Source organism: Shinella lacus, assembly GCF_010994755.1.
Lineage (GTDB): Bacteria > Pseudomonadota > Alphaproteobacteria > Rhizobiales > Rhizobiaceae > Shinella > Shinella lacus.
This window is the reverse complement of sequence record NZ_WHSB02000002.1, coordinates 1-55576: the sequence shown is the minus strand read 5'-3', so window position 1 is coordinate 55576 and position 55576 is coordinate 1. Positions and strand designations below refer to the sequence as shown.

Here is a 55576-nt window from a genome sequence, read left to right as displayed (position 1 = left end):
CTGATCGCCGGCATTCCGCCGCTCGAGTCGCTCGGCACGAACAAGCTGCAATCGCTGTTCGGCTCCGGCTCGGCGACGCTCGCCTATGCTCGCGCCGGCCATGTGCGGCTCAGCGAACAATTGCCGATGGCGGCGCTTTCGGCGTTCGGCGCGGTGTTCGGCGCGCTGCTCGCCACCATCGTTCCCGGCGACGTGCTGAAGGCGGTGCTGCCCTTCCTGCTGGTGGCGATCGCCGTCTATTTCGGGCTGAAGCCGAATATCGGCGATGTCGACAAACACCGCCGCATGGGCGTCTTCCTGTTCACCGTCACCATCGTGCCGCTGATCGGCTTCTATGACGGCGTGTTCGGCCCGGGCACCGGCTCGTTCTTCATGCTCGCCTTCGTGACGCTCGCCGGCTTCGGCGTGCTGAAGGCGACCGCACACACGAAGCTTTTGAATTTCGGCTCGAATGTCGGCGCCTTCGTCGTCTTCCTGTTTTACGGCGTCGTGCTGTGGAAGGTCGGCCTCGTCATGGGTGCCGGCCAGTTCCTCGGCGCGCAGGTCGGCTCGCGCGTGGCGATGAAGGTCGGCGCTAAGGTTATCAAACCCCTCCTCATCGTCACCTCCGTGGCACTCGCCATCCGCCTCATGGCCGATCCGAGCCATCCGATCCGCGTCTGGCTCGGCTGGTAAGGCTTTAGTATTCCACGCCCTGCTGCGCCTTGATGCCCGAGCGGAACGGATGCTTCAAAAGCTCCATCTCGGTCGCGAGGTCGGCGATCTCGATCAGCTCTTCCTTGGCGTTGCGGCCGGTCAGCACCACATGGGTCATGTGCGGCTTCTCGGTTTGCAGGAACGCGATCACGTCCTTCACGTCGATATAGTCATAGCGCAGCGCGATGTTGATCTCGTCGAGCAGCACCATGGAGTTCCGCTCGTCGCGGATCAGTTCCTTCGCCTTCTCCCAGGCCTTTTCCGCCATCGCGATGTCGCGGGCGCGGTCCTGCGTCTCCCAGGTAAAGCCCTCGCCGAGCGTGTAGAACTGGCAGATATCGGAGAAATGCGCCTCGATCAGGTCACGCTCGCCCGTCGCCCAGGCGCCCTTGATGAACTGCACGACGGCGCAGGGCTTCTTATGCGCGATATGGCGGAAGATCATGCCGAAGCCGGCGGTCGACTTGCCCTTGCCCTTGCCGGTATGGACGATGACCAGGCCCTTCTCGTCCGTCTTCGTCGCCATGATCTTTTCGCGCGCATGCTTCTTCTTCGCCATCTTCTCCGAATGGCGGGCGAGTTCGGCTTCGCTCATGCCGGCAGTTTCGTCATGGTTCTCGGTCATAGCTCTTCCCTTTGCATCGATTGTCTTCACGAGGCCTTGCGCCGGCCCAGCCTGTCGAGATCATAGCGCGCCGAATTCGACCGCGGTGTCCAGAGCCGCCGGTCGATCGCCTCGGCAAAACGAGCCGCCATCTCGGCGAGCGCCGCCGGGTTCTTCTCCAGCAGGAAATCGCGCACCCGCTCGTCGAGCACATAGGCCTGGTAGGCGGCTTCGAAATGATGATCCTTCACGGCACCCGTCGTGGCGGCGAAGGCGAACATGAAATCGACCGTGGCAGCGATCTCGAAGGCGCCCTTGTAGCCATGGCGCATGACGCCGTCGATCCATTTCGGATTGACCACGCGGGCGCGCACGACACGGCCGATCTCATCCTCCAGCGTGCGCACCACCGGCTTTTCCGGCCGCGACAGGTCGTTGTGGTAGATCACGGGCTGCTTGCCGGAGAGATGCTCGGCGGCGGCCGCCATGCCGCCCTCGAACTGGTAGTATTCGTCGCTGTCCAGCAGGTCGTGCTCGCGGCTGTCCTGGTTCTGCACGACGGCCTGCAGGCTCGTCATGCGCGCCTCCAGCCTTTCGCGCATCGGCACGCCGTCGCTCTCGCCGTCATAGGCATGCGCGCCCCATTCGAGCCACGCCTCGGCAAGGTCTCCCCGCTCGGTCCACAGGCCCTCGTCCACCATCGTCTGGAGCCCGGCGCCATAACCGCCGGATTTCGCGCCAAAAATGCGGAAACCCGCCTGCTTCATCGCCTCGGCCTCCGACGCGCCCTTTGCGGCAAGCGCTGCCGCCTCGGTGCGCATGCGCGCGGCAATCGGATTGTCCGCATCGTCCTCGTCGAGCGCACCCACGGCGCGCACGGCCCGGTCAAACAACGCGATCTGCTCCGGAAAGGCGTCGCGGAAGAAGCCGGAAATGCGCAGCGTCACGTCGACACGTGGATGGCGCAGCATGGCGGGCGGGATGACCTCGAAGCCGGTGACGCGGCGCGAGGCCATGTCCCAGGTCGGCTTCACGCCGATCAGCGCCATGGCCTGCGCGATGTCGTCGCCGCCTGTGCGCATGTTGGAGGTGCCCCAGGCCGTGATGCCGAAGGCCGTCGGCCATTCGCCATGGTCCTGCGCATAGCGGGTGACCAGCAGTTCGGCGGACTTTTTGCCAAGCTCCCAGGCCGCCGGCGTTGGCACGGCCCGGCTGTCGACCGAATAGAAATTGCGCCCCGTCGGCAAAACATCCGGCCGCCCGCGCGTCGGCGCGCCCGAGGGGCCGGGTTCGATGAAGCGACCGTCGAGACCCCGCATCAGCGCCGTGATCTCCGCCGCGCCGCAGGCGGCGATGGCCGGGCCAATGGTGCTTTCGATCGTGTCGAGCACGGCGCGGGTGGCGTGCCAATTTTCCGGGCAAGGGAACGTGCCGTCCACCAACTTTGCGGCAAGCAGTTCGATGCGCTCCACCGTATCGCCCTTGCTGCGCCATTGGGCGTCGGACTGGGCTTCGAGGATTTGCGGGCGAGGGCCGGTCCACGGGTCCGAGGGGATGCAGTCGAGCGGGTCGAAGGTGTGCCGTGGGGCACCCCCCTCTGCCCTGCCGGGCATCTCCCCCTCAAGGGGGGAGATCGGCTGGAAGCCACGCCCTGTTTCTTCAGCACCGGCTGCATCTGCCGCCCCGCCTACGCCGGATGGGAAGGAGATCTCTCCTCCATCGATCTCCCCCCTTGAGGGGGAGATGGCCGGCAGGCCAGAGGGGGGTGTCCCACCACCCAACGCATCCTCCGCAATCGCCCGTTGCAGGCTCGCCTCGCCACCCTCGCCAAGGCCGCGCGGCACGCGGGCGAGCGCCACCGTCAGGTCGGTGAGGAGGCGCCCCGTCGGCGAGACGCCGAAGACGTGCAGGCCGTCGCGGATCTGCATTTCCTTGAGGTCGCAGAGATAGGCGTCGAGTTTTTGCAGCGCCGCCTCCTCGCCGTCCGAGCGGGCGATGCCGGCGTCGCGGTCGAGGCCGATGTCGCGCACGAGGTCGAGGATCTGCTTCGTCAGCAGCTTGATGCGCCGCGGATCGCCGCCCGATGCCTCGTAATATTCGTCGACCAGCGCTTCCAGATCCTTCAGCGGGCCATAGGTCTCGGCGCGGGTCAGCGGCGGCGTCAGGTGGTCGATGATTACGGCGGCGGAGCGGCGCTTGGCCTGCGTACCCTCGCCCGGATCGTTGACGATGAAGGGATAGAGATGCGGCACGGGGCCGAGCACCGCTTCCGGATAGCAGCCTTCCGACAGCGCCAGCGCCTTGCCCGGCAGCCATTCGAGATTGCCGTGTTTGCCCATATGCACAATGGCATGGGCGCCATAGTGCTGGCGCAGGAACGCGTAGAAGGCCAGGTAACCATGCGGCGGCACGAGATCCGGCGAATGATAGGTGTCCTTCGGATCGATATTGTAGCCGCGCGCCGGCTGGATGCCGACCAGCGTCTCGCCGAAGCGGGCAAGCGGCAGGGCGAAGACGTCGCCGGTAACGAAGGGGTCCTCTTCCGGCGTGCCCCACCGAGCCGTCATCTCAGCTTGAATCTGCGCGGGAAGATCGGCGAAAAACGCCTTGTATTGATTCAACGAAAGCGTTTCGCGGATTTCGCGGCCGTCGCTTGCCGCATTGGTCGGTCCGGCCATCAGGTGCGCGATCAGCGCGTCGCCATCGGCCGACAGGTCGGCGATCGCATAACCCTCCGCCGCCATGGCGCGCAGCACTTCCATCGTGCCGGCGGGCGTATCGAGCCCCACGCCGTTGCCGAGGCGGCCGTCGCGGTTCGGATAGTTGGCCATGACGATGGCGATGCGCCGCTCCACCGGTTTTGCGCGCCGCAGCCGCGCCCAGCCGGCGGCAAGCCGCGCCACGAATTGGATGCGATCCTCCACCGGATCGAGGCTGACGATGTTCGTCTCGACGCGCTCGTCATAGCGCGCTGCTGCCTTGAAGGAGACCGCACGGCTGAGCACGCGGCCGTCCACCTCCGGCAGCGAGACGTTCATGCCGAGATCGCGGGCCGTCAGCCCCTGCCCCGAGGCCTCCCAGGCCGCCCTCGACGACCCGGAGAAGATGGCTTGCAGCACCGGCGCGCCCGTCTCGTCGAGTACCGTCGGCTTGCGCCCGGCGCCCGGCGCGGAGACGGCGAAGCTCGTGGCGTTCAGCACGACCTCCGGCTGGATTTCGGCAAAGGCGGCGCGCACCGTCTCGATGGATGCGGGTTCCTTGAGGCTGGAGACGAAGAGCGGCAAGGCACGCACGCCCTCGGCCGCAAGCGCCTCGATCAGCATTTCGACGGGGCGTGTCTCGCCGCTCTGAACATAGGCACGGTAGAAGCTGATGGCGGCGGTCGAGGGTTCGAGTCCCTCCTCCGCTACCACCTTTCGGCCTGCCTCCTCACGCCATGTCTCGATATCAACGACACCCCGCCCCGGCCACCAGATGCCGGCCTTCTCCAGCGGCGTCGCAGCGTCGGGCTTCTCACCGCCAAAGACCAGCGCATCGGCATAGGCGAGGAAGCGCTCGGCATTGTCCGCCCCGCCCTCATTCAGATAGGCCCAGAGATGTTGTCGGTCCGCGTCATCCACGCGGTTGAACGGCACGATGCCCTCGTCCGGCCGGTCGTCGCCGGGCAACGCAACGAGCTTGATGCCGTTGGCCACCGCCGTCGCCAGCAGGGCTTCGAGCACATAGCGAAAATAGCTGGCGCCGCCGAGTGCGCGGATGACGATGAGTTTGGCGTGACGCGCGGTGCGTTCGATATAGGTATCGACCGACATCGGATGCGAGAGCGTCGCGAGGCTGGCGAGGCGCAGCCGCGTTTGCGTATCCCGTCCGCGATGTGCGGCGGCGATGGCCGCGAGTTCGGTGTCGGCGGCGGAGAGGAAGAGGATGTCGCCGGGCGTCTGGCCCAGGTCGATTGCCTCCTTGCCGTCGGCGATGGTTCCCTTCTGGGCTAGCAGGAGGTGCATGCGGCGCCTCCAACTTGCTGGTTTGCCGTGCCGGTGGATCCTCGGGTCAAGCCCGAGGATGACGGAGGTTGTGGTAGCTGCGGAGCACCTAAAATTACCCCGCAAGAAAACCGCCGCCTGCCAAAGCAAGCCCCTCGATAGACCGACAGCCTCCCCTCCCCACCGTCATCCTCGGGCTTGGCCCGAGGATCCACCGGCGCGGCAAACCGCGCCCGAAGCGCCGAAGAGAGGGACTGCCGCATCCTCATGCCGAAATCACACCGCCGCGGCGATGGCCGCGCGCACGGCCGCTTCGTCCATGTCGTGCAGGCCGATGACGACGAAGCGGGTGCCGCGGTTTTCGCCCGGCGTCCAGGCGCGTTCGAAATAGCTGTCGATGCGGCTGCCGACGGCCTGGACGAGCAGGCGCAACGGCTTGCCGGGCACGTCTGCAAAACCCTTGAGGCGCAGCACGTCGTGTTCGGCGATCACGCCCTTGAGGCGCTCGATGAAGGCGGCCGGGTCGGCGATGGCACCGAGTTCCACGACAAAACTGTCGAACTCGTCGTGGTCGTGCTCTTCGCCGTTCTCGTGCTCCAGTTCATGATGGGACTTGCGGTTGGCGATGTCGTCTTCCGTGCCGACGCCGAGGCCGAGCAGCACGGCGGCGGCGACTTCGCCGTTCTTCGCCTCGATCATCGCGGGCTTGCGGACGGTGCGCGAGGCGACTTCGTCGCGCACGATCTGCAGACCGGCGGCGTCGATCAGGTCCGTCTTGTTGAGAATGATGAGGTCGGCAGCCGTGAGCTGGTCCTCGAACAGTTCTTCCAGCGGGCTTTCGTGGTCGAGGTTGTCGTCCTCGACACGCAGCGCATCCACCTTGTCATGATCGTCGGCGAAGCGGCCGGCGGCGACGGCGGCACTGTCCACAACGGTGATAACGCCGTCGACCGTCACCTGAGTCTTGATTTCCGGCCAGTTGAAGGCGGCGACGAGCGGCTGCGGCAAAGCGAGGCCGGAGGTCTCGATGACGATGTGGTCCGGGCGGTTTTCACGTTCCAGCAGCTTCGACATGGTGGGGATGAAATCATCGGCGACGGTGCAGCAGATACAGCCGTTGGTGAGCTCGATGATGTCGTCCTCGCTACAGGCTTCCGCACCGCAGCCCTTCAGCACGTCGCCATCGACGCCGAGATCGCCGAACTCGTTGATGATGAGCGCGATGCGTTTTCCGCCGGCATTCTGGAGCAGGTTGCGGATCAGCGTCGTCTTGCCCGCGCCGAGGAAGCCGGTGATGACGGTGGCGGGGATTTTCTGTTGCAGCATAGGCTCAACCCTTCATTTTCAGCGGCAATCCGGCCGCGACGAAATAGACTTCTGGCACGAGGGCGGCGATCTGCTGATGCAGCCGCCCGGCATGGTCGCGGAATTCGCGCGCCATGCGGTTTTCCGGCACGATGCCGAGGCCGACCTCGTTGGAGACGAAAACCAGCCGACCCGGCGCCGCCGCGATCGATTCCGCGAGACCGGCAAATTCCGCGGCCATGTCGCGTTCCTCCAGCATCAGGTTGGTGACCCACAGCGTCAGGCAATCGACGAGTATCGCCCGGTCCGCGCGTGCCACATCCCTGATGCGGGTGGCGAGCGCAAGCGGCTCCTCATGGGTTTGCCAGCCCTCGCCGCGATCCTCACGGTGTTTGTCGATGCGCTGGCGCATCTCGTCGTCCCATGCCCGGCCGGTGGCGATGTAATGACGCGAAAGGCCGGTCTCGGCGACCAGCCTTTCGGCAAAAGCGGATTTTCCGGAACGCGCACCGCCCAGAACCAGGACGGCTCCGGGCGATGTCTGTGCCATATCAGGCGGCCTTGGCGATCTTCTCGTTGGCAAAACCCAGCGAGAGGCCGAGCACGATCCAGAAGAACAGCGTCGTGGCCAGCGCCGCGACGGCGAACTCCGCGCCGAGAACGGCCGGAACATTGCTGGAAATGTCGCCCGGCTGCGGCGCGCCATAGACCTGCGGCGCCGCAATCAGCACGATGCCAGCGATCTTGGCGACGATTCCGTCCTTGAGGAAGAGCAGGTAGAGCCCGGCCGCCGAAAGCACGATGGTCGCAACCCACCAGACCTGGCGGTCGCCGAGATCGGCGGCCGGAAAGCCCGGAAGTTCCGGCGGCAGGCCGATGGCCGGCAGCATGTGCACGGCAAGCCAGCCGGCAGCACCCCACAGCGCACCGTTCGCCACCGTGATCGAATGGCCGGAAACGAGGCTGAAGCCGGCGAGCAGCAGGGCAAAGCCCGAGCCGGTCACGAGGTTTGCGAGCAGCGTGCCGGAGAACCGGCTCATGCCGAACATGATGCCGCCCTCCTCGTGCTCTTCGCCCTCATGGGCATAGGCGACGGAGATCGGCGAGAAGGACGAAGCCACATCCAGAAGGACGGCGCCGAGCGAAGAATGCTCCTGCGTCTGCGTCTGCGTCTGGGTGGCGCCATCGGTGGAGGGCGTGGTGCCTTCGGTGGCCGGCGCGGTTTCGCCGCCGCCCTCGAATTCCTCCGCATGGAGAATGAGCGGCACGACTCGCGCCTCCTGGGCGGCTGTCATGAGCACGCCGGAGAACAGCCCGGCCACCAGGGCGGCCAGGAGATAACGAACGATCATGTCAAAAACTCCTTAGTGGCAGGGAAAGCCGTAGGAGTGACGGGTGTCGTGCGCCGTGTCGTGCAGCACGGCCGAATTCGCGAGGCCGGCGCCGAACACCAGGAAAGCGCCGATCAGAAGCGCGAAAACGCCGGCAACAAGGCGGTCGTTTGCGGAAAGGGTAACAGAAGACGTTGAAGAAACAGCCATGACAACCTCCGTGCAGGCGTTGGGGAAGCCCCTCCCCAGGTCGGGCGAAATGCCCTCATCGGCTGGCAGGTCTCCTGGCTCGCGGCGTCCGGCGTTTTTCAACGCCTGCGGAACATTCTCACCTTCCCGGGTAGACGCATCGCAAAAGGGTGGACGATTCGTAGACTAAGAGGCGTCCGGCCCCGGCTTATCGCGATGCCACCCAGTGGCTTTTCCGGCTGGTTTTCCCCGGCACGGCCTGAAGCACCATTGCTTCCTCCCGCACGCAGATCCTGCCTTCCGGATGAACGTCCCTCGCCACTCTACAGTCGCGGGGTCGGCCGTGATTGCAGCGCCCTATTTGGGTCCGCCGCGTCACATTCCCATTTACTCCCCGATCCGTTTCCGGATCCGGGAACCATCCAATAATCCGGATGATTATGCTTCCGCATCGCGCAAGTCAATCGATCGGCAGCGGCATCGCCTGTGCTGAAACCGCCGTCGCCCGTTCAATAGCCCGGAATGATCACCAGACCGCCGCCATCGTTGTAGTAGCTGTCGCCGCGGTATTCGCGCTCTTCATAGTACCCGTCGACCGGGCCTTCGAGCACGTCGTAGTCCTGCTGATAGCGGCGCTGGCGGTTCTGCCGGGCCTCGGCATATTGCGCGGCCTGCCGCAGGGCGCGGTATTGCGGACGCGACAGGTAGCCATCGGCGCGGTAGCCGGAGGAACCCTGCCAGGCGGCGATCGCCGAGCGGGTGCGCGGGCCGAAGACGCCGTCGACACCGTAGGTATTGTAGCCGAGCGCGCTCAGGAAGCGCTGTGCCTGCACGCGAATCGACCGGTCCATATAGGCCTCGCGGGGATCGACGATCGGCCGCTCCTCGGCGGCCTGGCGCTCGGTGTCGATGATGGCCGTCTCGGTTTCCTGCTTCGGCGTCACCGCCTCCTCGCGCTTGGTATCGGCCAGCGCTGCAAGCCGTTCGCGGGCATCCCCGACGAAACGACCATTCGGATATTCGTCGAGGTAAGCCTGGAAGGATTCCTGCGTGCCGCCGAGCACGGCCTTTTCGAACGTGTCTTCCTCGCGCTTCTTGGCGTCGTCGGCCCGCTCGATGGCGAGGCCGCGGTTCTTGCGCTCGGCGTCCTGTGTCTCGGCTTCGCGGGTGGCGGTCGCGGCTTCGCCGGTGTCAGCCCCCTCGGTTTCGGCATTGTCGGTATCGGCCTGCTTCGCGGCTTGCGCGGCCTCTTCGGCGCGTTTTTCAGCCTCTTCGGCAAGGCGGGCAGCTTCCGCCGCCTTTGCTTCGGCATCCGCCGCAGCGCGTGCCGCGTCGGCCTTCAGCTTCTCCACTTCGGCGGCCTTTTCTTCCGCAAGCTTGCGCGCGGCGGCTGCTTCTTCCTGGATGCGCGCCTTTTCTTCGGCAGCGGCCTTCTCGGTCTCGATGCGCTTGGCTTCGGCCTCGCGGCGGGCGGCGGCTTCCTCTTCGGCCCGCGCCTTCTGCGCCGCCGCTGCCTCTTCGGCCTTCTGGCGTTCGGCTTCCGCCTTCAGGCGCGCCGTTTCTTCCGCCTTCGCTTTGTCCGCAGCCGCCTGGGCCTCCGCCTTCAGGCGCTCGGCCTCGGCGGCCTGTTCGTCGGCCAGCTTGCGCGCAGCCGCTTCCTTCTGTTCGGCTTCCGCCTTCAGGCGGGCGGCTTCTTCGGTGCGGGCTTTTTCCTCAGCTGCGGCTTCCGCCTTTGCTTTCTCCTCGGCAGCCGCTTTTTTCTCGGCCAGTTCGCGGGCGGTGGCTTCTTCCTGAACCTGCCGCGCCTTGGCTTCCGCCTGGCGAAGCGCTTCTTGCGCATCCGCCTTGGCCTTTTCGACGCTGGCAGCCTTCTTGGCCTCGGCTTCGGCCTTCAGTCGTGCCGTTTCGGCCTCCGCCTTGGCTTTCTCGGCCTCGGCGGCCTTCTGTGCCTCTTCTTCGGCCTTCTTCGTCTCAGCCTCCGCCTTCAGGCGCGCCGCTTCCGCATCGGCCTTCGCCTTCTCGGCTTCCGCGGTTTTCCGGGCTTCTTCCTCGGCCTTGGCCTTTTCCGCCGCCGCCTGCTCTTCCGCCTTCGCCTTTTCGGCAGCGGCCGCCTGTTCCGCCTTGGCCTTGGCGTCCGCCTCGGCCTGCTCGGTGGAGGTGCCGGTCGTCTGCTTCACCTTGGCGGCGGCCTGCAATTCGGCGATGCGCAGACGCGCCATCGAGGCGAAAGTGCCGTTCGGATATTGCTTCAGATAGGTTTCGTACTGCGTGAGGTCGCTGCCGGCGGAAACCTTCTGCCAGAGCGAAAATTCCTCTTCCCAGCGTTTTCCGGCACTTCCGGCTTCCTTGCCGGTGGTGGCCTGGGCGAAGGCGATTGCCGGCTGGCCTGCGAGCGTCAGCCCGACCAGGCTTGCAAGGCCGATCCTCACCAGAACGGATCGTGCGAGAGGTCCAGAACCCATAGTCGTCTCACCCTTTCGAAGGCGCTGCGCCCGGCAACCGGGCGGATTTCCATCTGTCCTCGCACCGAATTCTGGCGCAACTTTGGTGCGGCAGGCCGGCAGTCACAGGAACCCGATGGCTGAACGTTTCAGGGGCGCGATTTAATCAGCGCTGCCTAAAAGGCGATCGAGCCAGGCCGGGTCGAGAACGGCCTCCAGCTCCGCCGCCACACCATCCAGCGCCACGTCGACGCCTGCCCGATAATCGAAGCCGCCGCCCTCGATGCCGAAGTCGGCGAGCAGCCGCGCCCGGTAGGCATCGCTCGAAAGCAGGCCGTGCAGATAGGTGCCCATCACCCGGCCATCCGGCGAGATCGCGCCATCCGGCCGCCCGTCGATGCTGACGGCGGGCTTGAGCGCATCCGGCCCGGTGGTGCGGCCGAGGTGGATTTCGTAGCCCTCCAGCGGCACGTCATATTGCAGCGAGCGAGCCGTGCTGTTGCGCACGGTCTTTTCCGGCGCCATTTCCGTTTCGACCGCCAGCAGCCCGAGGCCTTCGACCTTGCGCTCGCTGCCCTCGATGCCGAGCGGATCGGTGACGCGCTGGCCCAGCATCTGGTAACCGCCGCAAATGCCGATAACGCGACCGCCGCGGCGCATATGCATCGCGAGGTCCCTGTCCCAGCCGGCGGCGCGGAAATCGCCGAGGTCGGAAATGGTGGATTTCGAGCCGGGCAGCACGACCAGCCCGGCATCGGCCGGAAAACGCTCGCCCGGGCGCACGAAGACGAGATCGACCTGCGGCTCGGCCTTCAGCGGGTCGAGATCGTCGAAATTGGCAATGCGCGGCAGCACCGGCACCGCCACTTTCAAAGCGCCCTCGCCGCCTTTTGCTAGCCGCTCCAGAACTACGGAATCCTCTGCCGGCAGGCGCGCGGCGTCCTTCAGCCACGGCACGACGCCGAAACAGGGCCAGCCGGTGAAGCGGCCGATCTCAATAATCCCGTCGTCGAACAGCGTCACGTCGCCACGAAACTTGTTGATGAGGTAGCCGGTCACCATGCGCCGGTCTTCCTCCGGCAATATGGCGTGCGTGCCGACCAGCGAGGCGATCACGCCGCCGCGGTCGATGTCGCCGACGAGCACGACCGGCACATTGGCGCGTGTCGCAAAGCCCATATTGGCAATGTCGCCGGCCCGGAGGTTGATTTCCGCCGGCGAGCCCGCGCCTTCGACGACGACGAGATCGGCACCGTCCGAAACGATCCCGAAACTTTCCAGCACCGCATCCATCAGCTTCGGTTTGAGCGCCTGGTAGTCCCGCCCCTTCGCCTGGCCGAAGACTTTTCCCTGCACGATGATCTGGCTGCCGACGTCGGATTGCGGCTTCAGCAGCACCGGGTTCATATGCACGGAGGACGGCACGCGGGCGGCGAGCGATTGCAGCCATTGCGCGCGGCCGATCTCGCCGCCATCGGCGGAAACGGCGGCGTTGTTCGACATGTTCTGCGGCTTGAACGGGCGCACCTTGAGGCCGCGGTTCGCGGCGATGCGACAGAGCCCCGCCACCAATACCGTTTTTCCGACATCGGAGCCGGTTCCCTGCAGCATGATCGTTCTTGTCATGCCTTCCCCCTAGCATTCCGCCCCGTCGCCGAAAAGCCCTGATTTACCGCAATTCCGCCCCAATTTGGCGGCGGCGGGAGATGCAATTCCGCAACAGAAAGTCATGCAATTCGAGCATGGCAGATCTGCTGTTCATTCTGCGACATTTTGCGCCGTGAACGATCGTGACTTTCGCCCCGGACATGCCTATATCAACGTCATCACACAGCCGAGGCGAGTGGCTTCGGGTTTCAAGGACAAAGACCATGCTGTTCATCTTCAGCAAGCCGAATTTCGTACAGATCGCCTGGAACGGCGAAGCCCCCCAGAGCCAGTCCCGCGTGCGCAACGTCGTCATGGACGCCCCGCTCGGTCCGCTTGGCTTCATCCGCACGCGCTCCGTCGGCTGATTGTTTCGAGCGCGACGTCAGGTCCGCTCGCATGGAACGTCGCCTCTCTCCGGGAGGCGGCGTTTTTTATGGATTTTTGTTTCTGAAGGTGCGCCAGAACGGCGAAAGCCGTGCATCCCGTTAAGTGATGCACGGCTTGCCAGATACGCATGGCGGCTTCCGACAAAAACGCATCGGAGCCCAAGGCACTCCGGTACGCTAGACCTTTCCGGAGCGGACGGCGGTGTCCCCCGCCATGTCCAAAGCAATAGCGGCACATCCTTACCGGACCGTTATCGGGAGCTTAAGCAAAGATGAATCGCGATTTTTTTTGAAAAATCGCGAAATATTTTTTGCAAGCGCAAAGCGGCGCATACGGAACAGGATATGTCCGCATTCAACGACCATCGTGCGCCGCCAGTCTATCGGCCCCGCGGACATTTGCCCCGATGCGAGCAAACGCCCATTTTTTCCACCGTATGGTTGCCGGTTTTTCAGCATCTTGCCCTCCCGCCGGGCCGCAACTGACAGAGGAAGGACGCGCAGGAGGTTGATTTCTCAATGAGAACCCGTAGGCTACCCCTGTGACGTACGAGAAGACGACGCCGGTGACAGGGTTCCGCCGGCGGACCAGAAAAAAGCTCGGCGTCGTTGCAGCAGGGGGATTTGGCTCGCCTCACCTGGCATCGAACCTCCATGGCTGCCGTAAAACTTTCGGGCAGACGGGACAACGCAGTAGCCTGCGCTGCCTTCCGGGTTGATCGCTGCATCCAAGACTGGGAGGTCTTAAAACTCATGAAGAAGCTCCTTGCTTCCACTATCCTCGCTGCCGGCCTCTACGGCTTTGCCGGTGCCGCCCAGGCGGCCGATTGCGGTGAAGTTTCGATCGCCGAAATGAACTGGGCGTCTGCCGGCGTTGCCGCGCATGTCGACAAGCTCATTCTCGAAAACGGCTACGGCTGCACGGTCACGCTGGTGACCGGCGACACCATGCCGACCTTCACCTCGATGAACGAAAAGGGCGAGCCGGACGTCGCACCCGAAATGTGGGTGAACGCCGTGCGCACACCGCTCGACGCGGCCATCGCCGAAGGCCGGCTGATCCAGCTCGCTCCCCTTCTCTCGGAAGGTGGCGTGGAAGGCTGGTGGATTCCGAAATTCTTTGCCGACGCCCATCCGGACATCAAGACCGTTCAGGACGCGCTAAAGCATCCCGACCTCTTCCCGGCGCCGGAAGACGCCTCGAAGGGCGCCGTGCACAATTGCCCGTCGGGCTGGAACTGCCAGGTCTCGACCGCCAACCTCTACAAGGCGCTGAACGCCGATGCCGACGGCTTCGAGCTGGTCGACACGGGCTCCGCAGCCGGCCTCGACGGCTCGATCGCCAACGCCTTCGAAAAGCAGACCGGCTGGCTCGGCTACTACTGGGCGCCGACCGCCATTCTCGGCAAATACGAGATGACGCGCCTGTCCTTCGGCGTCGAGCACAACAAGGCCGACTGGGACGCCTGCACGGCGGTTCCGGACTGCGCCGATCCCAAGGTCAACTCCTACCCGACCTCGGACGTTTTCACCGTCGTGACCAAGTCCTTCTCCGAAAAGGCCGGCGTCGCCATGGACTATATGAAGACCCGCCAGTGGGACAACGGCACGGTCGGCAAGGTTCTCGCCTGGATGACCGACAACCAGGGCACGAACGAGGATGCTGCCAAGTACTTCCTCGAAAACTATCCGGACATGTGGACCAAGTGGGTCGCCCCGGACGTCGCAGAGAAGGTCAAGGCCGCCCTCTGACGCACTCTCGCCGGCAGCCTTCCCCGGCTGCCGGCCCTTTCGCGACCTGAACGAGGACGCTGGCTTTTTGCCTGACGCCCGCCCAAGAAACTGCAGAGGTCGCAAACAGCACAGTATCAAGCGGCAGTTCGTGCGAAGACGAACTGCAAGCCGGGAACCAGAACAAGAATATCCCTGTGCGCACCGTTCCGTTCGCAATTGCAAACTCGTTTCTTTGCGATGCGGGACAATAACTTCCGGTAGAAAGAGGGGAAAAGGATGGCAGGCATATGCGAATTGTTGCCAGGCTTTCTATGCAAGTTTCCGGCCTTCAGTGACGCCAGCGTCCGCGCGGCACGAAAAGTCATCGACGACGGCTTCAAGGGCCTCGTCAGAGAATATGTGAACATCATCGATGCAATGGTGCAGCCATTGCAGTGGTTCCTGAACTATCTCGAACGGCTGTTTGTCAGTTCACCCTGGCCGATCATCCTGATCATCATGGTGGCGATCGTCTATTTCGGCAGCCGCAACATGAAGATTACCATCGGCACCGCACTGTCGATGCTCGCCATCGGCCTGCTGGGCCTGTGGAACGACACGATGGTGACGCTCGCCATGGTGACGGTCTGTACGATGATCGCGATCATCGTCGGCATACCGATCGGCATCGTCATGGCGCGCTCCGACCGGGTGCAGTCCTTCGTCAACCCCGTGCTCGACGTGATGCAGACGATGCCGAGCTTCGTCTATCTCATCCCCGTCGTCATGATCTTCGGCATCGGCAAGGTGCCGGGGCTGATCGCGGTCGTCATCTATGCCGTGCCACCGATGATCCGCCTCACCAATCTCGGCATCCGGCTCGTCGACAAGGAAGTGCTGGAGGCGGCGGATGCCTTCGGTTCCTCCGGCTGGCAGAAGCTCAAGAACGTGCAGATGCCGCTCGCCCTTCCAACGATCATGGCCGGCATCAACCAGACCATCATGATGTCGCTCGCCATGGTCGTCGTCGCCTCGATGGTCGGTGTGGGCGGTCTCGGCAAGAACGTGCTGCAGGCCATCAACAACCAGTTCTTCACGGTCGGGTTCCTCAACGGGTTCGCGCTCGTGGCCATCGCCATCATTTTCGACCGTACGAGCCAGGCCTATGGCAGACGGCTGCAGAAGCATTCGGAGGTAATTCATGGTTAGTCATGCAATCGAGGTCCGCAATCTCTACAAGATCTTCGGACCCCGCGGCGGCGACTATGTCGATGCAGTCAAGAAGGGTCTCGGCAAGGCGGAACTGAACCAGAAATATGGCCATGTGCTGGGCCTGCGCGACATCAACATCTCGATGCCGGCCGGCGGCATCATGGTGGTGATGGGCCTCTCCGGCTCCGGCAAGTCGACGCTGATCCGCCACATCAACCGGCTGATCGACCCGACCGCCGGCGAAGTGCTCTACGACGGCGTCGACGTCTGTAAGATGAGCGAGAACGACCTTCGCGAATTCCGCCGCCACAAGACGGCGATGGTGTTCCAGAAGTTCGCGCTGCTGCCGCACCGCACGGTTCTGGAAAACACCGTCTACGGCCTGGAAATCCAGGGTGTCGGCGCCGCCGATCGTGAAAAGCGGGCCAAGCAGTGGATCGAGCGCGTCGGCCTTGCCGGCTTCGAGAACCACTACCCGAACCAGCTATCGGGCGGCATGCAGCAGCGCGTGGGCCTCGCCCGGGCGCTCACCAACGATGCCGATATCCTCCTGATGGACGAAGCCTACTCGGCGCTCGACCCGCTGATCCGCGTCGACATGCAGACCGTGCTTCTCGATCTCCAGAAGGAGCTCAGGAAAACCGTCGTCTTCATCACGCACGATCTCGACGAGGCGCTGCGCCTCGGCGACAAGATCGCCATCCTGCGCGACGGCCTGGTCGTTCAGCAGGGCACCGGCCAGGAAATCGTGCTGAACCCGGCCGACGAATACATCACTGCCTTCGTGAAGGAAGTGAACCGCGGCCGCGTGGTGAATGTCGAGACGATCATGGCGCCGCTGTCCGGCAACCCGGAAGGCATGCCGATCGTCAAGGGCACAGTGCTGGAAGTGGCGGCCCGCGCCATGACGGCCGTCAACCAGACGCTCGCCCATGTCGTCGACGAATCCGGCAAGCCGATCGGCGCCCTCAGCCTCAGCGCCATCATCTCCAGCATGGTGACGCCGACAAGCCACGAGGCGAAGGCGGCCTGAAGCACGCCCTCTCCTCCGTCATCCTCGGGCTTGACCCGAGGATCCACATCCGCGGCGTGCCGGTGGATGGATGGTCGGGTCAAGCCCGACCATGACGAAGGGAGGTATTGTTTTCTTGAGCGCCCTCGCGGGCGCTCTTTTCTTTTACCGGCGACACACGATTGCAATCACATAAAGAAATCTTTATATGATGCGATAAACAGAAGGATATGCCGATGACCGCGCCGAACCCGCTTGCTGAGCTGCTTGCCGAAAAGCCCTTCCTGCTTGCCGATGGCGCAACCGGGACCTCGCTCTTCGCCATGGGCCTCGAAGCCGGGGAAGCGCCGGAGCTTTGGAACGAGGCGAAGCCGGAAAACATCACCAAGCTCCACCAGGACTTCGTCGATGCCGGCGCGGACATTATCCTCACCAACACGTTTGGCGGCACGCGCCATCGCCTGAAGCTGCACCATGCGCAGGACCGCGTCTTCGACCTCAACAAGAGGGCCGCCGAGATCGCCCGTGCCGTTGCCGACAAGGCCGATCGCAAGGTCATCGTCGCCGGCTCCGTCGGCCCGACGGGGGAACTGCTCGTGCCGCTCGGCGCGATGACCTATGACGACGCCGTCGCCGCCTTCGTCGAGCAGATCGAGGGCCTGAAGGCCGGCGGCGCCGATGTTGCCTGGATCGAGACCATGTCGTCGCCGGAAGAGATCCGCGCCGCCGCCGAAGGTGCGGCCAAGGTCGGCTTGCCCTTCGTCTATACCGGCTCGTTCGATACCGCCGGCAAGACCATGATGGGCCTGCACCCGCGGGATATCCACGGCGTTGCCGGCGATATCGGCGAAGGTCCGCTTGCGGTCGGCGCGAACTGCGGCGTCGGCGCCTCCGACATCCTCTCCTCGCTGCTCGACATGACCGGCGCCGATCCGTCCGCGACCGTGGTCGTCAAGGGCAATTGTGGCATTCCGGAATATCGCGGCGCGGAAATCTACTATTCCGGCACGCCGCCGCTGATGGCCGAATATGCGCGCCTTGCCCGCGATGCCGGCGCGCGCATCATCGGCGGTTGCTGCGGCACCTCCTGCGAGCACCTCGCCGCCATGCGGGTGGCGCTCGACGCCCACGAGCCGCGCGAACGCCCGGCACTTGCGACGATCATCGAGCGAATTGGCCCGCTGCGCAACAAGACCGCCGACGAAAGCGCCGCCCAGCCGGCCCGCGAACGCAGCAGCCGCCGCCGCGGCTGAGCCCTATCGAAGGGTCATGCTTGAGCCGCCCCGGCAAACACCGCGGGCGGCTTTTTCTTGCGCGTAGGCCTTGGCATTACCTGCAAGGTAATCGATCCGCCGCACCCGACCGCCTAGTCTGCCTGTCAACGAAACCCGTTCACAGGAGAACCCCGATGACCACCTACGCCCTCGCCCACCTGCACAATGTCACGATGGGTCCGCAGATCGTCGCCTATCTGGAGGGGATCGACGCCACCATGGCACCCTTCGGCGGCAAGTTCGTGATCCATGGCGACGGCAACAAGCGCGTGCTGGAAGGCAGCTTCGCCGGCGACGTGATCATGCTGTCCTTCCCGACACGCAAGGACGCCGAGGGCTGGTATGCATCCGAGGCCTACCGCGCGATCCTGCCGCTTCGCACACTGAATTCGGTGGGCGACGTGCTGCTGATCGACGGCGTCGACGATGATCATAAAGCGACCGACATTCTGAAGAAGGTATAGGCCCGAACGACGACGGAGACTCAGATGACGAACACGATGGACATGGCCGGCACGAAAGTTCTCGTCCTCGCCATTGACGGACCGCCGATCGCGACGGAAGCGGACGGCAACGACATTATCGGCGAAGCGTTCTCGACGGAGGCAGAACTGATCGCCATTCCGGTGGAACGCCTCGGCCCGGATTTCCTCCGGCTCGAAACCCGTATCGCCGGCACCGTCTTCCAGAAATTCGTCAACTATCACCTGCGCTGCGCCATCATCGGCGACATCGCCCCGCTGCTCGAAAACAGCAAGGCGCTCAGCGATTTCGTGCGCGAGACGAACAAGGGCCGGTCGATCTGGTTTCTCGCAAGCCTCGATGACCTGCGGGCAAAACTCACCCGCGTGGGTGCCTGACGAGACCGATCAGGCGCCGGCCAGAAACGCCCGCCACGCGACAAGCCCCGCATCGATATTGCGCCGCCCGACGCCGACGCGAAAACGGTCCATCGGTACGGGCAGGAGGTCGGAGACGTAGAGGGTGGAGGGCAGGAGCAGCACGCCCTTCTCCTCCACCAGCCGGCGGCAATGCTCTTCCACGCCGTCCTTGCCGAGATAGCGCGGAAACGCGACGCAGCCGCCATCCGGAGCTGCCCAGTCGTAGAGATGCGGGAAATCGGCAAAGAAAGCGCCGATCTTGACCATGTTTTCCGCGCAGAGCGCGCGGTTGCGGGCAAAGATAGTCTCGCGCGCCTTGATCGCGATACCTGCCAGCACTTCGGAAGGCCGCGCGTTGCAGATGGAGAGGTAGTGTTTCATCTTCTCCATGCGGGCGAGAAGTGCATGGTCGCGGCAGGCGATCCAGCCGATGCGCAGGCCCGGCAGGCCATAGGCCTTCGACATCACGTTGAGCGAAATGCCCGTGTCGAACAGGTCCGCCGCCTGCGGCAGGCGCTTTTCCGCATCGATCTCCAGCCCGCGATAGACCTCGTCGGAGAAGAGATGGATGCCGCGCTCAGCGCAGAGATCGGCGAGGCCGCGAAAGATATCCTGGTCGGCAATGGCGCCTGTCGGATTGTTCGGGAAATTGACGGCGATGAGCCTGGTTTCCGGCCGCAGCGCCGCACGCACCTCGTCGAGATCGAGCTGCCAGCGGTTTTCCGCCCGCAGCGCCACGCCCGTGACATTGCCGGTGATCGTCACCGGCATAGTCTCCATCGACTGGTAGTTCGGCACGGTGACGATGGCGTGGTCGCCCGGCGAAAGCAAAGCCAGCATGGCGCAATAAAGCCCCTCCTCCGCACCGGCGAAGGTCAGGATATCGGCGCCCGAGAGGGTGTCGTAGGTGGTGGCGATGGTGTCGCGCAGCGCCGGCGCGCCCCAGGTCTCGGTATAACCGAGCGAGACGCGCTCCCACGCCTCTCGGTCTTCCGGGCCGGCGAGAGCCAGGAGGTCGGACATGGTCATTGTCTCGGCATCGCTTGCCGTCATGTGGTGGCGCGCCTTGAACTCCCAGCGCGAAAAATGGGTTTCGAGGCGGAAATCCGGCAGCGTGGTCATGATGTCCTGTCTTTCTGGCTGCGCCGGGCATCGGCGAGATAATTGTAGATCGAGGCGCGCGAGGTGCCGATGAGGGAGGCTAGGTGATCGACGGCATTGCGCGTCTGGAACAGGCCGCGGCTGTCGAGGGCCGCGACGAGCGCCACCCGGTCGCCCTTCTTGAGGGCCGTCAGCGCCAGGCCGCGGGTGCGCAGCCAGTCGTGCAGCGCCGTGTTGATCTCCTCCCGCCAGTCGCCGGCAAAAAGCGAAGGCGGGCGTGGTGAGACGGCCCCGGTGAAGGCGGCGAGAAGTTTTGCGGCTGCGTCGAAATGCGAGACATCCATGTTGATGCAGAGGAGGCCAATCGCCTGGCCGTGATCGTCCTTCAGCACGGCGGTCACCGATTTCAGCCGCCGCCCATCCTCGCCGGTCTTTTCATAGGGGCCGTAGACGCCCCCTTCCCCCGCCCCTTCCAGCGCATCCTCGACGAGCGATTCTACGCCCGCCATGCGGCCGGAAAAAGCATTCCAGATGCCGGCGATCAGGCCCGTTTCGAGATCGTGCAGCACGATCTCGGCATGCGGATAGAACAGGGTCGAGATGGCCGCAGCCGTGGCAGTGTGCTGGCGAAGCAGCATATCGGCGTTTGATGAGTCGAACATGGCGGCAATCAATCCGACCGTGGATATTTTGTCAATATTGGATTTTTCATCCAAACATGCCCGACAGGCTTGCGACCGGTTTTTCCGCGGCCTATCCAGAAGCGACACGATTCTCTGGGGGATGACGATGAGCGCCGACCTTGCAGCCTTTCCGGACCGGCAGACCGTGGCCGACAAGCTTGCGGCGCTTGGCGAGGCCGACCAGGCCTATCTCCGCCTGCTGATGGAAAACGCCAAGCAGGACGAAAACCTGCTGGAAGGGCTGGCGCTGCATCTCGACCGCGCCGCAGACGCGCGTTTTCTCAACGCGCTGAAGCTGGAAAAGCTCGGCGAATGGCTTGGAACCGTAGCGCCGGCGCGCCTGCAGGTGCGGCTCACCGAAACCGCCCGCTCCAGTCAGCACGCCGCCTATGCCGCCTTCCGCGCGGGGCTCACCCGCTGCGGCGGCCTGGAACGGGCCTACCCGAAAGCCTGATCCGCCGCGGCCGCGACCGGACCGAAGGATTTGCGCAGCATGTCCGCCATGCCGTCGATCGCCGGCCCGCCGCGCCGCGGATTGCGCTTCAGCACGACACGCGAGGAATCGATCTGCGGAAAGCCGTCCGCGACCGTGAGTTCGCGCGCGCCCGGCGGGATATTGCTGCGCGAGAGCGGCGCGATGGTGAGGCCGCTCGCGACGGCGGAGCGCAGGCCCCCGCTGGTATCGCAGGTATAGGCGATGCGATACGGGATCGTGTGGCGCTCCAACGAGCGGAGCGCAAAATCCCGGCACCAGCTCGACCGCCAGTAGACGGCGACCGGCACCGGGCGCTCCAGATGCCGGTTATGCGCCACGGCGCCCACCCAGACGGTCGGGTCGATCGCCAGAAGCTCGCCGGAAACCCCGTCGCACCAGTCGAAGATGATGGCGAGGTCGAGCTCGTCTGCCTCCAGCGCCGCCAGTTGCTGGGACGTGTAGCCGCAGAGCACCGTCACCTCGATATTCGGGTGGATTTCGGCGAAGGCGGCGAGCGCATTGGGCAGGACCGTCTGGTTGTATTCTTCCGGAATGCCGACCCGCACCGGCCCGTCCAGCGGCGCCGTGCGCATGGCCGCCGTCGTCTCGTCGACCAGGCCGACGATGCGTCGCGCATAGGGCAACAGCCGCTTGCCGTCCATCGTCAGCGCGACGCCGCGCGGGCCGCGCTCGAAAAGCGTCGCGCCCACCGAGTCCTCCAGCTTGCGCACCTGCATGCTGATGGCCGATTGCGTGCGCGCGAGCCTCTCGGCCGCATGGGTGACATTGCCGGCCTGGGCCACGGCGACGAAAATTCTGAGCAGATCGCTTTCGAGAGGAGGATACATGGTGCCATCGCTTTTTCTGATGCCAGCCATAATTGCTATTCGTTTGTGAAATGTCTACCGCTTTGCTTGGCTCTGTCCGGAAATGGAAGGGCAAGGGCGATGAGCATTTTCCGAAGATGGATGAAGACGCTGGGAATGGCGGTGGCGCGGCGGCGTCAGGCCCGGGCGGAACGGGAGGCGTTCCAATTGATTCTCGCCCGCGGAGACGACCACCTGTTGCGCGACATTGGCTTGACGCTGCACGAGGCACAAACGATCGACCCTTCCCGCCTGGGGAAGGGTCGAAACGATACGGGGAATGGCTGGAGGGACTAAAGGCGGCCATTCCCCGCCATCGAGAGGAAGGACGTTATTGCGCCTTCTCCCCCGAAAGACCGCCGGCAAGCTGCACGAGCTTCAGGAATTCCGCCCGATAGCCGAAAGGATCCTCGCCCTTGGCCGCCTGCGCGAGGCCGAGGATCGAACCGTAGGCGTAATCCTGGAGGGCGGAGACGCCCTTCAGCTTCTGCCCGAAGGCGGCGACGGCGACGGAGAAGCGCACGTCCGTGGCGGCCGCATTCACGTCGGCGACCGCATTGGCGTCCGTCACCGGCATGGTGACGAGTTCGCTCGTGTCACTGTCCGGCTTCTTCCAGCGCATCTTCAGGAAGGCCAGTTCCGAACTGCCGGCGACCGGTGTTGCGGCCGCCTGCTCGTTGCCATAGCGCAGCGCATCGTTCAGCACGGCGGGGCTTCCCTTCGGCGTCACCTCGTAGATCGCGGTCACCCGGTGGCCGGAGCCGATATCGCCGGCATCCACCTTGTCGTTGTTGAAATCCTCGCGGTTGAGCACGCGGGTCTCGTAGCCGACCAGGCGATATTCGGCGATGCGCGCCGGGTTGAACTCGATCTGGAATTTTACGTCCTTGGCGATCGGGAAGAGCGAGGACCCCGCCTCCTCCACCAGCGTCTTCTGGGCTTCCGCCAGCGTATCGATATAGGCGGCGGTGCCGTTGCCGTTCTGCGCCAGGGTCTGCATCATACCGTCATTGTAGTTGCCGTGGCCGAAACCCAGAACCGAGAGGAAGATGCCGCTCTTGCGGCGCTCCTCGATGATGCGCTTCAGGTCCTCGTCGCTCGCCGGGCCGACATTGAAGTCACCGTCCGTCGCCAGCATGACGCGGTTGACGCCATCCTTCTTGAAGGCCTTCTGCGCCAGCCGGTAGGCCGCCTCGATGCCCTCCGCGCCGGCCGTCGAGCCGCCGGGCTGGAGATTGTCGATGGCGGACAGGATCTTGTCGCGCTCCTTTGCCTCCGTCGGCTCCAGCACCACGCCGGCATTGCCGGCATAGGTGACGATCGAGACCGTATCCGTATCCTTCAGCTTGCCGACGAGCAGGCGGAAGGCGCTCTTCAGGAGCGGCAGCTTGTCGGCCTCGTCCATCGAGCCGGACACGTCGATGAGGAAGACGAGGTTGGCGGAAGGCTGCGCCGTCGCCACCGTCTCGAAGCCCTTGATGCCGACATGGAGAAGCTGCGTGTCCTTGTTCCACGGCGTCGGCATGACGGTGACGGTGGCGTTGAACGGCTTGTCCGCCGTCTCCGGCCCCTTCCAGTCATAGGGGAAATAATTGACCATCTCCTCGACGCGCACTGCTTCCTGGTCCGGCAGGCTGCCGCCGAGCAGTGCGCTGCGCACATAGGAATAGGACGCCGTGTCGACATCCGCCGAGAAGGTCGAGACCGGATCGGTCGCAACGCTCTTTACCGGGTTCGGATCGGCGGAGGCGAAACGTTCGCGGTCTTCCGCCGGCATCGGCATGGCGATGCCATCCGCCACGATGGAGGGCTGCGCGATCGACCGGCTCAGCACGTCGACATTGGCGGCACCGCCGAGAGCGAAGGATTCCGGCACGGCCGCGGCCGCCTCCTTCTCCTCGCGCAGTTCGGCGACCGGCGCCTGCTCGGTGGCGAGCGTGCTGGTGGCCTGGGCCGTGTCGGCAGCCGTGGCCGCGGCGCCGTTTTCCGTGGTTGCCTCAAGTTCACCCTGAACCTTCTTGGCCTCCTGCTTGCGAAGGCGCACGTCCTGATCCACGGGCTTTGCCGCAATCTCCGTCTCGGTGGTGAGCGGCACGGTGCCGTTGCGCACCATTTCATAGGTGACGAGGCCGGCGACGGGCACGACGAGAAGCATGGCAAGGGCCGAGCCGGCGAGAAGTCTGCGGTTCATAATAGGGCTCCAAATTCGGTTGAACATGGAGCTTCGACGCCCGCCACCGGCAGAACCTTGGGGGGCGGCTACATTTTTTTCCGCATCGTCGAAAGCCTGCATGGCGGAGGCGAACGCGCGGGCGCGGGCCTCAGCATCCGGGGCCGGCGGTCTGCGGCGGGCGAGTTTGTCGAGGTCGAGGTCGGTCATCGTCTATCCTTCCGTCACGCAGCCGCATCGCGCAAAAGCACCTTCAGGCGCTTGCGGGCCTCGTGCACATGCCAGGAAATCGTCGTTTCGGCGCAGCCGAGCACGTCTGCCGCGGCGGCATGGCTCAGTCCTTCGCCGTAGATCAGCAGCACGGCATCGCGCTGCTTGTCGGGAAGCTGGCGCACGGCGTGCCACAGCTCCTCGCTGCCATCGTCGTCAGGCCGGCTGTCGAGCACCGCCTGCTCGCGCAGATACGCGGCATCGCGCCATTCGGCCCGGCGGCGCTTGCGCATCTGGTCGCGCGCCGCATTCAGTGTCACCGTATAGAGCCAGGTGCCGAAGCGGCTGGCACCCTTGAAGCCGCGGATCGCGGCGGCGAGGCGTATGCACACCTCCTGCGCCACATCCTCGGCATCCTGCCGGTCGCCGCACCATCGCCAGGCGACGGCATGGATGAAATCATAGCGGCCTTCGACAAGCGCGGCGAATGCCTGCCTGTCGCCCGATGCCGCCTTTTCGACGAGTTCTGTTTCCACGGGTCCATCCCGATTCCGGTGCACTATCCTTTCAGACGTGCGTCAGGCGGCAATCCTTGGGTGGCGGCGAAAGATTTTTTCTCAACCCGGCAGATTTTTCACGACGGCGATGATGGTGCCCATCACCGCACGCCGATCATGACGTCGAATTTCCGGGGAATAGAGGCTGGAAATGCTGCCGTCGAGGAAGAGCGCATTCCTGCATTGCAGCCGATCGCGAAACAGCGTCGCGAAATCGTGGAAGCGCACCGGATTCTTCGAGATCACAAAGGCGACGCGCCCATCCGGCATGATGCCGACGCCGTTGCGGATCTGGAAGCTGGTGCCGTCGGCGAGGAATTTCGGGTGGATGTTTCCATCCACCACCAGCATCGGCCCGGATTGCGTCGCCTCCTGCGGTGAAAGCCCGGCCTTTGCATAGGCTTCCGTCTCCATCACCCCCGCCTTGCCCTCGCCCACCCAGAACACGCCGTTCGGCTTCAAAAAGAAATTGCCGAAGGCATCCTCCCGGTTCAGCGCGCCGGTCTCGCGACCATGCTCAACCAATAGCCCGACCGGCCCATAATCCGGATGGTACATGCCGCCGTTCATGGCGAAGCTCATGTGCTGCCGGTTGTGCAGGAGATACGTGTTGAGCTGGTCATAACTCGCCCCGCCCTTGCCGAGCGTCGCCGCACCGTAAAGGCGGATCGTCTCCTTGGCCGGATCGAAGGTGCAGGCGGTGTAGCGGCCGGAAAGATGCTCGATCTCGGCGCATTTCGGCGGTTCGGCCATGGCGGTGCTCCGCAAGACGAAGGCGGCAAACAGGGTGGAGAAAAACAGAATTGCGCGCATGAACTCCTGGCTCGGATGGCAATGCGGCGAATTTAGCAGCGAACACTCAAAGCGACAGCGCCGCCATGTGGAAACGAAGCTGGGCGTCATTGTAACGGTAGATAGCACCGACGGGACAGGCGGCGCGGGCGAGACAGCCGGAGGCCATGCATCCGCCCTGACTTTCCAGCGAGCGCAGGTGGCCGCGGCAGGCCGGGACGTCAAACGCGTCCAGCCGCACGGCGTCGGCGGGACAGGTTGTGAGGCAAGGCTTGTCAGGACAGTGGTCGCAGGGATGCGGTGCCCTTGATGCCGGCACATGCTCGATGGGTTCCGCAAAACCGAGGGCGCCGCGATAGCCATGCCAGAGGCCGTAGACGGGGTGAATGAGGATGCCGAGCGGCGAGGCCTTCAGGCCCTCCGCGCGCATCGCCCATTGCTGGAAGGGTTGCCAGGGTGGGTCGGAGGGAAACCAGGTGGTCGCGCCGGCCGATGCAGCCACGGTTCGAAGAACCGCTTTCGACCAGGTGTCGAGCGGGTCGTCGCCACCGCGGTCGGGCTGTTCCTCCCGCCAGCGGGAAAAGGCCGGCCAGATGGAACTGCCGATATTGCCGACGAGTACGACGCTGGCGGCGGGGCGACCATCCATCAATGCCGGCGCCTCCTCGCCTTCCCCGAAATTCACGACACCGCGCAAAAAAAGACCGTGCGGCGCAAGCGCCGCACGGATGGTGTCGAGATCGGGGCGACGCGCCCTCACCGGGTCACGTCCCCTTTAAGTTCATAATGCGGACGCCAGACCTCTTTTTGAATCATGTCGGCCACCCGCGTCGCTCCGCCTTGCTCCCTGGCGCGATCGGGACCCTTTCAGGTGAAGGCGTCCGGCATGGAATTCTTGCGCTCGGCGACATAGGCAAGCAACGCGTCGTCGATCGCCGGGTCGAGATAGGGCGCCTCGTAGCTTTCCAGCCAGGTGCGGCAGAGCGCATTGGCCCGTTCCTCGATGCGCTTCTGGCCCTCGATTTCCCACTGCTCGAACGAGTTGTTGTCGGCGAGCGGCGAGCGGTAGAAGGCGGTCTGGAAGTTGGCCTGGGTATGGGCGCAGCCGAGATAGTGGCTGCCGGGACCGACTTCGCGGATGGCATCGAGCGCCTGCGCGTTTTCGGAAAGATCCACGCCCTCGGCCAGCTTCTGCATCATGCCGAGCTGGTCCTGGTCGATCATGAACTTCTCGTAGGACGAAACGAGGCCGCCTTCGAGCCAGCCTGCCGCATGCAGCACGAAATTCGTGCCGGCGAGCAGCGTCATGTTGATCGTGTTGGCCGATTCGTGGGCCGCCTGCGCATCCGGAACCTTAGAGCCGCAGAGCGAGCCGCCGGTACGGAACGGAATGCCGAGACGGCGGGCAAGCTGGGCCGCACCATAGGAAACCAGCGACGGCTCCGGCGAACCGAAGGTCGGCGCGCCCGACTGCATGGAGATCGAGGCCGCGAACGTGCCGAACAACACCGGCGCGCCCTTGCGGATGAGCTGGGTGAAGGAGGCGCCGGCGAGAACTTCGGCAAGGATCTGCGTCAGCGTACCGGCGACAGTCACCGGGCTCATGGCGCCCGACAGGATGAACGGCGAAACCACGCAGGCCTGGTTATGCCGGGCATAGACCTTCAGCGCGCCCACCATGGTCTCGTCGAAGACCATCGGCGAGTTGGCGTTGATGAGGTTCAGCGTCACGCAATTGTTCTCGACGAACTCCTCGCCGAAGACGAGCTTCGCCATGGCGATCGTGTCTTCCGCGCGCTCAGGTGCGGTGACCGAGCCCATGAACGGCTTGTCGGAATATTTGATGTGGCTGTAGACCATGTCGAGGTGACGCTTGTTCACCGGCACGTCCACCGGCTCGCAGACCGTGCCGCCCGACGAATGCATCGACGGCGCCAGATAGGCGAGTTTCACGAAGTTGCGGAAATCCTCGATCGTCGCATAACGGCGGTTACCTTCGAGGTCGCGCACGAACGGAGGGCCGTAGACCGGCGCGAAGACGGTGGCCTTGCCGCCGATCTGAACATTGCGCTCGGGATTGCGGGCATGCCAGGTGAACTGCGACGGCGCGGTCTTCAGGAGTTCGCGGCAGAGGCCCTTGGGGAAATGCACGCGCTCGCCGCGCACGTCGGCGCCGGCTTCCTTCCACAGCGCCAGCGCTTCCGGGTCCTCGCGGAATTCGATGCCGATCTCTTCCAGCACGCGGTCGGCATTGTTCTCGATCAGCTGCAGGCCTTCTTCGTCGAGGACCTCGTATTCCTTGATCTTGCGGGTGATGTAGGGCAGCGACGGGCCTGGACCGCCGCCCGTGCGCGATGCACGCCGCGCGGCGGCACCACGTCCCTCACCACGCGAACGGCGGCCGCCGCCTTCGCTTGCGCCCTCGGCTGCCACCTGCTGGATTTCCTCGCTCATGATCCGTCTTTCCTTGTTATCGCGGCGCATCGCGACGCCTCTTTTCCTATGCTAGCAAGCCGCCGGGGCGGGACGGTTCTCAATGCGCCAAGCCGTGGCGCACGCTGGATACCGGCTTGGCGCGGACTATAGCGGGAATGCCACGGCGATCGTAGCGCCATTCGCTTGTTTGCGCTGTCAATTCACGGCTTTGCGGGCTATGGATGGAACAAGAGTTCGGCGGGTCGCTTTTCACTGTATGCGACGTCGCTTTCAACATCGGGTTCGTGCAACAGGCAGGATATTTCTGTGTAACGGGCCTGCTGCGTGGCAAGCGCCAATGGAGACGAGGAAACACCATGGCTGACGACGATATCATTCTCGCCGACCTTTCCGACGAAGAGCTTGTGCAGCAGATGCACGACGACCTCTACGACGGCCTGAAGGAGGAAATCGAAGAGGGCACGAACATCCTGCTCGAACGCGGCTGGGCACCCTACGACATCCTCACCCAGGCCCTCGTCGAAGGCATGCGCATCGTCGGCGTCGACTTCCGCGACGGCATCCTGTTCGTGCCGGAAGTACTGCTCTCCGCCAATGCGATGAAGGCCGGCATGTTCATCCTGCGTCCGCTTCTCGCCGCCACCGGCGCGCCGAAGCAGGGCAAGATGGTCATCGGCACCGTCAAGGGCGATATCCACGACATCGGCAAGAACCTCGTCGGCATGATGATGGAAGGTGCCGGCTTCGACGTCGTCGACCTCGGCATTAACAACCCGGTCGAAAACTACCTGGAAGCCATCGAGCGCGAACAGCCGGACATCCTCGGCATGTCGGCGCTGCTGACCACCACCATGCCCTACATGAAGGTCGTCATCGACACGATGAAGGAAAAGGGCCTGCGCGACGACTACGTCGTTCTCGTCGGCGGAGCGCCGCTGAACGAGGAATTCGGCAAGGCCGTCGGTGCGGACGCCTATTGCCGCGACGCGGCCGTGGCGGTCGAAACGGCCAAGGAATTCATGAAGCGCAAGCACAACATGCTGGCTGGCGCCTGAAACCCGAATTGCGACGGCGCCGGTCTTGAATCGGCGCCATTCGCTCACGACGTTTAGTTTGCGGCGTTGTCGATGTCGTTGCCAGCGGCCTGCGTCGCATCCACGGCATTGGCCGTATCCCGACCCATGCCGCGAATGGTGTTGCCGCAGGCGCTGAGTGCCAGGAGTGCGGCGAGAACGATGCTGATGCGGGTCAGGTGTGTCCCAGTCATGGTCGGAGTCCCTCTACATGGATGCGGTTGACGTAGAACTTCAGCTCGGAAGTCCGAGCGATGAACGCACGAAAGCCGAAAAGGTTCGCGTCATCGCGTGCGGCGCCATCGCGCGCGAGGTTCTGGCCATCCGTAATGCCAACGGGCTCGACCATATCGACCTTCTCTGTCTGCCCGCCATCTGGCATGCCCACCCCGAAAAGATCGCCCCCGGCGTCGAAAAAGCCGTCGAGGAGGCGCGTGCGGCCGGTTTCGAGCGCGTCTTCGTCGGTTATGCCGATTGCGGCACCGGCGGTCTGCTCGACAAGGTCTGTGAAAGGCTCGGCGTCGAGCGCATCGCCGGCCCGCACTGTTATTCCTTCTTCGCGGGCAACGAGGCTTTCGCGGCAACGGAGGACGACGTCACGGCCTTCTTCCTCACCGATTTCCTCGCCCGCCAGTTCCGCGCCTTCGTCATCGAGCCGCTCGGGCTGGACCGCTATCCGCAGCTGAAGGACATGTATTTCGGCAATTACACCAAGCTCGTCTATCTCTCGCAGGTCGAGGACGAAGGCTTGCAGAAGAAGGCGCAGGAGGCGGCCGACTACCTGGGCCTTGCCTACGAATACCGCTTCACCGGCTATGGCGATCTCGGCGCCGAGCTGCTGCGCGCCCGCTAACCAATCCTTAGCCCTGCCGGGTAAATCCGCTGCCCCGGTTACCGCTTCCTAAGCCCTCGCGAGGATGATGCCGCCCAAACGAAGGCGAGGCTTGGACATGACGGAACGCGAAACACGGACGGAAACGGTGGCGATGCTCATCCAGCCCGGTCCCAACCCGGAAATCGTCGTCAATGCTGTGAAGGCCGCTTTCCCGAACCTCGTGGTTATCGAGGAACAGCCCGAATCGAAAAAGCTTTTCATCCGCCGGCGTGCGAAAAAGCTCGGCTGGATGCAGGCGCTCGGCCAGCTCGCCACCATGATGGTCTCCAAATTCGGCAAGCGCTTCACCACAGCCCGCGCTCAGGAAATCATTGAAGAGTTCGGCGTAAGCACGGCTATCGACTCGCGAATCCGCCGCATCATGGTGCCATCCGCCAACAGCCCGGAACTCTTGAAAGCCGTCGGCGACATCAGGCCGGCCGCATTGCTTCTCGTCAGCTGCCGCATGATGAAGGCGGAAACACTCTCCGCCATTGCCTGCCCCGTGCTCAATTTCCATGCCGGAATCAACCCGCAATATCGCGGCCTGCAGGGCGGCTACTGGTCGCGCATCCAGTCTGACGAGGCGAATTTCGGGGCGACCGTGCACCTCGTCGATCCCGGCGTGGACACCGGCGACGTGCTCTACCAGCAGCGGACGAAACCTTCCAAACGCGACACGATGCACACCTATCCGCTGCTCCAGACCGCGGCCTCCACGGGCATCGTCGTGCAGGCATTGCACGACGCCGTCGCCGGCAAGCTCAAGCCTTTGAAAATAGCGGCGCCCTCGCGGCAATGGTATCATCCGCCGATCTGGACCTGGCTCTGGAACGGCGTGACCCGCGGCATCTGGTAAAACCTCTGGACAGTCGAATCCGACGTCGTTTTTGAGCATGGGGCAGTCGTGGCGAAAGAAGCCCGCGACGCGGCCAGACCGCATTGTCAGCGCTAGAGCAATCCGGCGAAAACCATGCGACGGTTTTCCGTCCGGAGTTGCGAAAAATATAAGGAAGAGCGTTTTCGCGACCCGAAGAAACGCTCTGGGAGAATTTCGACATGGCAGACCGCATCATCGTCTACTGGCGCGACATCCCCGCCCAGGTCATCATCAAGAAGGGCCGCGCGACGGCCAAGCGCGAACTGTCGCTGCGCTTCACCGAGGCGATCGACATGTGCGCCATGCGCACCGGTGCCGCCGAGACGGACGATTACCTCGCCGAATGGCGCAAGGCCGATCCGGTACCCGTCTCCGATGACCTGGAGGCGGAAGCCGACAAGGCGGCCGCCGAATTCGAGGCGGCCTATGACCGCGAGCGCCTCGTCGCGCTCGTCAAAGCCGGAGGCCGCGAAAATGGCTGATCCGAAACCGGGGGCTGATCCGAAACCCGGCAATGCCGCGCCCGCCAAGAAGGCCGCCACCGGCGCCTTCACGCCGGCCGGCGTGTCGCCGAGCCGCCGTGCACGGCGCAAATACACGGTCCGCCTCTGGGCCGTGCGCAATTCCCGCTTCCTGGAATGGTTCTACCACCGCTTCGCCGATCTTTTCCTGCTGCTGCACCCGGTGTGGAAACTCTTCGGCTACCAGCGCGTTGAACGTCCGATCACCTTCGTCGAAAAGCATGTGAAGGGTTTCCTCTTCGACTGTCGCATGTGCGGCCAGTGCGCGCTGTCGTCCACGGGCATGTCCTGCCCGATGAACTGTCCCAAGCAGCTTCGCAACGGCCCCTGCGGCGGTGTTCGCGCCAATGGCAATTGCGAAGTGGAACCGGATATGCCCTGCGTCTGGGTCCAGGCGTGGAAGGGCTCGCAGAACATGGTGAAGGGGAATGCCATCATGAACGTGCAGAAGCCGGTGAACCAGTCGCTGCGCGAAACATCCTCGTGGCTGCGCGTCACCGCCGAAGCCGCCGCCGCCAAGGAAGCCGCTGCCGCAGCCGGAAAGGACGCCTGATCCATGGCGCATATCGACGAAAACCCGCTCGGCCCCCACCTGCCGCTCGATCCGCTGCCCGGCCATTCCTCCCTCGGCCGGTTGGAGCGCGTGCTGCGCCGCGGCGAATTCGCGGTCACGACCGAACTCAACCCGCCGGACAGCGCCAATCCGGAAGACGTCTACGAGCGCGCCGCGATCTTCGACGGCTGGGTGGACGGCATCAACGCGGTCGATGCGTCGGGCGCCAACTGCCACATGTCCTCCGTCGGCATCTGCGCGCTTTTGACCCGCATGGGCTATGCGCCGATCATGCAGATCGCCTGCCGCGACAAGAACCGCATCGCCATCCAGGGCGACGTCCTCGGCGGCGCCGCCATGGGCGTAACCAATATGATGTGCCTGACGGGTGACGGCGTGCAGGCCGGCGACCAGCCGGGTGCCAAGCCCGTCTTCGACTTGGATTGCATGTCGCTGCTCGAAACCGTGCGCATCATGCGCGACAACGGAAAATTCCTGTCCGGCCGCAAGCTGACGACGCCGCCCAAGGTGTTTCTCGGCGCCGCGATCAACCCCTTCGCCCCGCCCTACGATTTCCGCCCCTACCGGCTTGGCAAGAAGATCGAGGCGGGCGCGCAGTTCGTCCAGAGCCAGTATTGCTTCGACGTGCCGATGTTCCGGGAATACATGAAGAAAGTGCGCGACCTCGGCCTGCACGAAAAGTGCTTCATCCTCGTCGGCGTCGGCCCGATGGCATCGGCCAAGACCGCCAAGTGGATCCGCTCCAACGTGCCCGGCATCCATATTCCGGATTCCATCGTCGCGCGGCTTGAAGGCGCGCAGGACCAGAAGAAGGAAGGCAAGCAGCTCTGCATCGACATCATCAACGAGGTGAAGGAGATCGAGGGCGTTTCCGGCGTGCACGTCATGGCCTACCGCCAGGAAGAATATGTCGCAGAGATCGTGCATGATTCCGGCGTGCTGAAGGGCCGCCAGCCCTGGAAGCGCGAGCCGAACCCCGTCGACCAGATGGTGGCCGAGCGCATCGAGAGGACTCGCGAGGGCGTCGAACAGAACCAGCAGCAGATGGCGGAAATCGCCTCCCATCACCCCCATTGACCGCAGGCCGGTCGCCACCGGCCGGCACGCTTGTAACACGAAAAATCGCGCGCTAGACGTGGTCGAGCGCCCTGCCCCAGAGGATCCTATATGACACGCACCATCGTCGCCTCGGCCACCCGCGAAATCATCATCGGTTTCGACCAGCCCTTCTGCGTCATCGGCGAACGCATCAACCCGACGGGCCGCAAGAAGCTGGCCGCGGAAATGGCCGCCGGCAATTTCGAGACGGTCATCAAGGATGCGCTGGAACAGGTCGCCGCAGGCGCAACCATGCTCGACATCAATGCGGGCGTCACCTCCGTCAACCCGAACGAGACCGAGCCGGGCCTGCTGGTCCAGACGCTGGAGATCGTCCAGGGCCTCGTCGATATCCCGCTCGCGATCGACAGCTCCGTCACGGCCGCGATCGAAGCGGCACTGAAGGTCGCCAAGGGCCGCCCGCTGGTGAACTCCGTCACCGGCGAGGAAGAAAAGCTCGAAGCCATCCTGCCGCTCGTCAAGAAATACGACGTGCCGGTCGTCGCCATCTCGAACGACGAGACCGGCATCTCCATGGACCCGGACGTGCGCTTCGCCGTCGCCAAGAAGATCGTCGAGCGCGCCATGGACCACGGCATCAAGCCGCATGACATCGTCGTCGACCCGCTCGTCATGCCGATCGGCGCGCTGGGCGATGCCGGGCGCCAGGTGTTCCAGTTGCTCTATCGCCTGCGCAACGAACTGAAGGTCAACACGACCTGCGGCCTTTCCAACATCTCCTTCGGCCTGCCGCACCGCCACGGCATCAATGCCGGCTTCATCCCGATGGTCATCGGCGCCGGCATGACATCGGCCATCATGAACCCCTGCCGCCCGCAGGAAATGGAAGCCGTGCGCGCCGCAAACGTGCTTAATGGCACCGACCCGAACTGCACCAACTGGATCATGACCTATCGCGACCATAAGCCGGCCGAAGGCGGCGCAGTGGCTGCCGCTGCTTCGGGCCAGGCCGCCGGTGGCCGCCGCGGCGGTCGTGCAGCCCGCGCCGGTGCCGGCGCGGTGCGTGAATAGGATGGCGGGCGGGCGCCAGTTTCGTCGTGATGCCTTCAGCCTCTGGCTGGAGGCGCCGCTCGTCATCGCCATGCGCTGCCATGAGATGGGCTTTGCGGCGCTGACGGGATCGACGCAGAACACTGCGGAAATGACCAAGATGGTCACCGAAAAGATGGCTGCCACGGCGGAGAGCGTCGTGGCAGCCAATTTTGCTGTTGCAAAGGCCATGATGACGGCGGCATCACCCTCCGCCACGGCCCGCGCCGTCTCCGAGGCAGCGATAAAACCCTATGGCAAGCGGGTGCGGCGCAACGTAAAGCGCCTTGCCGCCAAGAAACGCTGACGGGCATTTTTTGCCCACAGGAAAGTACGACTGATGCGCTACGAAGGTGAGACCGAGACCAACATGACCGAAGCTTCGGCAAAAGAACCGCTGGTCCTCTTCATGCCCTCGGGCAAACGCGGCCGTTTCCCGGTCGGCACGCCCGTGCTCGAAGCCGCGCGCAAACTCGGCGTCTATGTCGAGAGCGTGTGCGGCGGGCGGGCGACCTGCGGGCGCTGTCAGATCGAGGTGCAGGAAGGCAATTTCGCCAAGCACAAGATCGTCTCCTCGCTCGACCACATTTCCGAAAAAGGGCCGAAGGAAGAGCGCTACGAAAAGATCCGCGGCCTGCCGGAAGGCCGCCGTCTATCCTGCTCCGCCCAGATCCTCGGTGATCTCGTGGTCGACGTGCCGCAGGACACGGTGATCAACGCGCAGGTCGTACGCAAGGCCGCGTCGGACCGTGTCATCGAGCGCAATGCCGCCATCCAGCTGTGTTACGTCGAGGTGGATGAGCCCGACATGCACAAGCCGCTCGGCGATCTCGACCGCTTGAAGGTCATGCTCGAAAAGGACTGGGGCTGGAAGGATCTCCTGATCGCGCCGCACCTCATTCCGCAGGTGCAGTCGATTCTCCGCAAGGGCAACTGGGGCGTCACCGCCGCCATCCACCGCGACATGGATTCATCGCGCCCCTTCATCGTCGGCCTGTGGCCGGGCCTCAAGAACGAGGCCTACGGCGTCGCCTGCGATATCGGCTCGACGACGATAGCCATGCATCTCGTCTCGCTGCTCTCCGGCCGCATCGTCGCCTCTTCCGGCACCTCCAACCCGCAGATCCGTTTCGGCGAAGACCTGATGAGCCGCGTCTCCTACGTCATGATGAACCCGGATGGCCGGGAAGCCATGACCAAGGCTGTGCGCGAGGCCGTCAACGGGCTGATCGGCAAGGTCTGCGCCGAGGGCGAGGTCGACCGGCACGACATCCTCGACATGGTTTTTGTCGCCAACCCCATCATGCACCACCTGTTCCTCGGCATCGACCCGACGGAACTCGGCCAGGCGCCCTTCGCACTCGCCGTCTCGGGCGCGCTGCAATACTGGGCGCATGAGCTGGAGATCGACGTCAACCGCGGCGCCCGGCTCTACACGCTGCCCTGCATCGCCGGCCATGTCGGCGCGGACGCGGCCGGCGCGACGCTGGCGGAAGGCCCCTACCGGCAGGATCGCATGATGCTGCTCGTGGACGTCGGCACCAATGCGGAAATCGTGCTCGGCAATCGCCAGCGCGTCGTCGCCGCTTCGTCTCCGACAGGCCCTGCCTTCGAAGGCGCCGAAATCTCCTCCGGCCAGCGCGCCGCGCCCGGCGCCATCGAGCGCGTGCGCATCGACCCGCAGACGCTGGAGCCGAAATTCCGCGTCATCGGCGTGGAAAAATGGTCGGACGAAGAGGGTTTTGCGGAAGCCGCCGCCAGCGTCGGCGTCACCGGCATCTGCGGCTCGGCGATCATCGAGGTCGTGGCCGAAATGTATCTCTCCGGCCTCATCTCGGAAGACGGCGTGGTCGATGGCGCGATGGCGGAGCGCAGCCCCCGCATTCTCCAGAACGGCCGCACCTTCTCCTACCTGCTGCATGACGGCGAGCAGCGCATCACGGTGACGCAGAACGACATCCGCGCCATCCAGCTCGCCAAATCCGCGCTCTATGCCGGCATCAAGCTGCTGATGGAAAAGCAGGGCGTCGACCATGTCGACACGATCCGCTTCGCCGGCGCCTTCGGCTCGTTCATCGATCCGAAATACGCCATGGTGCTCGGCCTCATTCCCGATTGCGACCTCAACGAGGTAAAGGCGGTCGGCAATGCCGCCGGCACAGGCGCGCTGATGGCGCTGCTCAACCGCGACCACCGCCGCGAAATCGAGCAGACAGTCAACCGCATCGAGAAGATCGAGACCGCGCTGGAGCCGAATTTCCAGCAGCTCTTCGTCAATGCCATGGCACTGCCGAACAAGGTCGATCCCTTCCCGGAACTCGCCAAGGTCGTGACGCTGCCGGAGCGCAAGGCGCCTGCCGACGATGGCGGCGGCGACGGTGGCGGACGCCGCAGGCGCCGCAGCCGCGAGTAAGGGGCGGCCGCAGTTACCATACGGATAAATCACCTCCAAAAAATTCCGTTTTGTTTCTGCGGTTTATCGGCATGCTGGGAGAATAGGACGGGGTCGTGGCGCGTTGATGGTGCAGCGATCCGCGCGCCCTCTGCTCCCTCCCGCTCACGAAAGTCCCGCCATGCTTTTTGCCCGCCTTGCAGCGCTCACCCTGATGCTTCTTTTCACCAGCGGCCTGACGGCGCGCGCCCAGGAGGACTATCCCTTCACCGGCGAATGGGAATGCGACGGCGCGCCCTTCGTCTTCACCTCGACGACCTACAGCATCGGCGACGACACCTATAACGTCCAGGAGGTGCAGGAGGGAACGGACGGCTCCTACTCGCTCTTCCTGTCGGACGAGGTCTATATCTACCTGTCCGGCATCACGGCGGACACGCTCGACTTCTCCTCCTCTGAAAGCGACCGCACGCTTAGCTGCCGCCGCTATTGATATTGAAAGATATTTTGATGAATCGCGCCCGCATTCTCGCCCTCGCCCTTTCGTTCGCCATCGCCTCACCCGCCCTCGCCGACACCTATGCGGCGATCAGCAAGACGGCGATGGCGATCACCGGCGACATCGAGTTCGACGACTTCGGCATCACCTTCGAGAACGGCAAGCAGATCGTGTTCGACGAGCTTGTCGGCGACACGTTCGTGGTGGGCGGAGAGACGGTGAATGGCTCGGTCTACAGCGTCTCCGAGCCGAAGGATCCGGTGCTGCTGAACGGCAACCGCCTGTGCGGCGAGCCCGTCACCTATGTCGCCTCCTGGGGCGATGCCGACACGACGACGGTGGCCGTCTTCTCAACGCAGGACGTGCCGCAGAGCGACGCGGACATGTGCGCGTCCTATACCTACGAATAACGGGCAAGGCCGGGCTGATGCCCGGCCCGCCAAGCTTCAGCAGGCGACCTGCAGAATTTCCATCGGCCGGCGCTCGATGCGGGCGAAGGCGGCGCGGATATAGTCCGCCACGGCCAGCGCCGGCGTGTCGGCTTCCTCGTTGACGACGAGGCCGATCAGGTAATGGCCGAGATCCGGCAGGCCATCCTTCGGGCTGAGCGCCACCATGTCGTCGCCGACCAGGAAGCGTGCCAGCGGGGCCACGGCAAGATCGGCGCGGATGGCGGCGCGCTGGCCCATATGGTGGGCGCAGAAATAGGCGACGCGGAAATCGCGGCCCGAACGGCTCAGTTCTTCGAGCGCCCGCTCACGCCAGATGCAGCCCTCTTCCCAGACGGAGACCGGCAGCGGGTTCTTCAGATGCGCGTTGCCGCAGCTCTTGCCGGCCCAGACGAGCTGTTCCTTGAGGAGGATTTCGCCGGGGATCGGGATCGTGCCGTCGGTGGCGTTGAAGATTGCAAGGTCGAGCCGGCGCTCGGCAACGGCCCGGCGCAGACGGCCGCTCGTCTCGATCGACACATTGACCGCGATCGACGGATAGGTCTCGGCAAAACGCTTCAGCACTTCCGGCAGGATGAGCTCGCCGACATCGTCGGGAGCGCCGAGCCGCACGACGCCGTTCATCTCCGGCATCATGAAGCGTGAGACGGCCTCGTTGCTGAGCGCGATCAGCCGGCGCGCATAGGACAGCAGCACCTCGCCGTGATGCGTCAGCACGACCGAGCGCGCATCGCGCCGGAACAGCGAGCAGCCGAGCAGTTCCTCCAGCTTCTTGATCTGCATGGAGACGGCGGACGGCGTGCGGTGCACCGTCTCGGCCGCGGTGGTGAAGTTGCCGGTCTCGGCGATCGCCACGAAGGTCTTGAGAATGTCGAGCTCCAAGAGGGGGAGCGTCTGGCGCATCAGCAGGTTCATCCTTGCCTCCATGGATCAGAATTTCTGAAGCATAACGTCACTTCATTTCGTTTGATTGAAAACCGAGACGGGCGGATAGTCAACCTACCAGAACGGAGAACAGAAGGAAAAACGCCATGAAAACGCAGAAATCGTACGCTGACGGCGCCGATCTCGCCGTTCGTGCCCGCGGAAACGGATTCTACTATGCAATACGGCGCTTCGTAGGCGACGCCATCGAAGCCCGCCGCCGGCGCAACGTTGCCCGTCACACGGCCGATGAACTCGCCCAGCTGCCGGACTACCTGCAGCAGGACATCAACTGGCCCGGCATCATCAAACATGAAGAACGCTGATCTATCCAATCAAATATATTCGTTTGATTGATGCATAAGGTTGCGACATAGTCACGATCAAGGTCGCGACCTTTCGAAACCTCCCAAGCTCGAAAGGAACCCTGAAATGGCACTTGCATTGGAACATCGCCCGGTACGGCGCGCTTCTGGCGCCCATCACGCCGGCAGCCTGTCTTATACCCTACGCCACATCGCCGAACGGATCGTCTCCGCCTGGGAGCGTCACCGCGCCGAACGCGAACTGGAAAGCATGCCTTACGACCTGCGCAAGGACATCGGCTTCCGTTCGAAGAATACGCGATGATGAATGACTGTTGCGGCGCACCGCCGAAAGAAGACGACGCCAAAAACCGCCGGAGCTGACCTTCAAAAGTCTCTCCGGCGGTTTTCATTTATGCCCGGATGATGGGCACCACGGGTGCCGCGGTCTCCGGCAGGATGCCCGCCAGCCGCGGATCATCGAAGACCTCGACCTGGCGCTTCACCGGCGTGAAGCCCGAGCGGATGTAGAAATTCAGCGCCTGCGGCGAATCGAGCGTGCAGGTGTGCACCCAGAAGCGCTGCAATGCCTCCCGCGACCAGGCGCGCGCGATAGCACGGTTCATCAGCCACCGGCCCGTGCCCCCGCCGATCGTCGCCGGCGTCAGGCCGAAGAAGGCGAGCTCGCAGACCCCCTCCTCGCGAAAATCGAGTTCCAGCAGCCCCTCGGCCCGGCCCGCCTTCATCACGCCATAGACCTCGACATCGGGGTTATTGAGGACCGCCGCGAGATCGGCATCCGCCATGGCGAGGCGCGAGGCCCAGAGCCATTCCGTGCCGATGCGGGAATAGAGGTCGCGATACCAGGCAAGATCGGGCGTCGCCATGCGGTCGAGCGTGATGCCGGGCTGTTCGGGATCGTCGCGCCGGGCCGGCGGCGCCCGCATTTCGAGGCAGGTCACCACGGCGGCAAGTTTTCCCGCTGGTACATCCGAATATCCGTCTGGCAGCATCGATCATTCCCTCACAAATCCGCGACCGTATGTGGCCGGAGCGCGCCCGCTTGTCAAACCGGAACGGCCGGATTTCATGCCGCAAAAACCGCCTGTCGCAATCGGACAATGCTTTTGGTCGAGTCGCAAATGTGCAAGTGCGAAGGAAATGTCATAATTCCGCCGGAAGGCACTGACATTCCAGTGATGCGCGGCCTGTTTCAGTCGTAACCATCCTTTTCAGTGTCGCAAAAATGCTAGCATCGCCGCCACTCTCCCTGCGACCATTGCGACATTCCGCCCCCAGCATGGACACTCCGATGAACAAGCAGAACGTCAAGAAGCGCTCCCTCGTTTTCTTCCTCGTGCCCAACTTCTCCATGCTGCCCTTCTCGGCGGCGATCGAGACGCTCCGCATCGCCAACCGCATGCTCGGCTACGAGGCCTATACCTGGCGCCTCTCCTCGACGGATGGCCAGCAGGTTCTCTCCTCCAGCGGCATCGGCATCGAGGTGAACTCGTCGCTTGCCGACGAGCGCAAATATCTCGGCGGCGAAAACCGCCCCTCCATGGTGCTCGTCTGTTCCGGCATCTATGTCGAGGATTTCTCCAACAAGTCGGTCAATGCCTGGCTGCGCGAGGTCTATAACCGCGGCATCGCGGTCGGTTCGCTCTGTACCGGCGCCCATGTGCTCGCCCAGGCCGGCCTGCTCTCGGGCAAGCGCTGCGCCATCCACTGGGAGAACCTGCCCGGCTTCGCCGAAGCCTTCCCGCAGGCCGACGTCTATGCCGATCTCTACGAGATCGACAGCAACATCTATACCTGCGCCGGCGGCACCGCCTCGCTTGACATGATGCTGAACCTGATCGACCAGGATTTCGGCGAGAACCTCGTCAACCGCGTCTGCGAACAGGCGCTGACCGATCGCGTGCGCGGCCCGCATGACCGCCAGCGCCTGCCGCTGCGCGCCCGCCTCGGCGTGCAGAACGCAAAGGTGCTGTCGATCATCGAGCTGATGGAAGGCAACCTCTCCGAGCCGCTGTCGCTCTTGGAGATCGCCGATGGCGCCGACCTGTCGCGCCGCCAGATCGAACGGCTGTTCCGCCAGGAAATGGGCCGCTCGCCGGCCCGCTACTATCTCGAAATCCGGCTCGACCGGGCACGCCACCTGCTCGTCCAGTCCTCCATGCCGGTCGTGGAAGTGGCCGTCGCCTGCGGCTTCGTCTCCGCCTCGCACTTTTCCAAGTGCTACCGCGAACTCTACAACCGCTCGCCCCAGCAGGAGCGCGCCGAGCGCAAGCTGACGCTCTCGGCCATCGCGCGCTGATCAAACTTCAGGAAATGAAAGTCCCCGTCCCTGTGCCGGGGATTTTTTTAGCTCGCGAGCGCGCTCATCAGCGAAAGCTCGGAGAAGACCCTGTTCCGGCCGGCATGTTTGGCCATGTAGAGGAACTGGTCGGCAGCGTTCAGGTAATTATCGAAGGTTTCCCGGCCGGCAATGACCGCAAGGCCGACGGAGACCGTGACGGTCAGCGCCTCGCCGTCCGCGTCGATCGGCTGGGCGGCGAGCTCCGAACGCAGACGCTCGCAGTAATCGAGTGCCTCGTCCAGCGACAGACCGTTGAAGATGATGCCGAACTCCTCGCCGCCAAGGCGCGCCAGCAGGTGCTTGTCGTTGACCCGGTGCTTCAGCCGCCGGGAGATCGCCTTCAGCACGACGTCGCCGACCTCGTGGCCGTAGGTATCGTTCAGGCGCTTGAAATGGTCGATATCGAGGATGGCGATCGACATGGGGTCGCCGCGGCGCACCGCCTGGTCGACGAGCCGCGGGCCGGCCTCGAAAAAGTAACGGCGGTTGTAGATGTCGGTGAGATAGTCCCGCGCCGCGATACGGTGCAGCGACTGCACGCGCTTCTGGATCGCTGCGACGTGGAAGATGCGGCTGTTGAACTCTTCAACGAGGAAGGGCTTCTGGATATATTCGTCGCCGCCGGCGCGCAGGAAGCGGGCCGCGACCATGCGGTCTTCCGAGGTCGAAAGGCCGACGACGCGCACCGCATCGTCGCCGTGGCGCTGGCGGATTTCGTCGAGCAGTGCAAAGCCGTCCATGTCGGCAAGGGCCAGATCGCAGACCACCATGTCGATGCCGCCATGCGCATCGAGCGCGTCGAGGGCCGCGGCCCCGCTTTCGACGGCGATGATCTGGAAGCGCTGCTTGGCGATCAGGCTCACCTGGCGCTGCAGGCTCTCCGGGTCCGAATCGACGACAAGCACCTGGGTCTTGCCGCTCGTGAGGATGCGGTCGACGGCGAGCACGAGTTGCTGGATCGCTGCCGGATTGTCCTTGACGACATAGTCGAGCACGTTCTTGGCGAGGATCTGGTCGCGGGTGGCATCGCTGAAGGAGCCGGTGAAGACCAGCGGCGCGATGCCCTTGGAGATCACATAGTCGAGCGCCTCGCAGTTGGGCGCATCCGGCAGGTTGAGGTCGAGAACGGCAAGCGCGAATTCCGCCGCGTCGGACTGGAAGATCGCCCGGACCGCCGCCATGCTGGAACAATGGGTGACGATAAGGCCGAGTTCCTTCTCCAGCCGATACTTGAGGGCGGTGGAGAACATGCGAGAGTCTTCCACGAGCAAAACCTGCTGGCCGGAGTGGCGCAGAAATGCAGGCCCTCGTTGCGGATTTGAATCCACTCCCACGTCTTCCAGTACCCTCGATGATGTTCCCGTCTGGCACGCATTACAAACCACCGGTTTTACCAAGTGGTTAATCCGCCGAGAAATATCTCACGTTACGTAAGGGACATATCCGGGTGGATCGTGAAAATCGCTGAAAAGTCAGGCAGAAAGCCGTCGCTGCGCCGTCCTGATCTGGGTCAGCGTATCGAGGTTCTGGTTAACACGGCAGTAGAATTCCTCGTCGATGAACGGCCGCATGATGAAGTCGTTGCCGCCCGCCTTGAGGAAGCGCGCCGACAGCAGCCGGTCCGTCGAGGACGAGACGCCGATGATGCGCAGCTGGTGCGATCCGACCGTGCCGCGAATGCGCCGCGTCAGCTCGAAACCGTCGATATCAGGCATGTTGTAGTCGGTGATCATCAGCGCGATATCGGGGTTGGCCTTCAGGAGTTCGAGCGCGCTCCTGCCGTTTTCCGCAACGCTGACGCGGAAATTGTAGCGCTTGAGGCGCGTCGTGAGCAAGGCGCGGGCCGTCGCGCTGTCATCGACGATCAGCACATGGTGCTGGTGATTGGTCAAAAAGCGGCAGACCGATTCCGCCAGCATGTCGACCGCAAAAATATTGTCCTTCAGGATATAGTCGACGATTTCCTTGGAAAGAAGCTGGTCGCGCGTCGTCTGCTGGAAGGTTCCGGTGAAGACGATCGTCGGAATGCTGAGGTCGACGAGATAGTTCAACGCCTCGCCATTCTCGGCGCCCGGCAGGTTGATGTTGGAAATCGCCAGCGTGATCTTGTCGCTGGACTTGTCATAGGCAAGTTCCAGCTCCTCGAAACTCCGGCAGATCTCGACATTGAGGTCGAAAAGCTCTTTCAGCCGCTTCGAAATCATGGAGGTGAAGACATTCGAGTCCTCGGCAACAAGAATACGGTGATGCGAGAGAGACGCGCCGGAATACTGCATTCCGGAAATGCCGATAAACGCCATGATCTGCCTTCGTTGAAAAGATGTTTCCCCAGCTTAATGGGTAGCGGCAACCCTTTGCGAAAGCGTTAAATTTAGAAGGCATGAAAACGCGGTAGGCGCACGCAAAGAACAACGGCGCGGTTGTTCTTCCGCGCCGTACCAAATCCTCAACAGAAACTTACTTGACCGAAGCAGCGCCGCCCTGGATTTCGACTTCCTCGCCGCCATTGAGCGCGATGCGGTCGCCGTTCGGCAGGGTGACGAAACAACCGGAGGGGCAGATCGTCTCGGTGGAACCGGGCTCCAGCGCGACCTCCATGCGGCTGCCGTCCTCGACGATGACGAGAACCTGGGTATCGCCGTCCTTGTTGGTGACGGAGGCAGCCATGGCCGGGGCGGACATCGCGACCGACACCAGCAGCATCATGATCATTCGCTTCATCTTCGCCCGGCGCCTGAGCGCCGCCCCTCTTGCAAGCCCTGAGGAACACTATCGTTCCTCGATCGGATTTGCATCACGTTTTATGCGGGAACGGCTGAATGGAGCGTGAATGCGGCGTTCATGTGCCGCAAATCAGGCGGCGGGGTCGGCCTCGGGCGCCTCGTCGGCCGGCTTGCGCCGCCGGCTGGTGCTTTGCGGGCGCAGTTTTTCCGTCGCCTGGTCGAGAAGCGCCGAGATGAGCTCCGCCCCCTCCGGCGAAATCTTGACCGGCACTTCGGGCGCCGCCGGCCCGCCAATGGCGATCTCCTCCTGGCGGAACCGTTCGAGGATGGCGGCGCGGAGTTCCGATTTCACGGTCGTGCCGTTCAGGATATCGGCGAGGAAGGCACGGATCTCGAAATCCAGCGACGAGGCCGAGAAGGCCAGGAAGACGACCATCGGCTCGGGATTGCGCAAGAGGCCCTGCTGCCCGCGCACGACCTCGACAAGCATCTCCTGCACCTGACGGGGGTCGTTGCTGCCATGCACGCTGATCGCCAGGTCGACACGGCCGAGCTTGTTGCGGTGCGTCCAGTTGCCGACCTGGCCGTTGATCAGCAGGGAATTCGGCACGATCACGGTCTGGCGCTGGAAGGTCTCGATCTCGGTGGCGCGCACGGAGATGCGGCGCACGAAGCCTTCCGTCGTGCCCGCCACCACCCAGTCGCCCACCTTGAAGGGCCGTTCGGCGAGCAGGATGAGGCCCGAGACGAAGTTCGACACGATGTTCTGGAGGCCGAAACCGATACCGAGCGAGAGGGCACCGGCGACGAGCGCGAGGCTGGAAAGGTTGATGCCCGCCGCCGATATGCCGACGAGGCCGGCGAGCGCCACGCCCGCATAACCCACCGCCGTGCGCACGGAATTGCGCACACCCGCATCCACCTGGCTTCGCGCCAGCACGTTGCCGTCCACCCACTTCTGGAACCAGCGCGTGATGACGAGGCCTGCGGCAAACAGCAGGATGCCGGCGAGGATGCCGACCAGCGAGATGGTGATGCTGCCGATGCGGATCTCGGTAAAGATGCGGTAGGCCCAGGATTCGATATCGGCGACCTGGAAACCCCATTGCAGCAGGATCAGCGGCACGAAGCAGACGAAGATCAGGAGATAGACGCCAAGCCCCGCCGCAAGCCCGACCTGGTCGAGCGCCACCTGGCCGAGGCCGAACCGCTCCTCCAGCCGCTTGCCGACGGTGGTCTCCGCAAAGGCGTTCGGCGCCGAGACGGCGCGGCCGGAGAGGAAGCCGATATACATGGTCACCACGACGGCGCCGGTGACGACGATCTGCGTGGCGATGAACCGCGCCATGCCGACATAACCGAGCAGCGACGCGAAGACGAGGCCGAGCCCCGTCAGCACCAGCAGGATGAACACCGAGCGCGGCCAGGGACGCCCTTGCGTATCCGGCTTTTCGCCCTGGCGCAGCACCGGCTTGATGAAGGCGGTGACGACGAGCAGCGCGCCGATGATGATCGAGGCGATGAAGCTCTTCACCACCGTCAGCACCACCGGCGAGCCCAGCACTTCACTGATCGTGCCCAGGAAATAGTCGCCGCCGTTGATGATCGACATGCCGAAGATCAGCAGCCACAGAAGCTGCGCACCGCGATCGGACACCCGCACCAGCCGCCAATGCCCGTCGACCGGCGACAGGACCGCATTGGCAAGCTGGGCGACGAAATAGATCGCCACCATCACGCCGAGCGCCACCGTGACGATGGGCGCAATATCGGCGCGCAGCACGTTGAACGTATCGAGGAAGAAATAGCTGGCGCCCGCAAAGGCCGCCGCCGCCATGGTGGGCAGGATGGTCGACCAGAAGGCGACGGACAGGCGCGTGATATAGTGCGGCTTCTCCTCCTGGACCCCGCGCGTGATGAAGGGCGCAAAGAGGCGGTAGCTGCCGGTGTGCAGCACGAGGGCCGCCAAAAGCGACAGCCCGACGGCGCCCAGAAGCTGCATACGCTTGAACTTCCAGACGAATTGCAGCCAGGCCGCCACCGTGCGGTTCAGCGTCTGCGTCTCTTCGACAAGCGCGCCGGAGGCCTCGGTGAAGAGCTCCGTGTTGATCTCGGTGCGTTTCAGGATGGCGTCGCTGAAGAGCCGGCGGCGGATTTCCGTGATGCGGTTGGAGAGCTTCGTCGCCTCGATCGAGAGGTTTTCCGCCTCGCCCGTCAGCGCGTTGATCTCGTTGCGCTCTGTGGCAAGCTTCTTGCGCTCCTCGACGACGACGGCAGCCTCGGCCGGGGCACCTTCCGCCGGCGGGTCGCCGAGTTCGGTCTGGCGCGCCTTGATGGCCTCCAGCCGCGGCCGTGTCGCGACCGAAATGGACAGGATCGTCCGGTTCAGCGCCTCCGCCTCGACCTTCAGATCGACGAGGCGCGCATCGTCGTCCTTGTCGCGCTCCACGCGCTCGCGGATGGCATTGAGCTGGCCGCTGGCGCGGTCGAGATCACTGTTGGCCTGTTCGAGCTGGGTGACGTCGGCGGTGGCCGGCACGGCCGCCGTCTGCGCCCGCACGGGCGGAGCCGCGACGAGAAGAAGGACCAGAAGAACGGGCAGAAGGCGGAAGATCGGCAACAGGCCATCCTCGTTGAACAGAGACAGACGACGACGCATCGCAAACATGCGATTCCGCACCCCTTCTAGCCATGAATGCGGCCATTTTAAACCGGCATCGCCGTTCAGCTAGAATCCGGCGCCGGGTTCGGCGAGATAGGCCTGCTCTTTCGGCGTCGAAACCCGGCCGAGAAAGACATTGCGATGCGGGAAACGGCCGTAATCGACGATGACGTCGCGATGCCGCTGCGCATAACCAAGATACATTTCATCGTCATGCGCCTCGAAAAGCGCGACCGAAAGGTCCTGGTCGGCAAGATCCTCGGAATGTTCGAGCGGCATGTAGAAGAAATGGCGCCGGCCGTAGTCGACCAGCTTGTCGGCGCCTGCGTCGAGCGCCAGGCGCGCCTCGCGCCGCGCGATCCAGTCCGTCGCGAAGGCCATGGGCGACGCGCGATACATGTTGCGGGGGAACTGGTCGAGCACGATGATCGCGCCAAGCCGCGCCGCGGGGCTTGCGCGCCATTCCGGCGTGACGTCCTGCGACAGGGCAAAATGCGTCGCTGCGAATTGCTGGCGGATGCGGGCATCGAGCTCCGGCGTCGGCTGCCACCAGTCCCTGGCCGTCAGCGTCTCGCACCAATAGGTGACGACCTCTTCCGGTGTCCTGATCCTGTCCTCGCTCATGCCGCTCCCTCCATTCGTCTGAGCCGCAATATGGCGGGGTGCGACCGGGTTGCAAGGGGGACGTTAGCAAAGCTTTACCCCGCCTGCGCTAGGCTCTCGGCGATCGAGGGACATGCCATGCTGAAATTCACCGGACTGTCGACGTCCGCCTATCGCAAGACCGGTTTCGACCTGCTGCTCAACCTGGAGGGCTCGACCCGGCGCGCCTATCTCGACACCGCGGCCGATCCCGCCCCGACGATCGGCATCGGCTTCAACCTGCGCTACAATCTCGCACCCGTGCTGAAGGCAATCGCCGGCAGCAACTGGAATGTGACGCTGCAAGCACGGCTGAAGACGGTCATCGACGACAGCTACGCCAAGGGCGAGACCGCGCTGCTCAACAGCCGGCTGGACAAGGTGATGGCCGACTGGAATGCCACGCGCGATCCGAGCATGCCCAAAACCTTCGGCTTTACCTCCGACATGCAGCTCCAGGCCGCCCTCACCGCCATATCGCCCCGCTACGAGGCGGTCATCGACAAATGGCTCTCCGGCATCCCGAATTCGACGGAGCGCGCTGTGCTGTTCAGCATGGCCTATAACGCGCCCTCGCTGCTCGGCCCGAAGCTGAAGGCCGCCATCCTCGACGGCGACCGGGCGGAGGCCTGGTACGAGATCCGCTACAATTCCAACGGCAGCGGCCATGCCGGCATCGCCAACCGGCGTTATGTGGAAGCCGAACATTTCAAGCTCTTCGCCAAGGAGGGCACGGCGACGACGGCGGAGGCGCTGGATGCCGGACTGATGTACACCGCGCACCGGGAAAAGATCCTGTCCTACGAAAGCCGCTTCGACGCCGACGATGCCGGCCGCATCAAGGGTTTTGCCGGCATCGATGCGATCTTCGAGGAATATGCCCCGGCCATCGCCCACCTGAAGGCCGCCTACGGCATCAGCAAGAGCATGGCGCTGGAAGAGCTCCAGGTCGCCTCCGCCACCACCCGCACCCTCTCCGGCGACGGCACCGCCCATGATTCGACCGGGAACGATGCGGACCTGCTCATCGGTTCGTCCCACGCCAACACGCTGTCCGGCGGCGGCGGCAACGACGCGCTCATCGGCCTCGCCGGCAAGGACAGGCTCAATGGCGGCGCGGGCAACGACTGGCTCGACGGCGGCACCGGCGCCGACATCCTGACCGGCGGCAGCGGCGCCGACACCTTCGTCTTCCGCAGCGCCGCCGATATCGGCCTTGCCGCCGGCACGCGCGACCGCATCACGGATTTCGAGCCCGGCCGCGACCGGATCGACCTCTCCGCCATCGACGCCAACGGCCCCGAGGCCGGCCACAGCTTCACCCTTCTCGCCAAGGCGAAAGCCTTCACGGGCGATGCCGGCGACCTGCGTTGGTACACGACGACAAGCGGCGGCAAGGCCATCACCGTGGTCGAGGGCGACATCGACGGCGACAAGGCCGTCGACTTCCGCCTGGAGCTGGACGGCAAGCTGGCGCTCGGCAGGGGGGATTTCCTGCTCTAGGAGCACGCGGCTGTTCCCCAAGGAACAGCACCTCGTGGTCGGTTTATTAGAACAGCGGTTCGCCCCGCCGATTGCACGGAACCCAGTCTCCGGCGGCATGACGATAACGCGCAACCGGCACCGTTCATTCGATGATCCATGACATTCTGACGATGGGGCTTCTTTTGTGCGGCGCGCACTGGCTGGCCGACTATCCCCTGCAACCGGACTTTCTGGTGAAGGCGAAGATCGAGGGTCCGCTGCGCGTCTATCACCTGATCGCACATGCCGGCATCCACGCCACCATGGTGCTGCTCATCACAAAAAGCCCCGTCCTCGCGCTTGCCGAGTGGGTGCTCCATGCCGTGATCGACGAAGGCAAAACGAAGGGAAAGATCAGCTTTGCCCAGGACCAGGCGCTGCATCTCCTGTGCAAGCTGCTGTGGCTGGTCGCAAGCTTCAGCATCCTGAAAACCTGACGCGGAAACGCCAAGTCGACTGGCGCGCAGCGAACCGGAAATGAAACTGTAAAATCCAGTGTCTAGTGTAAAATGCGGGTTGGTAGAAAACCGCTAAGTAGTTGTATTTGGTGGGTGATCACGGGCTCGAACCGTGGACCCGCTGATTAAGAGTCAGCTGCTCTACCAACTGAGCTAATCACCCACAAGACCGTTTGTGCGGTCTGGAGGGGCGTATAATGGCGTTCTCCGGGCTTGTCTATACCCGCCCCGAAAAAAGATGCTTTCCGGGGCGAATTTCTTTCGCAGCGCAAAATAACGGTCACAAATCCAGCATTCCGGCGGCAAGCCGAACCGCCTGTCCACCGATGCGCGCCCGGGCGATCGCGCCGCCCGAAATATCGAGATGCAGATGGATCGAGGACGGACGGCCCATTTCGACGCCCTGCTCGATCAGGAACGGGTGGTGGCCATCCACCAGCTTGTCGAAGAAATGGATGGCGCCGGAGAGCGCTGCGACCGCCGCCCCCGTCGCCGGGTCCTCGGAAATGCCCATGTCGGGCGCAAACATGCGGGTGTGGAAACGCGCATTGTGGTTCACGCCGCCGCGGCAATAGAGATAGGCGGAGGCGAGCCGGCCCTCGGCGAAGGGCGCACAGCGCTCCCAAAGCGTCGGGTCGAATTCCACCGCGGCCGCGGCCGCAACGTCGTGCACCGGGATCATCACGAAGGCGACACCGGCGCTCCACAGCGAGGGCACGTGGTTCTCGAAGCCGATCTGGCCGGGCTTCAGGCTGAACGCGTCCGCCAGCGCTTGCCGGTCGAAGGTCGCCTCCAGGCGCGCCGATTTGCGCGGCACGTCGAACTCGGCAAAGGCGGCCTCGCGCACGCCGAGCTTCACCGCACAGCGCACCGGGCCGACATTCTCCTCCAGCATGCTCACCAGGTCGCGCGGCTGCGTGGCGGCGTCCTCGGCCGCTTCGGCAATCGCAATCGCCGCCCCCACCGTCGGGTGGCCGGCGAAAGGCAGCTCGCGGCCCGGCGTGAAGATGCGCAGGCGCGCGGTATGCGCCGGGTTTTCCGGCCGCTTCACGAAGACCGTTTCGGAGAGATTGAACTCGCGGGCGATGCGCTGCATCGTGCCGTCGTCGAGACCATCGGCATCGAAGACGACGGCCAGCGGATTGCCGGCGAGCCGCGTGTCGGTGAAGACGTCATAGATGGCATAGCGACGGGACAAGGTATTCTCCGTATTCAGCTTTTGCCTAAACCTGCCCGAGCGGTCCTCCGCGGGCAAGTGGAAATGAAACCGCCGACGTATTAGAGATCCAGGCTCATCACGACGGGGCAATGGTCCGACGCCTTCGGCCGGTCCCAGCCGACACGCGGATAGCGCTCCACCTCCTGCCCCGGCGGAAAGATCGTGCGGAAAGGCTGACCGGCGCGAATGATCTCCGGCACCTGATGGGCGTTGCGCTCGGCAAGCGAGGGCGACAGCCAGATATAGTCGAGCTGGCAGAGATGGCGCTCCTCCGGCCCGCGGCTGTGGTAGAGCGTCCAGCGGTCGTCGACCGGCCTGCGCAGCATCGGGTTGACGGCAAAACCATCCGCGCTGAACACGTCGAGCGCGCTCGCCGCCTCCTCTTGCGGCACGAAACGATAGCCGGTGCGCCGATCGCCCTCGATCGCCAGCTTCTCCTGGTAGTCGTTCATGTCGCCGCAGATGGCGAAGGCCTTGTTCGCCGTGCGGCCGACGCCGAAGCGGTTCTCGATGATCCGGCGCACCGCGCGCGCCTCGGCGGTGCGCACCGGCATGGTCGACTGACGGCCGTCCATGCCTTCGCGCCCCGGCCCCATCGACTTGAAATGCACGACATAGAGCGTCAGCGGCCGCCCGCCGATGCGCAGGTCCATCTCCAGGCAATCGCGCTTGAAGACCCTGTCGTCCGCCTTGAGGCTCTGTCCGAGATCCGGCGTGAAGAGGTCGAAGTCGCGATAGGTGACGGCGGCATGGCTGCGGATGTCGACGCATTCGATGCGCTGGCCGTCGCGCGTCTCCTCGCGCATCAGCACCGAGACGTCGATGCCGCGGCTGTCATTGCCCTCGATCAGGTATTTCTGGCGGTAACCGTTGCCGACCATGCGGAAGAGATAGCCATATTCGAAGGCCTGCAGCGCCGCCATGTTGTCGGTCTCCTGCAGGCAGAGGATATCGGCATCGGCATCCGCGATGGCGAGCGCCGAATGCTGGCGGGCGTCGTCCGTATACGCGATGGCGCGCGCCTCCTCCAGCCGCTGGTATTCCGCCTCGTTGCGGATGTCGAAGAGGCGCAGCACGCGATCCTGGCGAACCTGGTTGCGAAAACCCGTGAAGTCGAAACGGGTCATGAGGTTTTCGATGTTGAACGTGGCGAGGCGCAGCGACATGGGGCACTTTCGGCAGGAATGCGTATGGGCAGGCGGAGTGTAACCGGCTGACCGGCAATGGAAAGCGCCTTTTCGCCACGCCCGCCGCCGGGACCGGAATAAACCGGCTTGCCATGCCGTTACCCACTACGGATGATAGGTGTTCCGAGGCGGGCGGAGGGATCGCTCATGGGATTTTTATCCGGTAGATGGCGGGTGTTTCTGGCGGCATGGCTGGCCTTGAGCTTCCTCGCCTGCATGCCCGCCCGCGCCGCCGAAAGCTACATTACCAGCCCAGGCGAAGCCGCACGGGCCGCCGGCCGCGTCAGCGAAGCGCTCGGCAGGACGCCGGAAGCGCACACGATCCGCATCACCGAGAAGGAAGTGAACCTCATCCTGCGCGGCGCGAAAGCGGGCGACGCGGACGAATGGCGCGTGCGCCAGGCGACCCGCCTGCTCTTCTTCGAATCGGAAGTCGTCAGCGGCCCGGCGGCGCGATCCGCGCCGGCCATGGTGGCCGATATAACGAGCGGCCTCTTCCCGCTGGACGCGATCTCGCTGGCAAAGGTCGACCAGATCGCCACCCGCGCCATCGGCTATGCCCGGCTGGAAGGCGGCGGCACGGTGCAGTCGATCGAGATCTCCAAGCGCGTGAACCTGCTGCCGACGCCCTCCTACGGCCCGATCCGCTGGACGATCTACGTCGCCTCGCCGCGCGAAAGCGCCACCGTCTATGCGGATGCCGAGGGTACGATCATCGGCGGCGACCTTTCCAACACCGCCCGCGCGCGGCTGATGGATTTCTTCAAGGACGACGACTGGCCGAAGGAACAGGCGCTGGAAAGCCTCACCTCCGTCATCGGCAGCAAGCCGATCATCCGCGACCTGACGGTCTATCCGAAATCCGTGCAGGTGAAGGCCGACCACCCGAGCATGGCGGAAACCACGGTCGGCTATTCCTGGGATATTTCCGGCGTCTCACGCTCGCCCATCACCTCGCCGATGTTCCCCGGCACGTCGGCCCTGCCCGGCTTTTCGCTTGCCGATGTCGATCTCTCGCGGCTTGCCATGATCCGCGACAAGGCGAAGGAAGCCTGGCAGAACGACAAGTCGACGATGAGCTACATGATGCTGAAGCTCTCCACCGACGGACCGGGAAAACCGGAACTGCGCTGGGTGGTGCATTTCACGGATCTCGGCGAGCCGGGGGAAATGACGCTGTTCACCGCCAGCGGAACCGTGGAAGTGACGACGGACGGCACGGTGCGCGTCGCCAACCTGCCCGATGCCCGCAAGCCGAAGCGCAACTGGCTCGATCCCGACATGACCGAGAAGACGTTGGGCGTGATGGCCGAGCAATTCGGCAAGAATGCCCGCTTTGCCGAAATCAGCGTCAGCCGGGATTCGATGCGCATTCTCGCCGAAGTGCCGGATACGCCTGGCACCATGCGCGACTACAATGTCAACGACCGCGGCGTCACCGCGTCGAGCATGATGATGCCCTGGGATTCGGAATTCCGGCCGGAGCGGCTTTTCCGCATGAGCGATATCGCCTTCTTCTCCGCAGCCAAGCTCAACGAACTGACGGCGCGGACATTCTCGCGGCTCCAGGTCGGCTCGGAAATGCCGCTCTCGCGCTATACCTTCTCGATCGGCCAGCTGATGTCGCCCGACGGCAGCTTCATGGTGCCCTCGCCGGACGGCAAGGTGACGCTCGAAATCCGGCTGGAAAGCCCGGACGGCTGGAAGGGCGGCCGCGTCACTTACTCCTCAACAGGCGAGGAAATCGATATCGTGATGCCTTAGCTTAAAGCGTGGTGAGAAGCAGGCTCGTCTCCGATTTCGAGACACCATCCATGGCGCGGATGCCGCGCAGCACCCGCTCGAACTCGACGAGGTTTTCCGTGTGGATTTCCGCGACGAGGTCCCAGGCACCGTTCGTCGTGTGCAGCGCCCGCACTTCTGGAATGCCGCGCAGGGTCTGGATGGCGGCGAGCGTCTTCTGGCCGGTGATCTCGATCATCGTGATGGCGCGCACGGCATGCGGGTCATCGGCCTCCGTCACGCGCACGGAAAAGCCGGCGATGACGCCCTCGCGCGTCAGGCGCTCGATGCGGTTCTGCACCGTGCCGCGCGAGACCTTCAACTCCGCCGCAAGGGCGGAGAGCGAAGCGCGGCCGTCCTTGCGCAGCAAGGCGAGAAGTTTGCGGTCGATCGTGTCCATGGCCCTGCCCAAATGTCAGTTTGTGATGACAAAATGGCAATCGGCCCTGCAATTTTCCCAAAAGATTGCCGTTTCGCTTGCCATCGTCCTTGGCTAGCCTTGCGCATCCTTCAACGCAACCGCTTTCGGCAGGCCCATGTCCCCCACGAATGAAATCTCCGCTCGACGTGCCCGCGAACTCTCCCTGCTGATGACCCGCTGGCCGAGCGTGACGGGATCGCCGGACGAGGCGAGCTTCTCCGAAAAACTCCGGGCGCATCTGGCCGAAACACCCTATTTCCGGCAGCACCCCGACCAGCTCTTCACCGTTGACAGCCATGGCGAGCCGATGACGCAGACTGTCGTGGCGCTGGTGCGTGGCAGTGGGCGCAGGACGATCGTGCTGGCCGGCCATTTCGACACCGTTTCCATCGCCAATTACGGCACGCTCGCGCCGCTCGCCTGCGATCCGGAGCCGCTGACGCAGGCCCTGCTGAAGGAACTGCGCAGCCGGCCGCTGAACGCCGCGGAGGCCAAGGCGCTCACGGATTTCGAGAGCGGCGATTTCATTGCCGGGCGCGGCCTGCTCGACATGAAGAGCGGCCTTGCGGCGGACATCGCCGTTCTGGAACGTTTTGCCGGGCTGGAGGCGCCGAAGGGCAACCTCCTCTTCGTCGCGACGCCGGACGAGGAAAACCGCTCGCGCGGCATGCGGAGCCTCCGCAACGCCCTGCCGGAGATCGCCCGCCGCTTCGACCTCGACATTGTCGGCGGCATCAATCTCGACGCATCGAGCTGCGAGCGCGACGGCGAGGAAGGCCGCGCGATCTATCTCGGCTCGATCGGCAAATTCGCCCCCTTCGCCTTCGTCATCGGCCGTCCGACCCATGCCGGTTATCCCTTCAACGGCACCAGCGCCCACCGCATCAGCGCCGAGATCACCCGCGCCATGGATACGGTGCCAGAGCTTAGCGACGAAGCCTTCGGCGAGCGCTCCCCGCCGCCGGTCTGCCTGGAAGCCCGCGACATCCGCGACGGCTATGACGTGACGACGCCGGACCGCGTCTGGCTTTCCTTCAACTGGCTGACGCACAGCCGCAGCGCCAGCACCATCCTCGGCGATTTCCGCACCATCGTCGCCGGCGCGCTGCAAACCGCGCTCGACACCCAGGACGCCCACGCCGCCCGCTACCGCAAGCGCGATGCGGCGAAAACGCAGGGCACGGTGCTCACCTACGCGGAACTGCTCGCCCGGCTCGATGCCGCGGCCCTTGTGCGACTGAAGGCGCTCGACCGCTCGCTTTCGGGCGGCACGGATCCCTTGAAAGTCAGCCGCGAGATCGTCGCGGCGGCGGCGACCGAGGCAGGCATCGAAGGCCCGGCCGTGATCATCGGCTTCGGCAGCCTGCACTATCCGCTGGTGCATCTGGCGCAGGCAGAGGCCGGACGGCAGATGCAGGCGCGGCTACAGCGCGTGATGGCCGAGGCCGCCACGCGACATAACACGTCGATCAAGTTCAAGCAGATCTTCGCGGGCATTTCCGACATGAGCTTCTTCGGCCATCGGCCGGAAGCGGGCGAAACCGGTTTGCTCGCCACCAACACCCCATCGGCAGCCTTCACCGACCATGCGCCGGACGGCCTGTTGTCGTTCCCCACAGTCAACATCGGACCATGGGGCCGCGACTATCACCAGAAATGGGAGCGCATGCACGCGCCCTATACGTTCGAAGTGCTGCCGGATCTAGTTTTCGAGTCGGCTGTGGCCTGCCTCGCAGAATAACCCCCCTCTGCCCTGCCGGGCATCTCCCCCTCAAGGGGGGGAGTGTTCATGTTGGACTCGCGAGGCGTTTTCTTGCGAGGAAGATGTCGAGTGTGATCTGGAGCATTTCGAGTGTCTTTGATGCGCGCTTTGTTTTCCGGTTGAAGCGGGCCAGCATGTCGCGGAACGAGGCGTTCGAGGACTCGATGAGGTGGGTCTGCGCCTTGGTCTGCCGATGCGGTTCGTCCGCCCCGATCCGCTCGAAGGCCA

The 55576-nt window shown here is 64.2% G+C and carries 54 protein-coding genes, 1 tRNA gene, 1 pseudogene and 1 riboswitch (1 of these 57 cut by a window edge); of the genes and pseudogenes, 27 read left to right on the top strand and 29 right to left on the bottom strand.

What is annotated here, in order from left to right:
• Positions 1-675, top strand: the 3' portion of a protein-coding gene (locus GB927_RS04775) for a TSUP family transporter (protein ID WP_256115492.1). 111 nt of this gene lie to the left of the window's left edge; the window shows 675 of its 786 coding nt (coding positions 112-786); its start codon lies beyond the left edge, outside the window; its stop codon occupies positions 673-675.
• A gap of 4 nt (positions 676-679) precedes the next feature.
• Here GB927_RS04775 and cobO read toward each other — a convergent pair whose 3' ends face one another.
• The 8 genes from cobO to GB927_RS04735 all read right to left on the bottom strand — a co-directional run bounded on the left by cobO (position 680) and on the right by GB927_RS04735 (position 12175).
• A complete protein-coding gene (gene cobO / locus GB927_RS04770) occupies positions 680-1321 on the bottom strand; it encodes a cob(I)yrinic acid a,c-diamide adenosyltransferase (RefSeq protein ID WP_256115490.1) in 642 nt (213 codons plus the stop codon).
• Between the two features lie 26 nt (positions 1322-1347).
• Complete coding sequence (gene cobN, locus GB927_RS04765) at positions 1348-5304, bottom strand: cobaltochelatase subunit CobN (protein ID WP_256115489.1); 3957 nt, start codon at positions 5302-5304, stop codon at positions 1348-1350.
• Positions 5305-5559: 255 nt separating this feature from the next.
• Positions 5560-6609, bottom strand: a complete 1050-nt coding sequence (cobW, locus tag GB927_RS04760; RefSeq protein WP_256115487.1) for a cobalamin biosynthesis protein CobW — start codon at positions 6607-6609, stop codon at positions 5560-5562.
• Positions 6610-6613: 4 nt separating this feature from the next.
• Positions 6614-7138, bottom strand: coding sequence for a bifunctional adenosylcobinamide kinase/adenosylcobinamide-phosphate guanylyltransferase (gene cobU, locus GB927_RS04755; RefSeq protein WP_256115485.1), 525 nt, complete (start codon positions 7136-7138; stop codon positions 6614-6616).
• A gap of 1 nt (position 7139) precedes the next feature.
• The gene (locus tag GB927_RS04750; protein ID WP_256115484.1) at positions 7140-7940 is read right to left on the bottom strand and encodes a CbtA family protein; all 801 of its coding nucleotides are present in this window, start codon (positions 7938-7940) and stop codon (positions 7140-7142) included.
• A 12-nt stretch (positions 7941-7952) separates the two neighbouring features.
• On the bottom strand, positions 7953-8129 hold the full coding sequence (locus GB927_RS04745) for a CbtB domain-containing protein (RefSeq protein ID WP_256115483.1): 177 nt from the start codon (positions 8127-8129) through the stop codon (positions 7953-7955).
• A 47-nt stretch (positions 8130-8176) separates the two neighbouring features.
• Positions 8177-8546: riboswitch (cobalamin riboswitch) on the bottom strand.
• 71 nt (positions 8547-8617) lie between these two features.
• Complete coding sequence (locus GB927_RS04740) at positions 8618-10570, bottom strand: peptidoglycan-binding domain-containing protein (protein ID WP_256115482.1); 1953 nt, start codon at positions 10568-10570, stop codon at positions 8618-8620.
• A 141-nt stretch (positions 10571-10711) separates the two neighbouring features.
• Entirely contained in the window at positions 10712-12175 is a 1464-nt protein-coding gene (locus GB927_RS04735; RefSeq protein ID WP_256115481.1) for a cobyric acid synthase, read from the bottom strand.
• 245 nt (positions 12176-12420) lie between these two features.
• Here GB927_RS04735 and GB927_RS04730 point away from each other — a divergent pair, with 245 nt between their 5' ends.
• The 7 genes from GB927_RS04730 to GB927_RS04700 all read left to right on the top strand — a co-directional run bounded on the left by GB927_RS04730 (position 12421) and on the right by GB927_RS04700 (position 18656).
• Positions 12421-12564, top strand: coding sequence for a hypothetical protein (locus GB927_RS04730; RefSeq protein WP_256115480.1), 144 nt, complete (start codon positions 12421-12423; stop codon positions 12562-12564).
• 774 nt (positions 12565-13338) lie between these two features.
• Positions 13339-14337: an ABC transporter substrate-binding protein gene (locus tag GB927_RS04725; protein ID WP_256115479.1), complete on the top strand. Its 999-nt coding sequence runs from the start codon at positions 13339-13341 to the stop codon at positions 14335-14337.
• A gap of 258 nt (positions 14338-14595) precedes the next feature.
• Positions 14596-15507 (top strand): ABC transporter permease, encoded by a 912-nt coding sequence (locus tag GB927_RS04720; protein ID WP_256115478.1) that lies wholly within the window; start codon positions 14596-14598, stop codon positions 15505-15507.
• On the top strand, positions 15500-16543 hold the full coding sequence (locus tag GB927_RS04715; RefSeq protein ID WP_256115477.1) for a quaternary amine ABC transporter ATP-binding protein: 1044 nt from the start codon (positions 15500-15502) through the stop codon (positions 16541-16543). Before GB927_RS04720 ends, GB927_RS04715 begins: the two co-directional genes overlap by 8 nt.
• A gap of 209 nt (positions 16544-16752) precedes the next feature.
• Positions 16753-17775: a betaine--homocysteine S-methyltransferase gene (gene bmt, locus GB927_RS04710; protein WP_256115476.1), complete on the top strand. Its 1023-nt coding sequence runs from the start codon at positions 16753-16755 to the stop codon at positions 17773-17775.
• A 155-nt stretch (positions 17776-17930) separates the two neighbouring features.
• Positions 17931-18260: a DUF1330 domain-containing protein gene (locus GB927_RS04705; RefSeq protein WP_256115475.1), complete on the top strand. Its 330-nt coding sequence runs from the start codon at positions 17931-17933 to the stop codon at positions 18258-18260.
• A 24-nt stretch (positions 18261-18284) separates the two neighbouring features.
• Positions 18285-18656: a DUF4180 domain-containing protein gene (locus GB927_RS04700; protein WP_256115474.1), complete on the top strand. Its 372-nt coding sequence runs from the start codon at positions 18285-18287 to the stop codon at positions 18654-18656.
• Positions 18657-18665: 9 nt separating this feature from the next.
• Here the strand turns inward: GB927_RS04700 and GB927_RS04695 are convergent, their stop codons facing one another.
• The gene (locus tag GB927_RS04695; protein WP_256115473.1) at positions 18666-19799 is read right to left on the bottom strand and encodes an aminotransferase class I/II-fold pyridoxal phosphate-dependent enzyme; all 1134 of its coding nucleotides are present in this window, start codon (positions 19797-19799) and stop codon (positions 18666-18668) included.
• Positions 19796-20440 (bottom strand): helix-turn-helix transcriptional regulator, encoded by a 645-nt coding sequence (locus GB927_RS04690; RefSeq protein ID WP_256115472.1) that lies wholly within the window; start codon positions 20438-20440, stop codon positions 19796-19798. The genes GB927_RS04695 and GB927_RS04690 overlap by 4 nt, the downstream gene beginning before the upstream one ends.
• Positions 20441-20567: 127 nt before the next feature.
• On the opposite strand from GB927_RS04690, the gene GB927_RS04685 reads away from it, so the two are divergent.
• Positions 20568-20915: a hypothetical protein gene (locus GB927_RS04685; protein ID WP_256115471.1), complete on the top strand. Its 348-nt coding sequence runs from the start codon at positions 20568-20570 to the stop codon at positions 20913-20915.
• Here the strand turns inward: GB927_RS04685 and GB927_RS04680 are convergent.
• The 6 genes from GB927_RS04680 to GB927_RS04655 form a co-directional block, all read right to left on the bottom strand.
• The gene (locus GB927_RS04680) at positions 20900-21784 is read right to left on the bottom strand and encodes a LysR family transcriptional regulator (protein WP_256115470.1); all 885 of its coding nucleotides are present in this window, start codon (positions 21782-21784) and stop codon (positions 20900-20902) included. The two genes, GB927_RS04685 and GB927_RS04680, sit on opposite strands and share 16 nt — an antisense overlap.
• 349 nt (positions 21785-22133) lie before the next feature.
• Positions 22134-24182: a vWA domain-containing protein gene (locus tag GB927_RS04675; RefSeq protein WP_256115469.1), complete on the bottom strand. Its 2049-nt coding sequence runs from the start codon at positions 24180-24182 to the stop codon at positions 22134-22136.
• Positions 24183-24196: 14 nt separating this feature from the next.
• The gene (locus GB927_RS04670; protein WP_256115468.1) at positions 24197-24718 is read right to left on the bottom strand and encodes an RNA polymerase sigma factor; all 522 of its coding nucleotides are present in this window, start codon (positions 24716-24718) and stop codon (positions 24197-24199) included.
• A gap of 81 nt (positions 24719-24799) precedes the next feature.
• Positions 24800-25552 (bottom strand): phosphodiester glycosidase family protein, encoded by a 753-nt coding sequence (locus GB927_RS04665; protein ID WP_256115467.1) that lies wholly within the window; start codon positions 25550-25552, stop codon positions 24800-24802.
• Between the two features lie 46 nt (positions 25553-25598).
• Positions 25599-26291 (bottom strand): 4Fe-4S dicluster domain-containing protein, encoded by a 693-nt coding sequence (locus GB927_RS04660; protein ID WP_256115466.1) that lies wholly within the window; start codon positions 26289-26291, stop codon positions 25599-25601.
• Positions 26292-26398: 107 nt separating this feature from the next.
• Entirely contained in the window at positions 26399-27985 is a 1587-nt protein-coding gene (locus tag GB927_RS04655; protein WP_256115465.1) for a trimethylamine methyltransferase family protein, read from the bottom strand.
• 338 nt (positions 27986-28323) lie between these two features.
• On the opposite strand from GB927_RS04655, the gene GB927_RS04650 reads away from it, so the two are divergent.
• Positions 28324-29022, top strand: coding sequence for a corrinoid protein (locus GB927_RS04650; protein WP_256115463.1), 699 nt, complete (start codon positions 28324-28326; stop codon positions 29020-29022).
• Between the two features lie 53 nt (positions 29023-29075).
• Here the strand turns inward: GB927_RS04650 and GB927_RS04645 are convergent, their stop codons facing one another.
• Positions 29076-29234: an entericidin domain-containing protein gene (locus GB927_RS04645; protein ID WP_256115462.1), complete on the bottom strand. Its 159-nt coding sequence runs from the start codon at positions 29232-29234 to the stop codon at positions 29076-29078.
• 17 nt (positions 29235-29251) lie between these two features.
• On the opposite strand from GB927_RS04645, the gene GB927_RS04640 reads away from it, so the two are divergent.
• The 10 genes from GB927_RS04640 (at position 29252) to GB927_RS04595 (ending at position 37338) form a co-directional block, all read left to right on the top strand.
• Complete coding sequence (locus GB927_RS04640; protein WP_256115461.1) at positions 29252-29893, top strand: DUF1638 domain-containing protein; 642 nt, start codon at positions 29252-29254, stop codon at positions 29891-29893.
• 97 nt (positions 29894-29990) lie between these two features.
• Entirely contained in the window at positions 29991-30773 is a 783-nt protein-coding gene (locus GB927_RS04635; RefSeq protein ID WP_256115460.1) for a formyl transferase, read from the top strand.
• A gap of 200 nt (positions 30774-30973) precedes the next feature.
• On the top strand, positions 30974-31276 hold the full coding sequence (locus GB927_RS04630; protein WP_256115459.1) for a virulence factor: 303 nt from the start codon (positions 30974-30976) through the stop codon (positions 31274-31276).
• Positions 31269-31868: a methylenetetrahydrofolate reductase C-terminal domain-containing protein gene (locus GB927_RS04625; protein ID WP_256115458.1), complete on the top strand. Its 600-nt coding sequence runs from the start codon at positions 31269-31271 to the stop codon at positions 31866-31868. The genes GB927_RS04630 and GB927_RS04625 overlap by 8 nt, the downstream gene beginning before the upstream one ends.
• 3 nt (positions 31869-31871) lie before the next feature.
• A complete protein-coding gene (locus GB927_RS04620; RefSeq protein ID WP_256115457.1) occupies positions 31872-32966 on the top strand; it encodes a methylenetetrahydrofolate reductase in 1095 nt (364 codons plus the stop codon).
• Between the two features lie 90 nt (positions 32967-33056).
• Entirely contained in the window at positions 33057-34019 is a 963-nt protein-coding gene (locus GB927_RS04615; RefSeq protein ID WP_256115456.1) for a methyltetrahydrofolate cobalamin methyltransferase, read from the top strand.
• A 1-nt stretch (position 34020) separates the two neighbouring features.
• Positions 34021-34344 (top strand): hypothetical protein, encoded by a 324-nt coding sequence (locus tag GB927_RS04610; RefSeq protein ID WP_256116164.1) that lies wholly within the window; start codon positions 34021-34023, stop codon positions 34342-34344.
• 33 nt (positions 34345-34377) lie between these two features.
• Complete coding sequence (locus tag GB927_RS04605) at positions 34378-36450, top strand: ASKHA domain-containing protein (RefSeq protein ID WP_256115455.1); 2073 nt, start codon at positions 34378-34380, stop codon at positions 36448-36450.
• Between the two features lie 160 nt (positions 36451-36610).
• Entirely contained in the window at positions 36611-36922 is a 312-nt protein-coding gene (locus GB927_RS04600) for a hypothetical protein (RefSeq protein ID WP_256115454.1), read from the top strand.
• 17 nt (positions 36923-36939) lie between these two features.
• On the top strand, positions 36940-37338 hold the full coding sequence (locus GB927_RS04595; protein ID WP_256115451.1) for a hypothetical protein: 399 nt from the start codon (positions 36940-36942) through the stop codon (positions 37336-37338).
• A 36-nt stretch (positions 37339-37374) separates the two neighbouring features.
• Here the strand turns inward: GB927_RS04595 and GB927_RS04590 are convergent, their stop codons facing one another.
• A complete protein-coding gene (locus GB927_RS04590; RefSeq protein ID WP_256115450.1) occupies positions 37375-38292 on the bottom strand; it encodes a LysR family transcriptional regulator in 918 nt (305 codons plus the stop codon).
• A 116-nt stretch (positions 38293-38408) separates the two neighbouring features.
• On the opposite strand from GB927_RS04590, the gene GB927_RS04585 reads away from it, so the two are divergent.
• Together GB927_RS04585 and GB927_RS04580 are read left to right on the top strand one after the other, a co-directional pair.
• Complete coding sequence (locus GB927_RS04585) at positions 38409-38627, top strand: hypothetical protein (protein ID WP_256115449.1); 219 nt, start codon at positions 38409-38411, stop codon at positions 38625-38627.
• A 106-nt stretch (positions 38628-38733) separates the two neighbouring features.
• Entirely contained in the window at positions 38734-38931 is a 198-nt protein-coding gene (locus GB927_RS04580; protein ID WP_256115448.1) for a hypothetical protein, read from the top strand.
• A gap of 88 nt (positions 38932-39019) precedes the next feature.
• Here GB927_RS04580 and GB927_RS04575 read toward each other — a convergent pair whose 3' ends face one another.
• Positions 39020-39619, bottom strand: a complete 600-nt coding sequence (locus GB927_RS04575; RefSeq protein WP_256115447.1) for a GNAT family N-acetyltransferase — start codon at positions 39617-39619, stop codon at positions 39020-39022.
• A 299-nt stretch (positions 39620-39918) separates the two neighbouring features.
• On the opposite strand from GB927_RS04575, the gene GB927_RS04570 reads away from it, so the two are divergent.
• The gene (locus GB927_RS04570; protein WP_256115445.1) at positions 39919-40926 is read left to right on the top strand and encodes a GlxA family transcriptional regulator; all 1008 of its coding nucleotides are present in this window, start codon (positions 39919-39921) and stop codon (positions 40924-40926) included.
• Between the two features lie 47 nt (positions 40927-40973).
• On the opposite strand, the gene GB927_RS04565 is transcribed toward GB927_RS04570, so the two are convergent.
• The 5 genes from GB927_RS04565 to GB927_RS04545 all read right to left on the bottom strand — a co-directional run bounded on the left by GB927_RS04565 (position 40974) and on the right by GB927_RS04545 (position 46977).
• Positions 40974-42218 carry a GGDEF domain-containing response regulator gene (locus GB927_RS04565; protein ID WP_256115444.1) on the bottom strand — a complete coding sequence of 415 codons (1245 nt, stop codon included), beginning with the start codon at positions 42216-42218 and terminating at the stop codon, positions 40974-40976.
• Between the two features lie 222 nt (positions 42219-42440).
• Entirely contained in the window at positions 42441-43268 is an 828-nt protein-coding gene (locus tag GB927_RS04560; RefSeq protein ID WP_256115443.1) for a response regulator, read from the bottom strand.
• Positions 43269-43425: 157 nt separating this feature from the next.
• Positions 43426-43689 (bottom strand): hypothetical protein, encoded by a 264-nt coding sequence (locus GB927_RS04555; protein ID WP_256115442.1) that lies wholly within the window; start codon positions 43687-43689, stop codon positions 43426-43428.
• A gap of 132 nt (positions 43690-43821) precedes the next feature.
• Positions 43822-46350, bottom strand: a complete 2529-nt coding sequence (locus tag GB927_RS04550) for a mechanosensitive ion channel family protein (RefSeq protein WP_439655474.1) — start codon at positions 46348-46350, stop codon at positions 43822-43824.
• Between the two features lie 69 nt (positions 46351-46419).
• On the bottom strand, positions 46420-46977 hold the full coding sequence (locus tag GB927_RS04545) for a DUF924 family protein (protein WP_256115440.1): 558 nt from the start codon (positions 46975-46977) through the stop codon (positions 46420-46422).
• 117 nt (positions 46978-47094) lie between these two features.
• Between GB927_RS04545 and GB927_RS04540 the strand changes: the two genes are divergently transcribed.
• Together GB927_RS04540 and GB927_RS04535 are read left to right on the top strand one after the other, a co-directional pair.
• Positions 47095-48498 (top strand): M10 family metallopeptidase C-terminal domain-containing protein, encoded by a 1404-nt coding sequence (locus GB927_RS04540; protein ID WP_256115439.1) that lies wholly within the window; start codon positions 47095-47097, stop codon positions 48496-48498.
• A gap of 131 nt (positions 48499-48629) precedes the next feature.
• Complete coding sequence (locus GB927_RS04535) at positions 48630-48956, top strand: DUF3307 domain-containing protein (RefSeq protein ID WP_256115438.1); 327 nt, start codon at positions 48630-48632, stop codon at positions 48954-48956.
• A gap of 108 nt (positions 48957-49064) precedes the next feature.
• Here the strand turns inward: GB927_RS04535 and GB927_RS04530 are convergent.
• The 3 genes from GB927_RS04530 to GB927_RS04520 form a co-directional block, all read right to left on the bottom strand.
• Positions 49065-49140, bottom strand: a tRNA-Lys gene (locus tag GB927_RS04530).
• A gap of 117 nt (positions 49141-49257) precedes the next feature.
• Entirely contained in the window at positions 49258-50175 is a 918-nt protein-coding gene (locus tag GB927_RS04525; protein ID WP_256115437.1) for a PhzF family phenazine biosynthesis protein, read from the bottom strand.
• Positions 50176-50255: 80 nt separating this feature from the next.
• Positions 50256-51362: an endonuclease/exonuclease/phosphatase family protein gene (locus GB927_RS04520; RefSeq protein WP_256115435.1), complete on the bottom strand. Its 1107-nt coding sequence runs from the start codon at positions 51360-51362 to the stop codon at positions 50256-50258.
• 168 nt (positions 51363-51530) lie between these two features.
• Between GB927_RS04520 and GB927_RS04515 the strand changes: the two genes are divergently transcribed.
• Entirely contained in the window at positions 51531-53147 is a 1617-nt protein-coding gene (locus tag GB927_RS04515) for a hypothetical protein (protein WP_256115434.1), read from the top strand.
• A 1-nt stretch (position 53148) separates the two neighbouring features.
• Here GB927_RS04515 and GB927_RS04510 read toward each other — a convergent pair whose 3' ends face one another.
• Positions 53149-53565 (bottom strand): Lrp/AsnC family transcriptional regulator, encoded by a 417-nt coding sequence (locus tag GB927_RS04510; protein WP_256115433.1) that lies wholly within the window; start codon positions 53563-53565, stop codon positions 53149-53151.
• 136 nt (positions 53566-53701) lie between these two features.
• Between GB927_RS04510 and GB927_RS04505 the strand changes: the two genes are divergently transcribed.
• On the top strand, positions 53702-55327 hold the full coding sequence (locus tag GB927_RS04505) for a M20/M25/M40 family metallo-hydrolase (protein ID WP_256115432.1): 1626 nt from the start codon (positions 53702-53704) through the stop codon (positions 55325-55327).
• A gap of 46 nt (positions 55328-55373) precedes the next feature.
• On the opposite strand, the pseudogene GB927_RS04500 reads toward GB927_RS04505, so the two are convergent.
• Positions 55374-55576: pseudogene (locus GB927_RS04500) on the bottom strand (hypothetical protein); the annotation flags it as partial.

Excerpts from the sequence above, each read along its gene's own strand:
- GB927_RS04615 (WP_256115456.1), top strand. The coding sequence starts at position 33,057 with ATGACACGCACCATCGTCGCCTCGGCCACCCGCGAAATCATCATCGGT.
- GB927_RS04565 (WP_256115444.1), bottom strand. The coding sequence starts at position 42,218 with ATGTTCTCCACCGCCCTCAAGTATCGGCTGGAGAAGGAACTCGGCCTT.
- GB927_RS04575 (WP_256115447.1), bottom strand. The coding sequence starts at position 39,619 with ATGCTGCCAGACGGATATTCGGATGTACCAGCGGGAAAACTTGCCGCC.
- cobW (WP_256115487.1), bottom strand. The coding sequence starts at position 6,609 with ATGCTGCAACAGAAAATCCCCGCCACCGTCATCACCGGCTTCCTCGGC.
- GB927_RS04715 (WP_256115477.1), top strand. The coding sequence starts at position 15,500 with ATGGTTAGTCATGCAATCGAGGTCCGCAATCTCTACAAGATCTTCGGA.
- GB927_RS04650 (WP_256115463.1), top strand. The coding sequence starts at position 28,324 with ATGGCTGACGACGATATCATTCTCGCCGACCTTTCCGACGAAGAGCTT.
- GB927_RS04540 (WP_256115439.1), top strand. The coding sequence starts at position 47,095 with ATGCTGAAATTCACCGGACTGTCGACGTCCGCCTATCGCAAGACCGGT.
- GB927_RS04695 (WP_256115473.1), bottom strand. The coding sequence starts at position 19,799 with ATGACCACGCTGCCGGATTTCCGCCTCGAAACCCATTTTTCGCGCTGG.
- GB927_RS04630 (WP_256115459.1), top strand. The coding sequence starts at position 30,974 with ATGGCAGACCGCATCATCGTCTACTGGCGCGACATCCCCGCCCAGGTC.
- GB927_RS04545 (WP_256115440.1), bottom strand. The coding sequence starts at position 46,977 with ATGAGCGAGGACAGGATCAGGACACCGGAAGAGGTCGTCACCTATTGG.
- GB927_RS04705 (WP_256115475.1), top strand. The coding sequence starts at position 17,931 with ATGACCACCTACGCCCTCGCCCACCTGCACAATGTCACGATGGGTCCG.
- GB927_RS04690 (WP_256115472.1), bottom strand. The coding sequence starts at position 20,440 with ATGTTCGACTCATCAAACGCCGATATGCTGCTTCGCCAGCACACTGCC.
- bmt (WP_256115476.1), top strand. The coding sequence starts at position 16,753 with ATGCCGATGACCGCGCCGAACCCGCTTGCTGAGCTGCTTGCCGAAAAG.
- GB927_RS04570 (WP_256115445.1), top strand. The coding sequence starts at position 39,919 with ATGAACAAGCAGAACGTCAAGAAGCGCTCCCTCGTTTTCTTCCTCGTG.
- GB927_RS04580 (WP_256115448.1), top strand. The coding sequence starts at position 38,734 with ATGGCACTTGCATTGGAACATCGCCCGGTACGGCGCGCTTCTGGCGCC.
- GB927_RS04665 (WP_256115467.1), bottom strand. The coding sequence starts at position 25,552 with ATGCGCGCAATTCTGTTTTTCTCCACCCTGTTTGCCGCCTTCGTCTTG.
- GB927_RS04645 (WP_256115462.1), bottom strand. The coding sequence starts at position 29,234 with ATGACTGGGACACACCTGACCCGCATCAGCATCGTTCTCGCCGCACTC.
- GB927_RS04555 (WP_256115442.1), bottom strand. The coding sequence starts at position 43,689 with ATGAAGCGAATGATCATGATGCTGCTGGTGTCGGTCGCGATGTCCGCC.
- GB927_RS04610 (WP_256116164.1), top strand. The coding sequence starts at position 34,021 with ATGGCGGGCGGGCGCCAGTTTCGTCGTGATGCCTTCAGCCTCTGGCTG.
- GB927_RS04510 (WP_256115433.1), bottom strand. The coding sequence starts at position 53,565 with ATGGACACGATCGACCGCAAACTTCTCGCCTTGCTGCGCAAGGACGGC.
- GB927_RS04640 (WP_256115461.1), top strand. The coding sequence starts at position 29,252 with ATGGATGCGGTTGACGTAGAACTTCAGCTCGGAAGTCCGAGCGATGAA.
- GB927_RS04740 (WP_256115482.1), bottom strand. The coding sequence starts at position 10,570 with ATGGGTTCTGGACCTCTCGCACGATCCGTTCTGGTGAGGATCGGCCTT.
- GB927_RS04700 (WP_256115474.1), top strand. The coding sequence starts at position 18,285 with ATGACGAACACGATGGACATGGCCGGCACGAAAGTTCTCGTCCTCGCC.
- GB927_RS04560 (WP_256115443.1), bottom strand. The coding sequence starts at position 43,268 with ATGGCGTTTATCGGCATTTCCGGAATGCAGTATTCCGGCGCGTCTCTC.
- GB927_RS04515 (WP_256115434.1), top strand. The coding sequence starts at position 51,531 with ATGGGATTTTTATCCGGTAGATGGCGGGTGTTTCTGGCGGCATGGCTG.
- GB927_RS04550 (WP_439655474.1), bottom strand. The coding sequence starts at position 46,350 with ATGCGTCGTCGTCTGTCTCTGTTCAACGAGGATGGCCTGTTGCCGATC.
- GB927_RS04725 (WP_256115479.1), top strand. The coding sequence starts at position 13,339 with ATGAAGAAGCTCCTTGCTTCCACTATCCTCGCTGCCGGCCTCTACGGC.
- GB927_RS04745 (WP_256115483.1), bottom strand. The coding sequence starts at position 8,129 with ATGGCTGTTTCTTCAACGTCTTCTGTTACCCTTTCCGCAAACGACCGC.
- GB927_RS04675 (WP_256115469.1), bottom strand. The coding sequence starts at position 24,182 with ATGACCGACCTCGACCTCGACAAACTCGCCCGCCGCAGACCGCCGGCC.
- GB927_RS04720 (WP_256115478.1), top strand. The coding sequence starts at position 14,596 with ATGGCAGGCATATGCGAATTGTTGCCAGGCTTTCTATGCAAGTTTCCG.
- GB927_RS04585 (WP_256115449.1), top strand. The coding sequence starts at position 38,409 with ATGAAAACGCAGAAATCGTACGCTGACGGCGCCGATCTCGCCGTTCGT.
- GB927_RS04620 (WP_256115457.1), top strand. The coding sequence starts at position 31,872 with ATGGCGCATATCGACGAAAACCCGCTCGGCCCCCACCTGCCGCTCGAT.
- GB927_RS04750 (WP_256115484.1), bottom strand. The coding sequence starts at position 7,940 with ATGATCGTTCGTTATCTCCTGGCCGCCCTGGTGGCCGGGCTGTTCTCC.
- cobO (WP_256115490.1), bottom strand. The coding sequence starts at position 1,321 with ATGACCGAGAACCATGACGAAACTGCCGGCATGAGCGAAGCCGAACTC.
- GB927_RS04635 (WP_256115460.1), top strand. The coding sequence starts at position 29,991 with ATGACGGAACGCGAAACACGGACGGAAACGGTGGCGATGCTCATCCAG.
- GB927_RS04685 (WP_256115471.1), top strand. The coding sequence starts at position 20,568 with ATGAGCGCCGACCTTGCAGCCTTTCCGGACCGGCAGACCGTGGCCGAC.
- cobN (WP_256115489.1), bottom strand. The coding sequence starts at position 5,304 with ATGCACCTCCTGCTAGCCCAGAAGGGAACCATCGCCGACGGCAAGGAG.
- GB927_RS04600 (WP_256115454.1), top strand. The coding sequence starts at position 36,611 with ATGCTTTTTGCCCGCCTTGCAGCGCTCACCCTGATGCTTCTTTTCACC.
- GB927_RS04735 (WP_256115481.1), bottom strand. The coding sequence starts at position 12,175 with ATGACAAGAACGATCATGCTGCAGGGAACCGGCTCCGATGTCGGAAAA.
- GB927_RS04655 (WP_256115465.1), bottom strand. The coding sequence starts at position 27,985 with ATGAGCGAGGAAATCCAGCAGGTGGCAGCCGAGGGCGCAAGCGAAGGC.
- GB927_RS04505 (WP_256115432.1), top strand. The coding sequence starts at position 53,702 with ATGTCCCCCACGAATGAAATCTCCGCTCGACGTGCCCGCGAACTCTCC.
- GB927_RS04730 (WP_256115480.1), top strand. The coding sequence starts at position 12,421 with ATGCTGTTCATCTTCAGCAAGCCGAATTTCGTACAGATCGCCTGGAAC.
- GB927_RS04590 (WP_256115450.1), bottom strand. The coding sequence starts at position 38,292 with ATGAACCTGCTGATGCGCCAGACGCTCCCCCTCTTGGAGCTCGACATT.
- GB927_RS04595 (WP_256115451.1), top strand. The coding sequence starts at position 36,940 with ATGAATCGCGCCCGCATTCTCGCCCTCGCCCTTTCGTTCGCCATCGCC.
- GB927_RS04680 (WP_256115470.1), bottom strand. The coding sequence starts at position 21,784 with ATGTATCCTCCTCTCGAAAGCGATCTGCTCAGAATTTTCGTCGCCGTG.
- cobU (WP_256115485.1), bottom strand. The coding sequence starts at position 7,138 with ATGGCACAGACATCGCCCGGAGCCGTCCTGGTTCTGGGCGGTGCGCGT.
- GB927_RS04605 (WP_256115455.1), top strand. The coding sequence starts at position 34,378 with ATGCGCTACGAAGGTGAGACCGAGACCAACATGACCGAAGCTTCGGCA.
- GB927_RS04625 (WP_256115458.1), top strand. The coding sequence starts at position 31,269 with ATGGCTGATCCGAAACCGGGGGCTGATCCGAAACCCGGCAATGCCGCG.
- GB927_RS04520 (WP_256115435.1), bottom strand. The coding sequence starts at position 51,362 with ATGTCGCTGCGCCTCGCCACGTTCAACATCGAAAACCTCATGACCCGT.
- GB927_RS04535 (WP_256115438.1), top strand. The coding sequence starts at position 48,630 with ATGATCCATGACATTCTGACGATGGGGCTTCTTTTGTGCGGCGCGCAC.